The organism is Skermanella aerolata KACC 11604, from assembly GCF_000936425.1.
Lineage (GTDB): Bacteria > Pseudomonadota > Alphaproteobacteria > Azospirillales > Azospirillaceae > Skermanella > Skermanella aerolata.
On record NZ_AVFK01000017.1, the window covers coordinates 1 to 57292 of the forward strand.

52 protein-coding genes are annotated in these 57292 nt (G+C 65.6%); 20 read left to right on the forward strand and 32 right to left on the reverse strand.

Annotated elements, in window-relative coordinates; genetic code table 11:
* Positions 1 to 86: 86 nt before the first annotated feature.
* The 3 genes from N826_RS19945 to N826_RS19955 form a co-directional block, all read right to left on the reverse strand.
* The gene (locus N826_RS19945) at positions 87 to 995 is read right to left on the reverse strand and encodes an MBL fold metallo-hydrolase (RefSeq protein ID WP_044431743.1); all 909 of its coding nucleotides are present in this window, start codon (positions 993 to 995) and stop codon (positions 87 to 89) included.
* The gene (locus N826_RS19950) at positions 988 to 2034 is read right to left on the reverse strand and encodes a DUF808 domain-containing protein (RefSeq protein WP_044431746.1); all 1047 of its coding nucleotides are present in this window, start codon (positions 2032 to 2034) and stop codon (positions 988 to 990) included. The genes N826_RS19945 and N826_RS19950 overlap by 8 nt, the downstream gene beginning before the upstream one ends.
* Before the next feature lie 108 nt (positions 2035 to 2142).
* Entirely contained in the window at positions 2143 to 2712 is a 570-nt protein-coding gene (locus tag N826_RS19955) for a DUF1003 domain-containing protein (protein ID WP_044431748.1), read from the reverse strand.
* A 180-nt stretch (positions 2713 to 2892) separates the two neighbouring features.
* Between N826_RS19955 and N826_RS19960 the strand changes: the two genes are divergently transcribed.
* The 3 genes from N826_RS19960 to N826_RS19970 all read left to right on the forward strand — a co-directional run bounded on the left by N826_RS19960 (position 2893) and on the right by N826_RS19970 (position 10854).
* Positions 2893 to 4371 carry a lipopolysaccharide biosynthesis protein gene (locus tag N826_RS19960; RefSeq protein ID WP_044431750.1) on the forward strand — a complete coding sequence of 493 codons (1479 nt, stop codon included), beginning with the start codon at positions 2893 to 2895 and terminating at the stop codon, positions 4369 to 4371.
* 294 nt (positions 4372 to 4665) lie between these two features.
* Positions 4666 to 9381, forward strand: coding sequence for a carbohydrate-binding domain-containing protein (locus tag N826_RS44850; protein WP_044431752.1), 4716 nt, complete (start codon positions 4666 to 4668; stop codon positions 9379 to 9381).
* A 477-nt stretch (positions 9382 to 9858) separates the two neighbouring features.
* Positions 9859 to 10854: a methyltransferase domain-containing protein gene (locus N826_RS19970; protein WP_345769879.1), complete on the forward strand. Its 996-nt coding sequence runs from the start codon at positions 9859 to 9861 to the stop codon at positions 10852 to 10854.
* A 4-nt stretch (positions 10855 to 10858) separates the two neighbouring features.
* On the opposite strand, the gene N826_RS40310 is transcribed toward N826_RS19970, so the two are convergent.
* From N826_RS40310 to N826_RS19985, 3 genes are read right to left on the reverse strand one after another with little or no spacing between them, the layout of a single operon-like run.
* The gene (locus tag N826_RS40310) at positions 10859 to 12748 is read right to left on the reverse strand and encodes a glycosyltransferase family 2 protein (protein ID WP_052831645.1); all 1890 of its coding nucleotides are present in this window, start codon (positions 12746 to 12748) and stop codon (positions 10859 to 10861) included.
* On the reverse strand, positions 12745 to 13884 hold the full coding sequence (locus N826_RS19980) for a glycosyltransferase family protein (RefSeq protein ID WP_044431754.1): 1140 nt from the start codon (positions 13882 to 13884) through the stop codon (positions 12745 to 12747). The genes N826_RS40310 and N826_RS19980 overlap by 4 nt, the downstream gene beginning before the upstream one ends.
* Before the next feature lie 31 nt (positions 13885 to 13915).
* A complete protein-coding gene (locus N826_RS19985; RefSeq protein ID WP_044431755.1) occupies positions 13916 to 15247 on the reverse strand; it encodes a putative O-glycosylation ligase, exosortase A system-associated in 1332 nt (443 codons plus the stop codon).
* A gap of 311 nt (positions 15248 to 15558) precedes the next feature.
* Between N826_RS19985 and N826_RS19990 the strand changes: the two genes are divergently transcribed.
* A complete protein-coding gene (locus N826_RS19990; protein WP_147040828.1) occupies positions 15559 to 17031 on the forward strand; it encodes a glycosyltransferase in 1473 nt (490 codons plus the stop codon).
* Positions 17032 to 17044: 13 nt separating this feature from the next.
* On the opposite strand, the gene N826_RS19995 is transcribed toward N826_RS19990, so the two are convergent.
* Entirely contained in the window at positions 17045 to 18778 is a 1734-nt protein-coding gene (locus tag N826_RS19995; RefSeq protein WP_044431758.1) for a SulP family inorganic anion transporter, read from the reverse strand.
* A 235-nt stretch (positions 18779 to 19013) separates the two neighbouring features.
* On the opposite strand from N826_RS19995, the gene N826_RS40315 reads away from it, so the two are divergent.
* Positions 19014 to 19445, forward strand: a complete 432-nt coding sequence (locus N826_RS40315; RefSeq protein WP_169789384.1) for a PAS domain-containing protein — start codon at positions 19014 to 19016, stop codon at positions 19443 to 19445.
* Positions 19446 to 19466: 21 nt separating this feature from the next.
* Here the strand turns inward: N826_RS40315 and N826_RS20005 are convergent, their stop codons facing one another.
* From N826_RS20005 to N826_RS40320, 4 genes are all read right to left on the reverse strand, one after another.
* On the reverse strand, positions 19467 to 19946 hold the full coding sequence (locus N826_RS20005) for an anthrone oxygenase family protein (protein WP_044431761.1): 480 nt from the start codon (positions 19944 to 19946) through the stop codon (positions 19467 to 19469).
* Between the two features lie 125 nt (positions 19947 to 20071).
* Positions 20072 to 20347, reverse strand: a complete 276-nt coding sequence (locus tag N826_RS20010; protein ID WP_044431763.1) for a hypothetical protein — start codon at positions 20345 to 20347, stop codon at positions 20072 to 20074.
* Between the two features lie 127 nt (positions 20348 to 20474).
* A complete protein-coding gene (locus N826_RS20015; RefSeq protein ID WP_147040830.1) occupies positions 20475 to 21704 on the reverse strand; it encodes a hypothetical protein in 1230 nt (409 codons plus the stop codon).
* Positions 21637 to 22788, reverse strand: a complete 1152-nt coding sequence (locus N826_RS40320) for an AAC(3) family N-acetyltransferase (protein ID WP_052831654.1) — start codon at positions 22786 to 22788, stop codon at positions 21637 to 21639. Before N826_RS40320 ends, N826_RS20015 begins: the two co-directional genes overlap by 68 nt.
* Positions 22789 to 23161: 373 nt before the next feature.
* Here N826_RS40320 and N826_RS20025 point away from each other — a divergent pair, with 373 nt between their 5' ends.
* From N826_RS20025 to N826_RS20035, 3 genes are all read left to right on the forward strand, one after another.
* The gene (locus tag N826_RS20025; protein WP_044431765.1) at positions 23162 to 23797 is read left to right on the forward strand and encodes a hypothetical protein; all 636 of its coding nucleotides are present in this window, start codon (positions 23162 to 23164) and stop codon (positions 23795 to 23797) included.
* A 71-nt stretch (positions 23798 to 23868) separates the two neighbouring features.
* Positions 23869 to 24969 (forward strand): polysaccharide deacetylase family protein, encoded by a 1101-nt coding sequence (locus tag N826_RS20030; protein ID WP_052831656.1) that lies wholly within the window; start codon positions 23869 to 23871, stop codon positions 24967 to 24969.
* A gap of 56 nt (positions 24970 to 25025) precedes the next feature.
* Positions 25026 to 25367 (forward strand): hypothetical protein, encoded by a 342-nt coding sequence (locus tag N826_RS20035; RefSeq protein ID WP_044431766.1) that lies wholly within the window; start codon positions 25026 to 25028, stop codon positions 25365 to 25367.
* Positions 25368 to 25517: 150 nt separating this feature from the next.
* Here N826_RS20035 and prsT read toward each other — a convergent pair whose 3' ends face one another.
* The 9 genes from prsT to N826_RS20080 all read right to left on the reverse strand — a co-directional run bounded on the left by prsT (position 25518) and on the right by N826_RS20080 (position 37883).
* The gene (prsT, locus tag N826_RS20040) at positions 25518 to 28292 is read right to left on the reverse strand and encodes an XrtA/PEP-CTERM system TPR-repeat protein PrsT (protein WP_044431769.1); all 2775 of its coding nucleotides are present in this window, start codon (positions 28290 to 28292) and stop codon (positions 25518 to 25520) included.
* Between the two features lie 49 nt (positions 28293 to 28341).
* Positions 28342 to 29706 carry a PEP-CTERM-box response regulator transcription factor gene (gene prsR, locus N826_RS20045; protein ID WP_044431772.1) on the reverse strand — a complete coding sequence of 455 codons (1365 nt, stop codon included), beginning with the start codon at positions 29704 to 29706 and terminating at the stop codon, positions 28342 to 28344.
* Positions 29703 to 31772 (reverse strand): XrtA/PEP-CTERM system histidine kinase PrsK, encoded by a 2070-nt coding sequence (prsK, locus tag N826_RS20050; protein WP_044431775.1) that lies wholly within the window; start codon positions 31770 to 31772, stop codon positions 29703 to 29705. The genes prsR and prsK overlap by 4 nt, the downstream gene beginning before the upstream one ends.
* Before the next feature lie 178 nt (positions 31773 to 31950).
* The gene (locus tag N826_RS20055; protein ID WP_044431778.1) at positions 31951 to 33462 is read right to left on the reverse strand and encodes an ATP-binding protein; all 1512 of its coding nucleotides are present in this window, start codon (positions 33460 to 33462) and stop codon (positions 31951 to 31953) included.
* Between the two features lie 42 nt (positions 33463 to 33504).
* Entirely contained in the window at positions 33505 to 34179 is a 675-nt protein-coding gene (locus tag N826_RS20060) for a response regulator transcription factor (RefSeq protein ID WP_044431780.1), read from the reverse strand.
* 241 nt (positions 34180 to 34420) lie between these two features.
* Positions 34421 to 34993: a hypothetical protein gene (locus N826_RS20065; RefSeq protein WP_044431782.1), complete on the reverse strand. Its 573-nt coding sequence runs from the start codon at positions 34991 to 34993 to the stop codon at positions 34421 to 34423.
* A complete protein-coding gene (gene dapE / locus N826_RS20070) occupies positions 34990 to 36183 on the reverse strand; it encodes a succinyl-diaminopimelate desuccinylase (RefSeq protein ID WP_044431783.1) in 1194 nt (397 codons plus the stop codon). Before dapE ends, N826_RS20065 begins: the two co-directional genes overlap by 4 nt.
* The gene (dapD, locus tag N826_RS20075; RefSeq protein WP_044431785.1) at positions 36183 to 37037 is read right to left on the reverse strand and encodes a 2,3,4,5-tetrahydropyridine-2,6-dicarboxylate N-succinyltransferase; all 855 of its coding nucleotides are present in this window, start codon (positions 37035 to 37037) and stop codon (positions 36183 to 36185) included. Before dapD ends, dapE begins: the two co-directional genes overlap by 1 nt.
* A 114-nt stretch (positions 37038 to 37151) precedes the next feature.
* Entirely contained in the window at positions 37152 to 37883 is a 732-nt protein-coding gene (locus tag N826_RS20080; RefSeq protein ID WP_044431787.1) for a pyrimidine 5'-nucleotidase, read from the reverse strand.
* Between the two features lie 153 nt (positions 37884 to 38036).
* Between N826_RS20080 and N826_RS20085 the strand changes: the two genes are divergently transcribed.
* Complete coding sequence (locus N826_RS20085) at positions 38037 to 38690, forward strand: hypothetical protein (protein ID WP_052831658.1); 654 nt, start codon at positions 38037 to 38039, stop codon at positions 38688 to 38690.
* 22 nt (positions 38691 to 38712) lie between these two features.
* Here N826_RS20085 and argB read toward each other — a convergent pair whose 3' ends face one another.
* From argB to N826_RS20120, 8 genes are all read right to left on the reverse strand, one after another.
* A complete protein-coding gene (gene argB, locus N826_RS20090; RefSeq protein WP_044431789.1) occupies positions 38713 to 39639 on the reverse strand; it encodes an acetylglutamate kinase in 927 nt (308 codons plus the stop codon).
* Between the two features lie 131 nt (positions 39640 to 39770).
* A complete protein-coding gene (gene yihA / locus N826_RS20095) occupies positions 39771 to 40445 on the reverse strand; it encodes a ribosome biogenesis GTP-binding protein YihA/YsxC (RefSeq protein ID WP_052831661.1) in 675 nt (224 codons plus the stop codon).
* Between the two features lie 80 nt (positions 40446 to 40525).
* Positions 40526 to 42274 carry a membrane protein insertase YidC gene (gene yidC, locus N826_RS20100; protein ID WP_044431790.1) on the reverse strand — a complete coding sequence of 583 codons (1749 nt, stop codon included), beginning with the start codon at positions 42272 to 42274 and terminating at the stop codon, positions 40526 to 40528.
* 9 nt (positions 42275 to 42283) lie between these two features.
* Complete coding sequence (yidD, locus tag N826_RS20105) at positions 42284 to 42565, reverse strand: membrane protein insertion efficiency factor YidD (RefSeq protein ID WP_044431791.1); 282 nt, start codon at positions 42563 to 42565, stop codon at positions 42284 to 42286.
* A 16-nt stretch (positions 42566 to 42581) separates the two neighbouring features.
* Complete coding sequence (rnpA, locus tag N826_RS20110) at positions 42582 to 42986, reverse strand: ribonuclease P protein component (RefSeq protein WP_044431793.1); 405 nt, start codon at positions 42984 to 42986, stop codon at positions 42582 to 42584.
* A 6-nt stretch (positions 42987 to 42992) separates the two neighbouring features.
* Positions 42993 to 43127 (reverse strand): 50S ribosomal protein L34, encoded by a 135-nt coding sequence (gene rpmH, locus N826_RS41795; RefSeq protein ID WP_084720933.1) that lies wholly within the window; start codon positions 43125 to 43127, stop codon positions 42993 to 42995.
* 90 nt (positions 43128 to 43217) lie between these two features.
* Complete coding sequence (locus N826_RS40325) at positions 43218 to 43733, reverse strand: DUF29 domain-containing protein (protein ID WP_084720935.1); 516 nt, start codon at positions 43731 to 43733, stop codon at positions 43218 to 43220.
* A 39-nt stretch (positions 43734 to 43772) separates the two neighbouring features.
* Complete coding sequence (locus tag N826_RS20120) at positions 43773 to 44567, reverse strand: hypothetical protein (RefSeq protein ID WP_044431795.1); 795 nt, start codon at positions 44565 to 44567, stop codon at positions 43773 to 43775.
* A 155-nt stretch (positions 44568 to 44722) separates the two neighbouring features.
* Between N826_RS20120 and N826_RS20125 the strand changes: the two genes are divergently transcribed.
* From N826_RS20125 to N826_RS20140, 4 genes are all read left to right on the forward strand, one after another.
* Positions 44723 to 45445, forward strand: a complete 723-nt coding sequence (locus N826_RS20125) for a TVP38/TMEM64 family protein (protein WP_044431797.1) — start codon at positions 44723 to 44725, stop codon at positions 45443 to 45445.
* A 2-nt stretch (positions 45446 to 45447) separates the two neighbouring features.
* Positions 45448 to 46860 carry a dihydrolipoyl dehydrogenase family protein gene (locus tag N826_RS20130; RefSeq protein ID WP_044431799.1) on the forward strand — a complete coding sequence of 471 codons (1413 nt, stop codon included), beginning with the start codon at positions 45448 to 45450 and terminating at the stop codon, positions 46858 to 46860.
* A gap of 107 nt (positions 46861 to 46967) precedes the next feature.
* Complete coding sequence (locus N826_RS20135) at positions 46968 to 48377, forward strand: sensor histidine kinase (protein ID WP_044431800.1); 1410 nt, start codon at positions 46968 to 46970, stop codon at positions 48375 to 48377.
* A gap of 120 nt (positions 48378 to 48497) precedes the next feature.
* The gene (locus N826_RS20140) at positions 48498 to 48728 is read left to right on the forward strand and encodes a hypothetical protein (protein WP_044431801.1); all 231 of its coding nucleotides are present in this window, start codon (positions 48498 to 48500) and stop codon (positions 48726 to 48728) included.
* Between the two features lie 92 nt (positions 48729 to 48820).
* Here the strand turns inward: N826_RS20140 and N826_RS20145 are convergent, their stop codons facing one another.
* Entirely contained in the window at positions 48821 to 49078 is a 258-nt protein-coding gene (locus tag N826_RS20145; protein ID WP_044431803.1) for a hypothetical protein, read from the reverse strand.
* Between the two features lie 310 nt (positions 49079 to 49388).
* Here N826_RS20145 and N826_RS20150 point away from each other — a divergent pair, with 310 nt between their 5' ends.
* The 3 genes from N826_RS20150 to N826_RS20160 all read left to right on the forward strand — a co-directional run bounded on the left by N826_RS20150 (position 49389) and on the right by N826_RS20160 (position 52006).
* On the forward strand, positions 49389 to 50246 hold the full coding sequence (locus N826_RS20150; protein WP_044431804.1) for a TIGR02587 family membrane protein: 858 nt from the start codon (positions 49389 to 49391) through the stop codon (positions 50244 to 50246).
* 8 nt (positions 50247 to 50254) lie between these two features.
* Positions 50255 to 50668: a hypothetical protein gene (locus N826_RS20155; RefSeq protein ID WP_044431805.1), complete on the forward strand. Its 414-nt coding sequence runs from the start codon at positions 50255 to 50257 to the stop codon at positions 50666 to 50668.
* A gap of 114 nt (positions 50669 to 50782) precedes the next feature.
* Positions 50783 to 52006: an ABC transporter substrate-binding protein gene (locus N826_RS20160; RefSeq protein ID WP_044431807.1), complete on the forward strand. Its 1224-nt coding sequence runs from the start codon at positions 50783 to 50785 to the stop codon at positions 52004 to 52006.
* 13 nt (positions 52007 to 52019) lie between these two features.
* On the opposite strand, the gene N826_RS20165 is transcribed toward N826_RS20160, so the two are convergent.
* A complete protein-coding gene (locus N826_RS20165) occupies positions 52020 to 52433 on the reverse strand; it encodes a hypothetical protein (protein ID WP_044431808.1) in 414 nt (137 codons plus the stop codon).
* 233 nt (positions 52434 to 52666) lie between these two features.
* On the opposite strand from N826_RS20165, the gene N826_RS20170 reads away from it, so the two are divergent.
* Positions 52667 to 52945 carry a hypothetical protein gene (locus tag N826_RS20170; protein ID WP_052831665.1) on the forward strand — a complete coding sequence of 93 codons (279 nt, stop codon included), beginning with the start codon at positions 52667 to 52669 and terminating at the stop codon, positions 52943 to 52945.
* A gap of 10 nt (positions 52946 to 52955) precedes the next feature.
* On the opposite strand, the gene N826_RS40330 is transcribed toward N826_RS20170, so the two are convergent.
* Entirely contained in the window at positions 52956 to 53999 is a 1044-nt protein-coding gene (locus N826_RS40330) for a response regulator (protein ID WP_052831666.1), read from the reverse strand.
* A 145-nt stretch (positions 54000 to 54144) separates the two neighbouring features.
* On the reverse strand, positions 54145 to 54717 hold the full coding sequence (locus N826_RS20180) for a regulatory protein RecX (RefSeq protein ID WP_044431810.1): 573 nt from the start codon (positions 54715 to 54717) through the stop codon (positions 54145 to 54147).
* A 204-nt stretch (positions 54718 to 54921) separates the two neighbouring features.
* On the opposite strand from N826_RS20180, the gene N826_RS43180 reads away from it, so the two are divergent.
* The 3 genes from N826_RS43180 to N826_RS20195 all read left to right on the forward strand — a co-directional run bounded on the left by N826_RS43180 (position 54922) and on the right by N826_RS20195 (position 57217).
* Positions 54922 to 55224, forward strand: coding sequence for a hypothetical protein (locus N826_RS43180; protein WP_044431811.1), 303 nt, complete (start codon positions 54922 to 54924; stop codon positions 55222 to 55224).
* Positions 55221 to 56678, forward strand: coding sequence for a methyl-accepting chemotaxis protein (locus N826_RS20190; protein ID WP_044431812.1), 1458 nt, complete (start codon positions 55221 to 55223; stop codon positions 56676 to 56678). The genes N826_RS43180 and N826_RS20190 overlap by 4 nt, the downstream gene beginning before the upstream one ends.
* A 329-nt stretch (positions 56679 to 57007) precedes the next feature.
* Positions 57008 to 57217: a hypothetical protein gene (locus N826_RS20195; RefSeq protein WP_044431813.1), complete on the forward strand. Its 210-nt coding sequence runs from the start codon at positions 57008 to 57010 to the stop codon at positions 57215 to 57217.
* The last annotated feature ends 75 nt before the right edge of the window (positions 57218 to 57292 follow it).

Consider the following 57292-nt stretch of genomic DNA (forward strand, 5'->3'; position numbering starts at 1 on the left):
CCCTGAACTTCCCTCAGAAGCTGTGCACACAAAAGAACGAAGAACCCAACCTTTAAAGGCCGCTGGCATCATTCTTCTGGGAACGACTATTCGCTCTGACGACTCCGGCCCAGGACGTTCTCGACGTTCCGCCGATGGACCTCTTCATAGGGCGGGAACCAGTTGACCGATCCCGCCGCGACATCCTCCGCGATCCAGTCGCGGAGCGGTGCCGCCGCAAGGGCCGGGTCGTCCCGGCAGTTGAGCAGCTTCGCGACATAGCGCCCGGTCGCGTCGATGAAACCGGGACCGTAGCCGCCGGCGGCGATGCCCTGCGGGTCGCCGTGATCGGGCAGTATCCGCTCGACCGGCCACTCCGCCATCCGCCGCAGGCTATCCAGGTGAATCTCCAGCCGGTGCGGCTCCGCGACATAGGTGATGGGGTCTTCCAGCGTATCGCCTGCCAGCATCAACCCGGTTTCCGGCAGCAGCAGGATGGTCCCATCGTGGCTGTGGATGTCGGCATGGCGGAGTTCGACCTCGACCTCGCCGACCTTCAGTCGCATCGATCCCTCGTACGTCGCCGTCGGCATGACCAGCGGCCTGATCGGCGGGTCGCCGGCTTCCATCGTCTCGCGGTTGTCCCGAAGCGCCTTTAGCGTCAGCGCATGCGCGATAATCTCGCAATCGGCGAAGACCTCGTTCCCCGCCACGTGGTCGCGGTGCCAATGGCTCAGCACCACGCGGATACCGGTGACGCCCTGCTGGTCGAGCGTTTTGCGGACGATGCGCGCATGCGCCGGCGAGATGTGGGTGTCGTAGACCAGCGCGTCCGTCCCGCTGACGACCGCATAGGTGCAGACGCCCAGGACATAGGCGCCGTCGTCCAGCCAGTTGGGACCCGCCGACCACGCCCGAGCACCCTCGATCCGGCCGTCGTAGAACGCCAGGATGCCCGGAGCGGGGCGGAGGACCCGGAGCGTCGAGCCAAGGGCGGGAAAACCGGGTTCAGGCATGTTCCTTCTTCGCTCCCCGGAACTTCGCCACCACCGGCATCGCCACGTTATGAACCAGCGGGATCAGCAGCGCTCCGACGATCAGCCCGAAAACTCCCGCGGCGGCAGCCGCGACCAGCCATTCGACGGCGGCGGCCATGGCCGGCAGCGCATGGGCTGCGGCTTCGGCTATCCCGTGGACCGCGTGGCCGATGCCGGACAGGCCGAATTCCTCCAGCCCATGGATGATGATCCCGCCGCCGACCCACAGCATCGCGGCGGTCCCGACCATGGCAAGGACCTTCAGGAAATACGGCATCCCGATCACCAGTCCGCGCCCCAATCCCCTGGTGACGGGGCTTAGCGCGCGGTCGGCTCCACCCGGCTGCGCGCCCGCGGTGTCGCGCATGCCGAGCAGGCTGGAAACGGGGCTGGCGTTCTGGGCCAGGGACAACCCGGCGTCGTCCGCTTTCACGATCAGTGCCACCGCGCCGTAGACGGCCACCGTGATGCCGATACCGACGATGGCCAGTATGAAGGCCTGCATCCAGAACGAGGACGTTTCCTCAGCCACCGTGGACAGGGTGATCGCCATGATCTCGGCCGACAGGATCAAGTCGGTCTGAATGGCGCCCTTGACCCTCCGATCCTCAAGCTCGGCGGGCGTTCCCGCCGCCTGCACCCCGCCCTGGTGATCGTCATGCGGCCAGATCGCCTCATAGACCTTTTCCGCGCCCTCGTAGCACAGGAAGGCTCCTCCCAGCATCAGCAGCGGCGTGATCGCCCAGGGAGCCAGCAGGCTAAGCGCCAGCGCCGCCGGCAGCAGGTACAGCAGCTTGTTCTTGAGGGAGCCGAGCGCGATCTTGCCGACGATCGGGAGTTCCCGGTTGGCGGCAAGTCCCACGACATAGCGTGGCGTGACCGCCGCGTCGTCCACCACGACACCGGCGGCCTTGGCGCCAGCCCTTGCCGCCTGTCCCGCCGCATCGTCCAGGGATGCGGCCGCGATCTTCGCCAATCCGACGACATCGTCGATGAGTGCGATCAATCCTACGCTCAAGGTGAAGAACTCCTGTCAGGCCGCAGCCGGTTTGCCAGCCAGGAAGGCCCGGCACCCGCATCCAACACGCCAATACGGCAAACGGTTTCGCGGCGCCAGAAGGCGCCGTCAGGTTCCGGCGTTCTCCGGGTGTCCCTCTGGCCGTTCCTCCGGTCGTCCCTCTGGCCTTGCTTGTGGCTTTTCGTCCCCTTCCGCCAGCAGCAGCCTGTCCTCCAGCCGCTTCACCATCTGCAACAGCAAGGTCAGCTCCTGTTCCCGCATCAGGTCGATCTTCTGGTGCAGCAGCTCGATCTCCAGCTCGGCCTTGGTATTGACGTCATAGTCGTGCTGGGCGTTGCGCCGGTCGATCGTGCTCTGGCGGTTCTGGCTCATCATGATGATCGGGGCGGTGAAGGCCGCCTGGAATGACAGGACGAGGTTGAGCAGGATGAAGGGATAGGGGTCCCAGGACATGAACCACGCCATGCCGTTGGCGACGATCCACAGGCAAAGCAGCACGGACTGGACCGTGATGAAGGTCCAGGACCCGACATTGCTTGCCACGGCGTCCGCCAGTCGCTCGCCGAAGGCCGGCTGTCCTTCGGGGGGTGGATGCCGCGCCGGTTTCCGCTCCCGCAGCGACACCAGCAGCTTGTGTTCTTCCGCCGACAGGCGAGACTTCAGATCCCTCATCGTCATCGAAACACGTCCTTGACTGAACTTTGGCGTCCGGCCGCAGCGGCCTTGCGGCCCAGCATTACCCCCAAATGCTCGTCCGCGCCGCTATATTCACCCTGGCGGTGCGCTCCGGCGCGGCACTAAGGTCCGCCCCTTCCCGCATCGGTGAATGCCGGGTTTGCCCGTTGCCGGAGAGCCGGATTGTCGAAGACGAGAAGGGCGGTCTATCTCTCCGCCGTCGCGCGCTACAGCGACATGATCGTCCAGTTCGTGTCGGTCATGGTGATCGCCCGTCTCCTGACACCGGAAGAGATCGGCATCTTCTCGATCAGCATCGCCGTCATAGCTCTGGCCCAGACGCTGCGGGAATTCGGGCTGGGCGCCTATGTCGTGCAGGAACGGGAACTCGACCGCGCCCGGATCAGGAGCGCGTTCGGCGTCGCCCTTGTGCTGGCCTGGACGATAGCCCTGCTGATCGTGGTTGCCAGCGGTCCGGTGGCAGACTTCTACGACCGTGACGGCATCCGCGACGTCCTGCTGATCCTGGCGCTGACCTTCCTGATCTCGCCGCTGGGACTGCCGGCGCAGGCGATGCTGATCCGGGAACTTCAGTTCGGCAAGCTCTACCTCGTCCAACTGGTCACGTCCTCGGTGCAGGTGGCGGCCGGCATCACGCTGGCGTTGCTGGGGTTCAGCTATCTCAGCATGGCCTGGGCCTCGCTCGTCGGCGGGCTGGCCGGCATCGCCGTGCTGTCCGTGCTGAAGCCCGACCTCGTCTTCATGATGCCGTCACTGAAGGAATGGCGGCGGATCGCCGCTTTCGGCGGTTTCTCCAGCGGGGCCAACCTTGTCGGCACGATCGGCGTCAACATGGCGGAACTGATCATCGGACGCATGCTAGGGTTCAGCGCCGTCGCCTATTACAGCCGCGCCATGGGCTTGCTGAACATCTTCCGCATGACGGTCCAGGCGACCGTCCTGAGCGTGGCGCTGCCGGCCTTCGCCGACCAGTACCGCGCCGGGATCGATATGAGACCCGATTACGGCAGGGCGGCGGCCCTGATGACCGGGCTGGCATGGCCGTTCTACGGTATGCTGGCCCTGCTGGCCCAGCCGGTGATCCGGCTGCTCTACGGCAGGCAGTGGGACGAGGCGGTGGTCATCGCCCAGATCCTGTGCGTCGGCGGCGCCGTGATGGCGGTGGTGATCCTCGGCGGCCCGCTGCTGACGGCGATCGGGCAGGTGAGGGCGAACCTGTGGCGGGAAATCGCGATCCAGGTCCCCCGCGCCGTCCTGACGCTGGTGGCGGCACTCTACAGCCTGGAGGCGGTCGCGGCGGCGCAGGTCGCGGCCTATCTGGTGGCGCTGATCATCACCCAGGTCTACACCCGCCGCTTCATCGGCTTCGGCGTTGCGGAACTGGTGAGCTTTACATGGCGCAGCCTCGCCCTGACGGCGATAACCGTGGCTGCGGCGTCGGTGCCGCTGGTCCTGCTCGATCCGGTTTCCGCCGATATCGCGAGCGACGCCCTGATCCCATGGCGCTCGCTGCTTTTCCCCGGCCTGTTCGGCACCTGCGGTTGGCTGGCCGGAGCCTTCCTGCTCGACCACCCGATCCGCCGCGAAATCATGGTGGCCGGTGTGGGCATCGCCCGCTGGATGCGCGTCGCCCGCATTTAAAAAGGTCGCCTTTTCCACCTATCTTGTTTTGAAAATCGAACTACTACTTCCACCAAATTCATCGTGAAATACAGCGGCAATCAAAAGCAATGCCAGCCTATGATGAGACATTTTTTGGATTGAATAAGCATATAAGTGAGACATAAGTAAAACTACGGATGCATTACCTGGTATTTCTAGCTGATTTCAAAATACCTTGTCTTTTACACATCATTAATTCATGTGAGATAACCTTGTGAAATCTTGAGCGTACTTATTGCACCGCAGCAAAGATCCCACGCAAGGTTTCCTATCATGACTGCTCAATCAGTCGGCCAGACCCTCGTCGGCACCGGTGGCAACGACACCCTTTCCGGCGGTTCCGCCAATGACGTGATCTGGGGCGACGGGCTTCCGGTCACGGTCACCGATCCCTTCACCCTCCGCATCAAGGCATCGGCCGATCTCTGGCAGGGCGCGCCCAGGATGAAGGTTTGGGCTGACAAAACCTTGCTGGGTGAAGTCGAAGTGTCGGCCGTCCATGCCTCCGGCGATTGGCAGGACTTCACCTTTACCAGGATCGGACTGTCATCCGCCGCAAAGATCCGGATCGAATACATCAACGACGCTTCCGGCGGCTCGGCCGCCAAGGACCGTAACCTCTGGATCGACCAGATTGAGGTCAACGGCACCGTCCTGACGCCAGACCAGTCCATCTACGACCGCGGCACGAAGACGCAGGCCGGCCAGTCCCACATGGTCTGGGGCGGCGCGCTGGTCTTCAACACGGCCGACCTTCCGGCAAACACGCGTCCGGCGTGGCTTCCCGGCGGCGGCAACGATACCCTCTCCGGCGGCGCCGGCGACGACCTGATCTACGGCGGCGTCGGCGGCAACGCCATCGACGGCGGCGCCGGCACCGATACCGCCGGCTACCTCGGCAATCGCGCCGCCTATACCGTCATGGCGGAGACCGACGGCAGCCTGCTGGTCACGGGCGCCGGCTCCAGCGACCGGCTGACCAGCATCGAAAAGCTCCGGTTCGCCGACGGTACCTTCGACCTCAGGCAACTGGTTCCGGTTGCCGGCCCGGATGTCGTCGCCACGCGCGAAAGCACCGACGTCATGGTCGACGTGCTGGCGAACGACACCGTCCCGGCCGGGGCGACCGTGCTGCTGACCGGTGTCGGCAATCCCGCCAACGGGATGGTTACCATCAATGACGACGGTACCCTGACCTATCGACCGAACGATTATTGGAGCGGACGGGATAGTTTCTCCTACAGCCTGAGCGATGGCAAGAACGGCACCACCACCGGTACCGTGACCGTCGAGGTCTCGGCGGTGGCGGACAAACCCCTGCTTTCCGTCGACGGCACTCTCCACGTCGAAGCGAAGTCAACGGAGCCGACACTGGTAGCCTTGGATATTTCCGCCAACCTCGTCGATCTCGACGGTTCCGAGAACCTGTCCGTGATGATCAGCGAGGTCCCCGCCGGGGTGACCTTCACGGCGGGGACGCGTGACGAGAGCGGCAACTGGGTGCTTCAGGCGCCCGATCTGGCCGGCCTCCAGATGATCCTGCCCGCCGCCTTCGCCGACAACTTCACGCTTGCCGTGGCAGCCAGGGCGGTCGAGACCTCCAACTTCAGCCTCGCCTCCACCCATCAGACGGTCGATGTCCAGGTTACCCAAGCGCCGAGCACGGACATCGTCGTCCGCGCCTCGGGCGACAGCTACAAGGGTGCCGCGGTCTTCGGCCTGTGGGTCGACGGGGTCAAGGTCGGCCAGAGCGTTTCGGTCGAGGCGTCCCACAAGGCCGGCCAGTGGCAAGACTTCGCCTTCAGCCTCGCCAAAGGCGTCGATCCGAAAAAGGTTGAGATCCGCTACGAGAACGACGGCGGCGACAGCGGCGGCGACCGCAACCTGTATATCGATTACATCGACGTCAGGGGCAAGCGGCTGGAGCCCAGCGCAGGGCAGTACGAGCGCACCGGCAAGTCCACGCTGACCGGCCAGGAAGCCCTGCTGTGGGCCGGCAAGCTGGTCTTCAACACCGCAGTCACCGACGCTCCGCCGCCTTCGTCGGGCGGCAGCACGGGCGGCGGTACCGGCACGTCCACAATCACCGTCAAGGCGTCGGGCGACATCGCCGGCGGCATCCCGCCCCAGTTCGACCTTTATGTCGGCGGGCAGAAGGTCGGCGGCACCGTCTCGGTCACGGCGTCGCATGCGACCGGCCAGTGGCAGACCATCACGTTCAAGGCGCCGTCCGACACCACGGCGCACAGCCGGATCGAACTGCGCTACACCAACGATAAGGCATCGGGCGGCGACCGCAACCTGTTCGTCGACTACATCGAAGTCAACGGCACCCGGATCGAGGCCGAAACCGCGACATATGTCCGGCCGGGGATGACGACCATCACCGGCACCCAGGCCATGAACTGGGCCGGCAACCTGATCTTCAACGGCCCTGCCGCTCCCATCGTGCCGGCCGTGATCGAGGTCAAGGCTCCCGGCGCGGTGCTGAAGGCCCCCGACCTGCCGGATGCGGTCAAGGCCGGCGAAATCGTCGCCCTCCAGTTCGAAAACGTCACGGGCAAGGCCCAGGCCGCCGGCGAAATCACCTTCGGCCATGTCTTCAAGCAGGGCGATCTGGCCCACGGCAAATATCTGGTCGCGATCATCGACGGGCGCGAAGTGCCGGTCCAGCTGGACGTCAAGGCGACCAACGAGGACGGCTCGGTCCGCCATGCCCTGCTGACCATCGCGCAACCGTCCCTGGCAGCCGGCGCCACCGTCAACCTGATGCTGAAGGTGGTGGACCATCCGCCGGCGGGGACCGCCATCAAGGCGGCGGATATCCTAGCCCATGGCTACGACGTCGATATCAACCTGTCCCTCAAGAATGCCGACGGCACCGTCACCAAGTTCACCGTCGACGCCGCCGCCGAACTGGCCCATGCCGCCGCCAACGGCACCCTGAAGACCTGGATCAGCGGTCCGCTCGCCAGCGAGTTCCGGGTCGTGAAGGCGATCAACGACCACCTGAACGTCACGCTCGACATCCGTGCCTTCAAGGACGGCAGCGTCCGGACCGACGTCATCATGGGCGTCGAATCTTCCTACAAGCCAGGCATGCAGAGCTTCTACAACTACGACATCCAGGTGCTCGACCACGGCAACATCGCTTACGCCAAAGCCAACATCGCGCATTACCGCAACACCACCTGGCACAAGGAAGTCTGGTCCGGCGGGCAGCCCGACATCCATGTCGTCTATGACGTGGCCTATCTGGAGCAGACCGGCGCCGTCGCCTCGATCGACAGTTCCATGGGCGTGCTCGCCGGCACCGTCGGCATGCCCGCCGGCGCCAATACCGATCCCATGGGCAACGCCCTGATCTACAAGAAGATGTCCGATGTCGGCGGACGCTCCGATATCGGCATCATGCCGGCCTGGCATGCCCGCTATCTGGCGAGCCAGGACGCCACCGCCCTGAAGACCATGCTTGCCAATGCCGACGCCAGCGGCAGCATTCCGTGGCACTACCGGGACGAGGCGACCGGCGAATACCTGCGGATCGACCAGCATCCGAAGCTCTGGATGGACGGCCGCACCAACTGGGCGGAGTTCGGCGCCGACGGACTGACCAACGGCTTCGCCAAGGGCACGGCGGCCGGCTGGGAAATGGACACCGCGCACCAGCCCGCCCTCAACTACCTCCCGTATCTGGTCACTGGGTCGCAGTACTACCTGGACGGCCTGATGGCTCAAAGCTCCTACAGCATCGCCTCCTACGCCCCCCACTATCGGGGCTGGGACGACGGCTTCATCGATTTCGACCAAGTGCGCGGCCGGGCCTGGACGTGGCGCAACATGAGCGACAGCGCCTTCATCGCGCCCGACGACAGCGATTTGAAGACCTATTTCAACGACATGCTCGAAAACAACATGGACGCCCTGGTGAAGCGCTACATCACTAACGGCGCGATGGACAAGTACGGCCAGATCGAGGGCTTCTTCCGCCATGACATGTGGCCCGACGGCGACCTGCTGGTCTGGCAGAGCGACTTCGTGGCGATGGTCCTCGGTTCGATCGCGGAGCGCGGCAATACCCAGGCGGTCGAACTGCTGAAGTGGATGGACAACTTCACCTCCGGCCGCTTTATCCACGGCGACGACGGCTTCGATCCGCGCTTCGGCGCCGCCTATATGCTGAAGGTGAACTCGACCGGCAACGGTCCCGTCTACACGACCTGGGCCGACTTCTTCAAAGGCAGCTTCGGCACCTCGCCGACGGTCCCGGCCGAAGGCATCATGGGCACGCCGACTTCCCCCTACGGCTACGCCGCCAACGCCAAGGCGGCGGTCGCCTCGATCTTCAGCGCCACCCAGTCGCCCGACGCGATGGAGGCCTTCGGCTTCCTGGCGAAGTCCATCGTGCAGGCCAAGGGCGCCGTGTCCTTCTACGGCGATCCGACCTGGAACATCGCGCCCAAGCTGTCCGACGGTACCCACCTCAATTTCGACAGCATCCGCATCACCAGTTCGTCCGGCAACCAGACGCTGAACGGGTCGGACATAAACGAGCTGATCCACGGATCAAGCGGCAACGACACCATCAGTGGCGGCAAGGGCATCGACATCCTGTTCGGCGGCGACGGCGACGACGGTCTGAACGGCGGCCCCGGCGACGACTTCCTCTATGGCGGCAACGGCAACGACCGGATCTCCGGCGGCGGCGGCAACGACTACCTGAAGGGCAACGCCGGCAGCGACATCTTCGTCTTCGGCGCAGACGCCGGGGGCCGCGACCGGATCGGCGACTTCCGTCCCGGTACCGACTTCCTGGAGATCAAATCAGACCTCAACGGCAATGGCCTGAAGTTCGCCTCGCAGGTCCTGGGAACAGCCACCACCGATGCCGACAGCAACGCCGTCCTGCACTTGGGCGGCGGGGTCGAGATCGTCCTGATCGGCGTCCATGCGTCCGACCTGAAGGCCGACATGATCCACATGAACTGACCGGCCGGAATCTAATGGGGGAGGAGAGGGGGAGCCGGGCGGCACAAGGACGCCCGGCTCGCGAGGTCAGGAGCTTTGACCCGACCAAAGTACGCGAACGTACCGTAGCACTATTGAAGCTCCTGCCTCAACTCGTGGCGGACCCAGCATCCCCTACAGGAGCCAAGCTCTACCTGACCGTAATGAAAACGCATCTGCGCCGACTTTTTAACAACAGTTTTGGGGTGGCTTGTGGTGTTTGGATAAAACTTATGCGAGATTGCCAGCCCGCATAGTTGTATCAGAGCCCGACATCGACGCGCTGGCAGGCCGGGACGTTCCGGCCTTAGTGCTACCGTGCCTGAACGATGACGTCATACCCCACCTGAGCACGCGCCAACCTCGGCAACCATCGGGTAGTTTCAGGGGGAGGCTACCGTTTCCAGCCAAGGTGTCATGACTGCCGAATCACTGCTCCGGCCTTCCGCTCCATCTGACATGACACAGTCAGCGACCGGCCTCGTTTGCCCGCGGTGCCGCTCCGCTCTGGTTGTATCGGCCGATGCTTCGCACCTCGTCTGCTCCGGGGCCGCCTGCGGCCGCATGTTTCCGGTGGTTGACGGCACGCCCGTTCTGATCAACGACGAGAACAGCGTCTTCGCAATTGCCGATTTTACAAAATCGCGCAAGAGCGCCGGCATTTCGGTCGATACCATCAGGCTGAGGGGCGAAGCTCCGGCATCGACCGACCGTCTGCGCGCGGCGCTCCGCCGGGCCGCCGAGCGCCTGATCTACTTTTCGGTCAATGCGTCTGACTGGAGTTCGGAGAAGTCGGTCGAGTATGTCGCCGAGGCTCTGCCTGCCGCCCGCATCCTGGTGGTCGGAGCCGGCGACAAGCGATACCCCGATCTCCCCAATGTCCGCTACACCTATACCGACGTCATCTTGGGGGAGGGGGCCGACTATGTCTGCGACCTCCACGACCTGCCGTTCCCCGATGAAAGCTTCGATGCGGTCATCGCGGTTGCCGTGCTCGAGCATGTCGCCGACCCGTTCCGCTGCGCATCCGAAATCGCCCGCGTGCTCCGGCCCGGCGGCTACGTCTATTCGGTGACTCCCTTCATGCAGCAGGTTCACATGGGCCGCTACGATTTCACTCGCTTCACCTTCCTGGGCCACCGCCGCCTGTTCCGGCACTTCACCCAGGTCAAGGCCGGCATGGCGCTGGGGCCGGCGGGAGCGCTGGCATGGTCGCTGGAGTATTTCTGCCTCAGCTTCTTCTCCAGATCGGCCACCCGGAAATATGTCCGCGTCGCAGTGAAGCTGGCGACCGCGCCGATCAAGTATTTCGACCGCATCCTGGCCCGCCGCGAAGGCGCCCTGGACGCCGCCGGCGGTGTCTACTTCTTCGGAACCAAGGCCGACCGGCCGATCTCCGACCGCGAGTTGCTGAAGTTCTATCGGGGCAGAGACGTCGTCTACGATCAGGAGTAGCCGATCACAGCCCCGATGGGTTCTCGCCGTTGACCACGCCGCGTCCGGCCGATACCACGGCACGGCCGATCTCGAAGCGGGACAGGCCGTGGCGCAGCAGCCATCCCAGCATTTCCAGCAGGCGCCGCTCCCGTGCCGCGCGGGTCAGCAGGATACGGGCGGCCCAGTAGCGGCGGCCTTCCAGGATCGGTCGAAGGCGGGCTTGCCGGGGGTGGCCGTCCAGCCAGCGGATGACGCGGCTCATCGCCTCGATGTTGTCCATCATGCGCGGCAGCACCATCGCGTCCTCGCGCGACAGGCTGGTCGGGATATTGGCGATCACTGTGTCGGGCTCGCTGGAAAAACCGATACGGCGGGCTGCCGTGACCGCCCGCCAGAACAGTTCGTAGTCCTCGCAGGTCCGCAGATCGGTCGGGAACAGGCTGTCCAAGCGGTCCAGCAGGGTGCTGCGGATCGCGACGCTCGACGTCTTGATGTGCCAGCCGCCCATCAGCGCCGCCGGATCGCAGCGCTGCTCGACCGTCAGCACCGGTTCCGGCACGCCGCCGGCGGCCAGTTCGAAATCATGGACGCAGCGCGAGTGGATGAAGTCTACCGCACCGTCCGCCGCGATCAGGGCGGCGGCAGCCTCCAGCTTGCCCGGCAGCCACGTGTCGTCCGAGTCCAGCAAGGCGACCCAGTCGCCCTCCGCTGCCCGAATGCCCCGGTTGCGCGCCGCCGCCGCTCCCTGGTTAGCCTGACGCAGGTAGCGCACGGGCATGCCGTCCCGGATCAGCTCTTCCACCACCTGGGCGGTATCGTCGGTCGACCCATCGTCGACCACGACGATCTCATGCGCCGGATATGTCTGGTCGTGGACGGAGCGTATCGCCTCCGCCAGATGCCCCGCCCGGTTATGGGTCGGGATCACGACGCTGAACCGGGGTGCTTCGCCGGTCACCGGCGGCGGCGGGCGCAGTTCCACAACGGTGCTCGACGGCGCCTCGTCCTGCTTCACCGCCAGCGCTCCGCGCAGCCGGCTGACATCCCAGCGCAGCCGGAACCGCTCCCGCTCGGTACCGCGGAGGCTTGCCCTCATCAGGCCGATTTGTTTTTCACCCCACTGGCGGACGATCCAGCGCGGATAGCCGAACAATCGGGCATCGCGGCTGCCTCCTGCCGCCAGTTGCTGCAAGCGCTCACCCCGCCCATAGCGGTAGGCGCGGCGCAGGATCCATTGCTGCGTCATGCTCGCGGCACCGATCTGGTGCTCCACGACGGGCGCCGGGCTGTGGGCACAGCGGAAGCCCAGGCTCTCCAACCGCAAGGTGAATTCCGTCTCGCTGCCCATCGCGTAGGCCATGGTTCCATCGGGACCGATCCGTTCGTCGAACCTGTGACCCGCATCGAATACCCGGCGCCGCACCGCCATGTTCGGCCCCCAGACGCAGCCGGCCCGGATCGGTCCTTCCGTCCAGGCCGGATCGGTCGCGGCGTAGACCGGTCCCAGCGGCACCTCGCCCAGCAGCCAGTCCGGCGGCTCCATTCCCCAGCGCGGCACGATCCGCCCGCCGAAGATGTCGAACTCCGGCAGCCGGTCCGCCGCCGCCGCCCAGGCGGTCAGCCAGTCGCCGGCTGCCACGATATCGTCGTCGGTCAGCACCACCAGGTCGCCTTCGACGGCTTCCAGCCCCCGGTTGAGCGCCCGGTTCTTGCCCTTGGCCGGCTCCGTCAGCACCGTCAGGGGCAACCGCCCGGCGGCCGAGCGCAGCAGGTCGCCGCTGCCGTCCGTGCTGCCGTTGTCGACCGCCACCAGTTTCCAGCCCCCCGGAGGCGGGACGAGCCTGGTGAGCGAATCCAGCATCTCCGGCAGCGTATCCGCGCCGTTGAAGGTGGAAAACAGAACCGTGATCATGAACCCAGCGCCATCCTCAGATCGTCTTTCAGCCGGTCCGCCAGACGAGGCGCCCGCGCTTCCCGCATCGTCTCCACCTGGTCCCTGTAGCGGACCCGGTTCCATAACCCGCTGCGGATCAACTCGGCCATCTCCTCCGCGTTGCGGCAGAGATGGCCGATATCGCCGAACCGGTCGAACAGGTCGCGGAAGATCGGCAGGTCGAAGGCCAGGATCGGACGCGCCAGCGCCAGCGCGTCGGCTAGGACCCCGCTGGGCGAGTAGCGGTAGTGTTCGGCCCCGTAGGGCATGCAGACGTAGTGCATTTCCGCCAGCCGCTCGACATAATCGGCACGCCCGACCTTGCCAGCCGCAAGCGGCTTCGTCGCCAGCACGTCCAGGTCTTCGCCTGCCATGTCCGCTCCCAGCCGGCCGACCGCGTGGAACTCCGTCTTAGGTCCCGCCGCGCGGCGCGCGATGTCCAGGAACGAGCCGAAGCCCTTCTCCGCCGAGGCAGCACCCATGAAGCCGATGCGGACAGGTGTTTCCAGGTCCCCGCGACCCTCCAACGAGGCCTCGACCGAACTGACCGGATGGGGCAGCAGCCGGACGTCGAGCGGGTTCAGCCGGGGCAGGGTTGCCAGCAACTCGCCCCGGATCGCCGGTTCCATCACGAAATAGCGGACCGGCAGCCGGCTCGGCAGGCCCATCGCCGTGCGGAGATCGGTCAGCCGCGTGAGCGGATTGCGGGACCTCCAGGACCACAGCACGGTCAGGTTGCCGTGAAGCACGATATGGACGCTCCGGACACTCGTCCGAAGGCCGCGAACCTTCAGCGCGGCGATAAGCGACGGGCAGGAACTTGCTAGGATCAGGTGCGATCCGGCCGCCTCTTCCAGCAACCGGCCGACGAAGCCGGAGTCCTGTTTCAACCGCGCCTTGAAGCCGGCATCGCGCGGCGGCAGCCGGGTCTCGCGGAACTCCACCCGGGCGCCGTCCTTCGGATCGATCAGCGCCCGGATCAGCGCGATGTGCCCGGCCTCTCCCCAGAACCGCACGCGCTCGCCGGGGAAGGCGCGCACCACGGTTTCGAGCAAGCCGGTATTTACCGGAACGTGCTCGTCGCCCCAGATGATCGGTTCGGTGACGGTGATCATGTCTGTGTTCGGCCGGGGTTCCGCAGTGTCGTCAATTTGCCGGGACCGAGGCGGACGCCGGGGCAGGCGCCTCCGCCGGCCGCAGGAAGCCCCCGCGCCTGACCCGGCCCGCCGGCTGTACCGCCGCCCGCTCCGCCTTGACCAGGATCTCCCGTACCAGCGCCACGATCACGACGGACAGGAAGAACACCGAGTAATAGGCCATCGACAGCGCGGCCCCGGCGACGAAATAGCTGATGAAGCTGACCTGCATCATCCGCCCGAGATGCCACGCCCACTCGAATTCCGGCTTTCCCTTGCTCAGGCGGATGATCGACCGGGTGTTCAGCCATCCGACCACGCCGATACCTAGGAAGATCATCAGCCCGATCGGTCCCTGGTCGCCCAGCACCTGGAAATAGATGCTGTGCGCCGCCCGCTGCGGCCTGCCCGGAACGTATTTGTGGAAGACGGCGCCGACCTCGGTCGTCGCAAGGCCTCCGCCCAGCAGGGGCCGGTCCTTCGCGACCCGCATCGCGTAGTTCCAGGCGTCGAACCGTCCCTGGACGGAGTCGTCCTTCTGGTAGTTCTCGATCGTGCCGATCCTGTCCTTCCAACTTGCGGGCATCAGCGAGACGGCCGGGACGAAGCAGGCCAGCAGCAGGACCATGGTCATCAGCTTGCCGGACGAGCGCAGCCAGAACACGAGGGCCGTCACGCTCAGCGCCAGGAAGCCGCCGCGCGAATAGCTGCCGATCACCGAGATGATGGTCAGCGCCATCGCCATCATCAGGCCGATCTTGATCAATCGGTTGGCGGTCGTGACCCGCAGGTAGTTCATCATCGGGATGATCATGCAGCAGGCCAGCGCCAGATGGTTGCGGTCCTCGATGATCGATTCCGGCGGACCCAGCACGGTATAGGCGCCGCCATTGGCGATGGTGAAGCCGCCGCCCTTGACCCCGAAATAGCCGATCGACAGCACCGTGATCCAGATCAGCGCCTGGATGCGGACCTGGGTGCGCATAACAGCCATCACAGCCAACGCGAAGACGAGGTTCTTGATATGCAGGTCCCAGTGAAACCAGGAATTCGCCGGCGCCAGCGACGTCATCGTCGTCAGCGTCATCCAGGCCATGAACAGCATGATCATGACGGTGGCGGAGTTCATCGGCAGTCGCTTCGGTTCCCGCGACACGACCCAGGCGATGAAGGTGATGACGACGATGATCAGGTTGAGCTGAAGCGTGTAGGTGAAATCCCAGGTCAGCCGGTGCGGGCTCATGATCGCGATCCAGGCCCATGTCAGCACCCCTATCGAAGGCATCGTCAGGGACAGTACCGCAAGGACCAGAAAGACCATGAACAAAATGAGGGAGCGCATTCAGTCCCCGCCTGCCGGAATCAACATAATCTATACAATTCGCGGGAAAGATTATCGAATGTTCGGACTTGAGCCGCAACACTGCGGTCATTTACGATGTTCAGACCCGTAAGGGTCAATTCGAAACTGGAAGTACGCCCATTTCGCCCAGGCGGCCCCATTTGACTTTTTGCATCGGGATATATGGGGTGTGTTTCATGCCGCATGGCAATATCCTGGGACCTTCCCGTCACCAGCCCCGGGCTGGCAGGCGGGTGTTGTGGACTCTCAAGGGATCAGGCCTGAAGTAATCGGGGCCGAAAGGACTAAGGTTGACTGGGTTTGCTTCTTCGACGATCGATCAGGCCAGGGCATCGCGGCCAGGATCTCCCGCCGAGCGGCCGGAGGGCGCCGAGGCCATGAAGGTGCTGATCCTGTCCTGGTATTTCCCGCCGTCCAATACCATCGGTGCGATCCGGGTCGGCAAGCTCGCCAAGTACCTGATGCGCCGCAATGTCGACGTGCGGGTCGTGACCGCGCGCGAGCCCGACCTGTCGAAGACGCTGCCGCTGGAAATCCCGGCGGACCGGGTAACCTGGACCCGCGCTGTCGACGTCAACCGCCCGATCGACATCGTCGGCAACCTGCGCAACCGCCTGCTGCGCCGTGCCCCCAAGCCGGGCGGCGGGGCGGCGCCGGGAGCATCGTCCGGTGGGTCGGGCGGCGGACGCGGCTCCCTGGTGGGCCGGGTGCTCTCGACCGTCAGCGATTACTACCTCAACCTGTCCAACCTGCCGGACCGCTATGTCGGCTGGCTGCCTTGGGCTATCGCGGGAGCCAGGCGCACCTGCCGCGACTGGAAGCCCGACCTGATCTACGTCACCGGCCCGCCCTTCACCGCCTTCCTTGCCGGCCATCACCTCAGCCGCAAGCTGGGCGTTCCCTGGATCGCCGAGTTCCGCGACCGCTGGGCCGACGATCCCTATTTCGAAGCGCCGGACTGGCGCATGGCGCTGCTCGACCGGATGGAGCGCCGGGTCGCCGGCAGCGCCAGCGGCATCGTCACCGTGTCGGAACCCTGGAGCGCGTTCTACCGCGCCAAGTACGGCAAGCCGGTCGCGACGATCTACAACGGCTACGACCCGCAGGACTTCCCGCTCCAGCCGGATCCGCCGCCTGCTACGCCGCCGTCATCCGGATCGTCGCCCGACCTGACCATCACCTATGCCGGCGTCCTCTATTCCGGCCGCCGCGACCCGTCCGCGCTGTTCGAGGCGCTGGCCCTGCTGGGGCCGGAGCGCCAACGGATCCGGATCGAGTTCTACGGCAGCGACCCCGGCCTCGTCATGCCGCCGGCCGAGAAGGCCGGCGTCGGCGACCGGGTGACCGTCCACCCCGCCGTCCCCTACAAGCAGTCGCTCGAGATCCAGCGCCGGTCCGACGTGCTGCTGCTGCTGCAATGGAACAACCCGCGCGAGCAGGGCAACGTGCCCGCGAAGCTGTTCGAGTATTTCGGCGTGCTCCGCCCGATCCTCGGCATCGGGCTGGAGGACGGCGTTCCCGCCCGACTGATCCGCGAACGGCAAGCTGGCTTCTTCTCCAACGATCCGGAAGCGATCGCGGGCCAGCTCCGCCGCTGGCTGGCGGCCAAGGACGCCGCCGGAGGCAGGCTGCCCGGACTTCCGCCGGCGGCGCGCGAGGGGCTTTCGCGCGATATCCAGTTCGAGCGCCTGCTAGACTTTTGCATCGAGGTGACCGAGCCGGTGGCGGCGCGGCGCGTCAGTAACTGCGGCGCCCCAACCTGAGGGGCTGGTAACCTCAAGCCTCGACCGCGGCTGTTGCGATCCGGGGGCCGCCTGGCTTGGCATGAGCATCCCTGATCGCGTCGGCTACCGTGGTGCGGAACTTTACCCGCGGTCGCCGCACGCCGTGGGTCAGCAGCGCGCGGAGGACCTGCTTCCGCGCTCCGGCGATATAGACCGCCGCACCCTTGCCGTGCGCCTTGCGCACGAAGCCTTCGATCGTGATGGCGGCTGTAGAGTCCAGCATCGGGACCTCCGAGACGTCGAGCACATAGGCCTTGGGATGTTCCGCCAACTGGTCGAGCACCGAGCCGACCGTGGCCGCCGCCCCGAAGAAGAAGGCGCCCGAGATCCGGTAGACCATCACGTCGGGGTCGCTCGCCATGCCGGCGTCGTAGGGCAGGCGGGCGTCGGCGCCCACCGCATCGGCCCGATCCTCCTCCTGGCTGGGCCGGCCGCTCTCGATCTCGACCGCCTGAGCCATGCGGTGCAGGAACAGCAGCGCGCCGATGCCGAACCCGACCACGATGCCTTCCGTCAGGTCGCGGAAAACGACCAGCAGGAACGTCGCCATCAGCACCACGGCATCCCCGCGCGAGGCCCGCAGCAGCGTTGCGAACTCGTGCTTTTCCGCCATGTTCCAGGCCACCACGGCCAGCACGGCGGCCAACGCCGACAGCGGGATGAAGCTGGCCAGCGGGGCCGCCACGAGCATGAACAGAAGCAGGAAGACCGCGTGCAGCATGCCGGCGACCGGACCCCGCGCGGCCGATCGGACATTGGTCGCGGTGCGCGCGATGGTCCCCGTGACGCAGATCCCGCCGAACAGCGGGGAGGCTATGTTCGCGACGCCCTGCGCCACCAGTTCGCAGTTCGACCGGTGGCGCCGCCCGCTCATGCTGTCGGCGACCACGGCCGACAACAGGCTCTCAATGGCGCCCAGCAGCGCGAAGGCCACGGCGTCCGGCAGGACGGCAAGCGCCTTGTCGGCCGAGAAGGTTGGAAGTTCCGGCAGCGGCAATGAGTTCGGGATGCCGCCGAACCGGGTGCCGATCGTCTCGACCGGCAGGCCCAGGACCCAGCTTGCCACCGCCGCGGCCCCGACCGCGATCAGCAGGGCCGGCCAATGCGGCCGGGTGCGCCGGACCGTCAGGATCAGCCCGACCGTGATCAGCGTGACGGCCGCCGCCGCGACGTTGATCGTCGGCAGCGCCTCCGCCAGAGCCAGGACCTTGGGGACGATGGCGCCCGGCTCTTTGCCCTCGAGGGTAAGGCCCAGCAACTCCTTGAGCTGGCTGGCGAAGATGATGACGGCGATCCCGGCCGTGAACCCGATCGTCACGGGGTAGGGGATGTATTTGATATACGTCCCCAGCCGGAGATAGCCGATCGCCATCAGGAACACTCCGGACATCATGGTGGCGAGCAGCAGCCCGTCCACCCCATGCCGTTCGACCGTGGCCGCCACCAGCACGATGAAGGCGCCGGCGGGGCCGCCGATCTGGAACCGGCTTCCGCCCAGCAGCGACACCAGGAAGCCGCCGACGATGGCGGCAAAAAGCCCGCGGTCCGGCGTGACGCCGGAGGCGATCGCGATCGCCATCGACAGCGGCAGGGCCACGATGGCGACGGTCAGTCCGGCGATGGCGTCGGCTCGAAGATCCAGGAGCCCGTAGCCTTCGCGCAGGATGGTGACGAGCTTAGGAGTGAAAAGTTCCGCGAAGGTGGGTTCGGCGGACCGGACGGCCATGGTAGTGCTTTCTTCTGCCGCTCTGTCGAGGTTCTTATGAAAAAGGACATAGAATCAGATATATCTGCCGCGACCTCCGATGTCTATTACATCGATTGCGGTTAAAATTCGGTGTGTCGTCATCGCCGTCAGCTACTTGGCGGACGTTGCCGCCGTCGATGCGATCATTGGACGCTTTTTCGCCGCGGAGGGTACGAGTGGCCGGACAGAACGCTGAGAACGACGGGTGATGGACATGGAAAGTCTTCTTCAAGACGCTCGCGCGTATTGGGAAAGCAAGAAAGCGGGACGGCCGATGCCGGCCCGCCGAGACCTCGACCCACTCCTGGAGGTTCCGCACCTTGCCCCATGGATCGTACTGGTCGATGTCTTCCAGGACCCGCTGGACTTCAAGTTCAGGCTGGTCGGCTCCGGTGTCGTGGACAGGTCTCAGGGCAATCACACGGGCAAGCTGTTTTCCCAAATGCCCGGGTTCGGGCCGGGAAACTATCTTTGGACCCACCGGGCCGCCGTCGTCGAATCGAGACTCCCCATCAGATCCGAACCGCCCTATGTCGGCCGGGTGCGCGCCGTGCGCGGCGTCGCCGACATCCACCTTCCCCTGTCCGACGACGGCATGACGGTGAACATGATCTTCACCGTCGTCGCTTTCGACACCGCCGAGTGAAGGCGTCCCTCCGGGCCGCCGTCAGCGCAAGGCGGCCATCAGAAGCGCCGCGGCGGCACCGCCCGCTACCGTCCGCACATGGTTCCAGCCCGTCCATTCGACTAGGTAACGCTGCCAGAGGCGCTCTCCTTCGGTACCGTGCGGATCGATGCGGGCCAGCTTCTCGTTACGCGGGACGTTGAACACGGCCGTCACCGCGACCACTCCCAGCAGATACGTCCCGCTCCCGGCTAGCAGCCATCCGGCACGCTCCCCGGCCCATCCGCCGAAAGCCGTCAGCGCAAGCGCCAGACATGCCGCCGCCGTCCCGAACAGCGCTCCCATGAACAATGGCGTGACCGCGACCCTGTTGATCGACCGCATCGCCGCCATTCCCTCCACTGCCGGCAATCGCCCGAGCGCGGTCATCACGAAGGAGGAGAATGCGAAGAACACGCCGCCGACGACTCCACATCCGAGTGCCGTCGCGCCGATCAACCCGGCAAGGATCCCCTCGCTCATCCGCTCCCTCCGGATAGAAAAGATAGCAGATTTTCGAAGGATCGAATGTTCAAGGGCGGTTGATCGCAGACGTTTCTGCGATCAACCGCCCTTGAACATTAGCCCTTAAAAGGCCGCCATCCGGATCACTGCTTCGTCTGGTCGCTCGCAGCGCCGTTCTGTGAATTGGCGTGCTGCTGGTTCTCCTGCTCTTTCTTGTCGGCCTTCTTGTTGGCTTCATGGTGGCCGACGGCGCAGCCTGCGGCGGCGCCTGCCACTCCATGTCCCGAACCGACCATGTGGCCTGCCACGCCGCCGACGGCGGCGCCCTTCAGGCAGCCTTTTGCCTCCGCCGTATCGGGCATCGTCAGGACGCCGCCAAGGATCGCCGCCGTTGCGGCTATTGCCAGAATTGTTTTCATCGGTATTTTCCCTTCCATAAGAGACTGTCAGGAAAACACCGGACGCCGGCAAGCGTCACCACAGTAAGATCGCATTTATGCTAACATGAAAAAGTTTTCATGATGGCACTTTCTTTGGGACGTCCAATCACCGGGCCGTCAGCTTTCGCTCCAGTTCATTGGAGTCGATGAAGAACTTGGCCGCCCAATTGAGGTACTCGAAGGTGCCGTAGTCGCCATCCACCGGAAAGCTGCCCTGGACGCCGCCGCGCGTGTCGGTCGGCCCCTCAACGGCGACCGTCCTGCGGACGAAGCCGTTGACCCGTTTCGCCGCTTCCAGCCATCGGGCATCGCCGGTGTCCTGGTACAGCAGCAGCCAGCAATGGGCGATCTGGACCGACCCGGTCAGGCAGACCCAGTCGACGGCCGGCTTCCACCCGGCATTCAGCCTGCCGGGCAGGCGTCCGGTTCCCCGTTCGTCAAGGCACCCGAGCAGTCCTTCGGCCAGCTTCGTCCCGGCCTCCAGGAAGGCAGGATCGCGCGAGAACCGCCATGCTTCCAGAATGCCCCGCAGGGCGTAGCCCAGCGTGTGGGTCAGCGGCTGGTGCGGCTCCTCCAGGCAACAATCCGCCATCCAGCCGTTCGGCTGCTGGCGGCCGACGGCCCAGCGGACCTGCGCCAGCGCCGCATCTCCCCAGGTACGCGACGGGTCGAGCCGAGCGGCTTCCAGCAGCCCCCAGGCCACATGAGTCTCGTAGCTCTTGTCGTTCCGGCTGGCGAAGGGTGTCGGAAAGCGCCGCCAGCAGCCGTCCTCGTCCTGGCTCCCGGCCAGCCAGTCGGCGGCCCTGGTCATCGCCGGACGATAGGCATCGCCGAACTCCGCCACGCCGGCGGCCAGCCCGAGCAGGATCTGGCCCGTGTTGAACGTCACCGGGACCCGAGGCTCCTGGCCGATCGTTCCGCCCTGGAAACCACCGTCGGGGAACTGGATCGACACCAGCCAGTCAAGCATCCGGCGTGCCCGTTCCAGCAGTGCCGGATCGTTACGCAGCCGGCCCTGTTCGATCATCGTCGGGACGATATAGCCCGTCGTCTCCGGATACGAGGCGGACCAGCCGCTGACGAGGCTGTAGTGCCGCGCCACGCCGCCGTCCCGCGTCGCCGAGTTGTCCTGTGCCTGTCCCAGCCAGTCGAGTGCCGCCGCCACGGTCGCGTCGATCCCCGGATCGGCGACCGCGTCCAGGCCGTCGCGGTCGCGCCGGACCGCCGCCTTAGCTGCCGCCGGCAGCCGCTGGAAATCGGCCAGCTTCTTAAGCGGACGCAGCCTGTCTTTTACCGCTCGAGGCAGCATGCTGGGCAGAAGATCTTGTACCGGCACCGAAACCATCCTTTTCGTTCGCCAAAAATCCGCGACCGGCGCTGGCCGACTCGGCAGGGTCGCGGTAGATCGTGACACCCTGGACCATCAGGCATTCCAGGCAGGTGAACATATCCGCCGCCCGGATAACCCAGGCCTTGCCCTCGCCAACCGAAATCCACCGCAGGCCGCCGTCACGCTCGAGATAGCGGGTGACGTAATCCCGCACGCCGGTTCCGGTCGGCTTGTCGATTCGGTCGGCGGACACGACGGACGAATGGGCCATGACGGCCACCTTCAGGCGCTCGCCGCCCCAGCCCGTCACCTCGCGCACGACAGGGCTGTCGGGGGTATAGACGGGGAAGGGGAAGCTGTCGCCGCACAGGTCTTCCAGCACATGGTAGAAGGTGACCGGACCCAGGTCGGTGCCCAGGCCCATGATGTAGCCGTCCGCCTCGAGCACCCGCCCCAGCGGCGAATCGGCGTCGAACGCGAATGGCGACCGATGATGGTCAGCCACAAGCCAGTCGGCGCGGGCGCCCAGCGCTACGACGGAGTGGGTCGGGTGGATGCTTCGGCGGCTGCGCTTGTCGCGGCGCAGCGTCTCGGCGATCTTGCCCATGCCGGTCGGAGTTTCCCGTACGTCGAAGTCCGGACCGGACTTCAGCGTCTCGTACATCGAGCCGGTCATCGTGAAGGCCGGCATCGCCAGCGTGCCGCCGCGCGCCACCACGACGCTCTCCAATGCCGCCAGGACGGTGGCAGCGCCCCCTTCGACGAAACCCAGCTTCGACAGCGAGCTGTGGACGAACACGACGGCGCCGTCCGGTAGCCCGGCCCGGGCAAGATCGTTTTCCAGGTCGCGCCGGCCGATCGCGGCACGTCCGGCGGCATGGCGGCGCTCGGACCGGCGGGCCAGCCCTGCTTCGATCAGCGCGAACCCGCCGGAGGCGATGGCGGCATTGACCGCCCGCTTGACGCCGGGCGGCAGAAGCCGGCTGGCGGCCTGCAGTACGGGAGCCGGAATGGCGGCCTCGATCATCCGATGGACGCGCTTGCGGTTCTCAGGCGGCGGTGCGGCGGTCCCGCTATGGTTCGCTGCCATGGTATTCCTCCGTTGGTCCCCGTGACGGTGGTCGGTTCTGCACTTCCGGTAAAAGCGTGTGGGCAGGTCTTAGGTTCAACAAAAGAATAAATGCTATGCTTTTATGATGTCATCAGGAGGGTGCTGGAACCGGAATGCACCATCAATGACGCCAATGGTGAGGTGGATACTTCATATGGATTGTTGCATGACAGGCACTGAATTCGAGAAAACTTAGCCGCAATGTCATCGGGCGGTGCCAACGCTACTACTTGGGTGTGGCGGCGCCGCCGCTTATGCTGTTGAGTCGGTTCGGATACCTCGGAAGACAGCGGACAAGCCGCTATCGCGTCATGCAACTGGGCAGGTTCTCATGGTTGGATCGGTTTCCGGAATGAGCCGGGCGAATAGGCTTCGGCAAGACCTGGATGCCGGCTTGCACCAGGACGTGGAGGAGCGGGAGGTGGCACATACGGCCGGAGAAGGACACTCGGCGGTCAGGGACAAGTCGCTGGAGGAAATGGCATCCGATCTGCGCAGCCTGTCCGGGCAGATCGTGACGGCGCGCGTCATGGGTGTCGGCAACGGTGCGACAGGCGGTGCGGCGGGCGGTGCGCTCGGCGGGACGGCTGGCGGTACTAACGGCGATGCCGGATTGCCGGCGGTCCGACTGGTCGGCGACATGCTGGCGGCGGAACTCAGCCGCACCCTGGAGCAATTGAGCGCCCGCCAGCGGGAAGACATGGCTTCGCTGGTGCTCAACCACGCCCAGGGCATGCGGGCGACGACCGACCGCGTCGACCGCCTGCTGCGGGGTCTGGAAGCCGACCGGGAGCGGGGCGGTCCGGCAGACAAAACAGTGCTGGACCGTCTGGACGCCATCGCCGCCCGCCAGGACGAGCTTGAATCGCTGATGCTTCGGCAGCGCCACGGTCTCGTGCCCACCTGGGTCGCCGGCCTGCTGGCGCTGGCGGCGCTCGGCATCAGCATCGGCTCCGCCGTGGCGCTCCATATCGGCCTTCAGCCATGACCGGATCGGCATTTCGCCAGAAGATGACCAACGGTACGCCTTACAGTACAACTTGCGATGAAATCGGGAACATGCGGGCGGAAAAAGAAAAGGTCCTGTTCGAGGACGACTGGAATCCAATCAGACTGCCGCCCGATCTTCCCCCGGTACTGCTGGTGGTCGTGGACGCGGAGGAGGAGTTCGACTGGTCGGGGCCATTCACGCGGGACCGCCATAGCGTACGATCCATGGCGGCCCAGGGTCCCATGCACCGCATCTTCGAGAAGTACGGCATCCGTCCGACCTATGTCGTCGATTATCCGGTCGCCAGCCAGCCCGACGGGCTGGAACCGCTCCGCGACCTGCTCAAGGACGACGCCTGCCTGATCGGGACCCAGCTTCACCCCTGGGTCAATCCACCCTTCGACGAGGAGATCTGCGAGCGCAACTCCTTCCCCGGCAACCTCTCCCCCGATCTGGAACGCGCCAAGCTGTCCGTGCTGACCCGCGCGATCGAGGACGGACTGGGCCTGACGCCGCGCATCTACAAGGCCGGACGCTACGGTCTGGGTCCCAGGACCTTCCGCACGCTGACGGAGCTTGGCTACCAGATCGACATCAGCGCCGTGCCGGGAGCGGACCTTCGGACCCATCACGGCCCGGACTTCCGCCGGGTTGCTCCGCAGCCCTACTGGATCGGTCCGGCGGGCCGCCTGCTGGAGCTGCCGCTGACCCGCGGCTATGTAGGATTGCTCTCCGATTCGGGGCCGCGCCTCGAAGGGGCGCTCGAGTCTCCGCTGGCGCAGGCCTGCCGGCTGCCCGGCGTGCTCTCCCGGCTGGGGTTGATCGACCGGATCATTCTGACGCCGGAAGGAGTCCCGCCGGCCCAGCACATGGCGCTGGTCCGGGCGATGATCCGGCGCGGCCAGCGTATCTTCATGCTGTCGTATCACAGCCCGTCGATGGTGCCCGGAAACACGCCCTACGTCAGGACCAAGCAGGATCTGCGGACGTTCATGGACAGGGTGGAAGCCTTCTGCGACCGGTTCTTCGGTGAGCTTGGCGGCACGACGAGCGACCCGCTGGCGGTGCGCGAGATGCTGCGGACCCAGGCCGGTCTGGCCCGCGACGAGCAGCCGGCGCGGGCCAGGGGCGTGCGCCCCCCGGCTCGTCAATGTTCATCCAGCGGCTAGACCGGGTTATGATCCCGCCCGACGCTTAACAGTCTCATCATCCGGAGCAAACCGCTATGCGCCCCCTCCTCACCGTCGCCTGCCTCCTGACCGCCGCAACGGCGCTCGGCGGTTGTGAGATATTCCCCACGACCACGACTGCCCAGGCCTGTGCCGAGCTGCCTTCGGCCGTCTGGCCCTGGCGTCCGATCGACAACGCGCGGATCGAGCGGCTGCCCCAGGCCGGCACCCCGGCACTGTTTCCTATGGACATCATTCAGGTCGTCGGCACTGTTTCGGACCCCGATCAGTTCAAGGAACCGGTTCCCGTCAAATTCGAGTGCGTCTTTCGCGGCAACCAGCTCAAGACCTTCGGCTGGATCGAGCCGGCGCAGTTCGTGACGCCGTATACGCAGTGAGGGTAGGAGTCGCTTCGACATGGACCCTCAGCTGATACCCAAGGCATTGAGGCTTGACCGGTGAGTTGCGGCTGAGATGTCGGGTTGAAGAGGCCCGACATCTAACGCTCCAATCCGGTTAAGCTCAATGCCGCCGGTATAAACCTCCCCTCACCGTCCGATCGTCGCCAGCAACTCGGCCGCTTCCTCGCGGCTCTCGAACGGCTTGCCGTCCGTGCCCAGCTTCTCCAGGATCTCGCGCGCCTCGTCCTTGGCACCGGTCGCATGAAGCGCATAGGCAAGATGGTACTGGACGTCCTGGTTCGACGGCGCACCGGCGGCGGCGCTCCGCAGCAGTTCCACTCCTTCCGCCGTCTCGCCCGACTGGACGAGGATCCATCCCAGCGTATCCGCGATCTCGGGAGCCGACGGGGCGGCGGCGTGGGCGCGGCGGGCGTATTGCAGGGCTTGCGGGCTGCCAAGCTCATGCGCGATCCAGGCGGCGTTGTTGAGCAAGGCCGGATCGCCCGGCCGGGCCTGGACCAGGATGTCGTAGTGCGCCTCCGCCTGCTTCAGGTCCTGCCGGGTCAAGTAGGTATCGGCCAGCACGGTCCGGGCCGCCACGTCGTCGGGGTTGCGCTTGACCCAGTCCTCCAGTCCGGATACCGCCTGATCCATCCTGCCGTTGTCGCGGCGTAGCCCGTAAAGGCCAAGCGCCAACTGCCGGTCCGACGTCGCCTGAAGCGCCTGCTCCATGGCGCGGATCGCTTCGTCCACCCGGTTGGTCCGCAGCAGCACGCTGCTGCGCAGCTGGGCCGCCGCGATCGGGTTGGCCTGACGCAGGCCGTCGGCCAGCTTCAGCGCGCCGTCGGCGTCGTTGCGGGCCAGCGCCAGATCGACCAGTCCCAGCGTCGCCACGGCGCTGGCGGGGTCCTTGGCCTTGATCGCTTCCAGCACGGGACGCGCCTCCTCCGGCCGGTTGGCCGCGATCAGGTTCTGGGCCAGAGCTATTTGCGCCTCGGCATCGTCCGGCTTGGCCTTGGCATAGACCCGGAGCGCATCCGCCGCCCTGGCCGGATCGCCGCCGGCCCTGTACATCACCGCCGCGAACTTCAATGCTTCGGGTTGGGCATTGCCGATCTGCCGGAGCTGGCCGGCGGTTTCCAGCAGCTTCGGCTTGTCGTCGCGCCGCTCATACAGCTCACCCAGGATGCGCCGCATCGTGATCGAGTTGGGATGGCGCGACGCGGCGCTCTCCAGCGTGTCTTCCGCTTCGTTGAGCCGCTGGTTCTGCGCCAGGAACTGGCCCAGCCGCAGAACCGCCTGCTCGTCGCCGGGATTGGCCGAAACGGCGTCGCGCAGGCGCTTCTCGACGGCGTCCAGGTTGCCCATGCGGGCATCGACGAGGTTGAGGTTGTTGGCGATCTCCGACATCGACGGGTCGAGCGCGCTGGCGGCCTGAAGGCGCGACTTCGCGGTCCCCATGTCGCCCTCTGCCGCGAAGATCGCCGCCTCCAGGCTGATGAGCTGCGGGTTGTCCGCATCCGCCGTCTTCAACTGGTCCACCGTCTCGTGCGCCTTGGCGAACTCCCCGTTGCGGATATAGTCGAGCACGAGCGCCACCGACCGCCGCGTTTCCGGCGGCATGTCGCGCGATCCGGCATCCGACGCCTGAAGCAGGCCCAGCGTCGATTTGGCCCGCGCCGCCATCGGCCGGTTGGGCGACTTGGCGAGTTCCTCGAACATCGCCGTGGCGTTGCCCATGTCGCCCTGGCGCAGATAGGCGCCCGCCAGCATCTGCCGGGCGATCAGGTCGTCCGGATGGTCCGCCACCAGCGGCTTCAGCGCTTCGATGGCGCTTAGGGTGTTGTTGGAGCGCAGCTGGATCGCCGCCAGCGTCCGTCGCGCCGGCACATGGTCGGGCGCCGACGCCAGGAACCGGTTGATCGACGCCTCGGCCTGGGCGTACTGGCCCGTGTTGAACTTGATCAGGCCGCCCAGCAGCAAGGCGGGGGGATAGTCCGCCAGCGCGCCCTCGATCGGCTGGAAGGTCGTGCGGGCGGCATTGGCGTCACCCCGGATGAGCTGGATCGACGCCTTCATGTACCTTGCCATGACGTCGCGCGGCGTCCGTTCCAGCACGCGGCTGACGTCCTTCTCCGCCTCGTTGATCGAGCCGGTCTGAAGCCGCACCCGCGCGCGGGGCAGCAGCACGCGCGGATTGTCGGGCGACAGCGCCGCGGCGCGGTTTAGACTTGCCAATGCGTCATCCGCCCGCTGGCCGGCGAAGGCGATGTCGGCCGACAGCAGCAGCGCTTCCAGATTGTCGGGAGAGGTGGCGAGCACTTCGTCGACGCTCCGCCGCGCCTCGTCGGTCCGGTTGCGTAGCGCGTCGATCCGGGCAAGTCCGAGCTTCGCCTCGGCAAGGTTCGGCGCCGTTTCCAGCGCCGCGCGGAACTGGCTCTCGGCATCGTCGATCTGGCCGGTACCCATATAGGCCTGACCGCTCATGACCAGCTTGGCCTGCGTCAGTTCGGGCGTAGCGCCCTGGGGCGACAGGACCGCGAAGACGTCGCCGTAGCGCCGCTGCATCATCAGCGCCTGCGCCAGCTGCAACTCGACCTCGTCGCCGCGCTGCGCCTCGAACACCCGCCGAAGCTCCTTCTCGGCGGAAACCGCGTCGCCCGTCCGCAGGTAAAGCTGTCCCAGCAACTGGCGCGCCTTCAGGTTGGCGGGGTCCTGCTGGATCGCGTTCCGCAGCTGGATCACCGCGGCGCTGGCGTTGCCGGACTGAAGCTGCTGGACGCCCTCGTCGTAGAAGCGCTGCGACTGCTGGGTGTCGGCATGGGCCGGCGTGAAGACCGTGAAGCAGGTGGCCAAGGCGATCAGGGACGACGCTGCCAGCAAGTGCCGGAACCTTGATGTCGCGGGCCGATGCTGGTTCATGGAAGGACTCCTTGAGGAACGGGCCGGATGATGAGCCAGGCCGCGCCGTTCATGACGGCGGATTGACGTTGTGCTGCTTGAGCAGGCTGTAGACGGTCGGACGGCTGACCCCCAGGATCTTGGCCGCCGCGGAAAGATTGCCGGCGGACAGCGCCAAGGCGCTGGAAAGCGCCTTTCGCTCCGCCTCGTCGCGCGCCTCCTGAAGGGTTGCCGCCGCCTCCGGTTCCTCGGAACCGGGCGGAGCCGCCAGCCCCATATGGGCTGATGTGATGCTCTGGCCCTCGGTCAGGATGACGGCGCGTTTGATTCGGTTCTCCAGTTCGCGGACATTGCCGGCCCAGGGGTGGCTTCGAAGCGCCGCCAGCGCATCGGGAGCGAGCTGAAGCCGTCGGCGACCATGATCGGCGGAGAATTTGTCGATCAGGTGGCGGGCCAGCACGATGCAGTCGTCGTTGCGGTCCCGCAGCGGCGGGATGTTCAACGCCATCTCGCCGATCCGGTAGAACAGGTCCTCGCGGAAGCCGCCGGTCCGGATGCGGGCTTCCAGGTCCTGGTGGGTGGCGCAGACGATCCGGACATCGACCGGGATCGTCTCCCGTCCGCCGACCCGCTCGATCACCCGTTCCTGGATGAAGCGCAGCAGCTTTACCTGGAGGCTCATCGGCATGTCGCCGATCTCGTCCAGGAACAGGGTGCCTTTCTGCGCCGACTCGATCTTGCCCTTGACCTGCCGCACCGCCCCGGTGAAGGCACCGCGCTCGTGGCCGAAAAGTTCGCTTTCAAGCAGGTTTTCCGGGATCGCGGCGCAGTTGATCGCGACGAAGGGACCGCGCCGACGGGCGCTCAGGTTGTGCAGAGCGCGGGCAAACAGCTCCTTGCCGGTGCCGCTCTCGCCCAGCAGCAGCACGCTGATGTCGGTCGGCGCCACCTTCTCCACCGTGCGGCAGAGCGACAGCATCGCATCCGAGCTTGTGACGATGCCCTGGAAGCTCGGCTCCCGGCTCTGCTGAAGCCGCCGGTTCTCAGCTTCCAGGTCGAACACGTTGAAGGCCCGGCGGACGATCAGGCTCAAGACCTGCCCGTCGATCGGCTTCTGGTAGAAGTCGTAGGCGCCCAGCGCTATGGCCCGCACGGCGTGGGCGCGCTCCTCGTTGCCGGTCACCACGATCACCTTGGTTTCCGGCGCCACGGCCAGGATTTCGGCCAGGGTGCGCAAACCTTCCACGGCGTCATCGGGGGCGGGGGGGAGGCCCAGGTCGAGCGTCACGACCGAAGGCCGTACCGCCTTGACCTGACGCAGCGCGCTTTCCCGGTCGGACGCGGTATGGACCTCGCAGTCCTCGAACGACCATTTCAGGCCGCGCAGGATCGCCGGATCGTCATCGACCAGCAGCAGGGTGCGCGCAACTGTCATGGGGTAGCCTGCTCTTCCAATTTATCGGATCTGACTTCGGCAAGCGGCATCAGCACGCGCGCCGTCGTGCCGGTCCCGACCTCGCTTTCGATCTCCAGGTGCCCGCCCCAACGCTCGATCAGGTCGCGGGTCTGGTACATGCCAATGCCGTAGCCGGTGCTCTTGGTCGAGGCGAAGGGCCGGAACAGGTGGTCCCGCACGAAGGCGTCGGTCATGCCGGGACCGTCGTCGGTGACCTCGACCACCGCGTGGCCGTTCTCGGCGAAGCCGGATACCGTGATTCGCCCGCGCGCCGCATCGACGGCGTTCTGCACCAGGTTTTCGACGGCGGCGGTGAAGCCCAGCCGGTCGACCGCAACAGCGACGCCGGGATCGATCCGCCCGAAACCCAGGCCGGGCAGGGCGGCGCGCCTGGGCTCGACCACCTCGGCCAGCATGCCGTGCAGATCAGCCACGCCGGCGGGTTCCTGCACGCCGGCCTCGCTCCGCTCCTTCAGCCGGCCCAGCAGCGCCCGCATCCGCTCGACCGAATCGCCGATGGTTTCCAGCGTGTCGCGCTGGAATTCCGGGTTGCCGCCGTGGCGCTCGGCATGCTGAAGGATCAGCGAGAGCTGGCTGACCATGTTCTTGAGATCGTGGGCGACGAAGCTGAACGACTGGCCCAGGCGCTCGAACCGTTGCGCCTCGAACAGGGCGCGGCTGGCCTGCGCCTCGGCGATGTAGCTGCCGACCTGGACGCCCAGGATCTCCAGCAGGTCCTCGTCCTCCCAAGTCAGCGCGCGGGGGACGCGAGGCTCGCTCAGCACGATCGCGCCGACGATCTCGTCGCGCAGCCGCAGCGGCACCAGCAGCCACGGCGCGTTCAGCCGGCGCAGCCAGCCCAGCACGGCCTGCTCCGATGGATCGCCGGAGAGATCCAGCCCGTCGCGCAGATTGAGCACGACGCGCCGTTCGCTCAGCCGCTCCGTCAGCGCATTCGGCAGCGCCAGCATGCCGGCCGCCCCCGACCAGTTGTAGCGCCCCGCCATCGCGAAGATATTGCCGCGTCCGCGCAGGAACAGCGCCCCGCTGCTGCACTCGAACACGTCGGCCATGGCCCTTACGGCGCGCTCGTGCAGGCTGGTCTGGGACGCGCTGTCCGACAGCGTCCGGATGAACCGCAGCCATTCCCGCCGGTAGTCGTAGGTGAAGGTGAAGAAGTTGCGGGAAATCAGCATGCGGGCGCGGGCACGCAGCTCGCCCGACAGAAGCAGCACCGCCAGCACCATCACGGCGCCGACGAAGAACAGCATCTGCACCAGCGGCCCCAGCGTCATGCTGGTTTCCCGCAGCAGATAGCCGATCGCCGCGACGCCAAGCAGGTAGACGCCGCTGCCGACCAGTGCGGTCGTGTGCAGAACCGTCTCGCGCGAGATTGTCACGTCGAACGACAGCGTCCGGATGCGGGCGGCGGAAACCAGCAGGAAAGGCACCGCGAGTATCTGCACCAGCGGGCGCGCGGTGAGCGTCATCGGATCGGTGCGCGCCAGCAGCAGCGCGCCGCTGTAGAGGAAGAGGTCGAAGGCGAACAGCCCGCCCAGCCCGATCAGCAGGTGCTTGAACGTCCACCGCGCGCTGTCGCGGGTGAAGGAGAACAGGTTCTCGATCAGCAGCAGTCCCAGCACCGCCAGCGCCAGCCCCGCCACCAGTGAAACCGGGACGAACCGGTTGAGCGGCAGGGAAATCCAGGTGTCCGTTATGCCCAGCACCACCACGCCGGCGGCCACGGCTGCGACCGTGTTGCGCCAGAAGCCCTTGGCGTCGCCATGGGTGACTTGGCGCAGCACCACCAGCAGGAACAGCGCCCAGGCGCCGGAGCGCAGCAGCAGCAGGGTTTGCGCGATCTCCGGCCGCAGACCCGCGGCTTCGGCGCCGGCCCAGGCCGCCGTCAGCAGGGTCGCCGCGATCAGCGCAGCGCCGTGGCGGCTCCGCTGCCACGTGGCGGCCAACAGTGCTGTCAGGATCAGATAAGTGAGCGCCGCGAGCCCATGGGTCGCAGCACCGATCAACGTCTGGCTGAGCTGCATTCTCTGTCCGTCGCTTGATCGCCGGACAGTAGCAACGCCAGGCTCCGCAGTCTTCTGAGCCTATCGGCTAACCCCAATGTGTCAGCCGGTTTGACGCTTTAAGGGAGCGTTTGGGATACGTCCCTTCAAGCATCTCAACGGGTTGGCGTCCGGTCTGTCAGCTTCCTTTACGCGTCGGTCACTGGAGCGCGTGGAACAGCTCATCGGGCGCTATCGGCTTCGCGACCATCCTGTAACCTGCCAGGGCGATTTCGCGTTCGCGGACAGGGGTGTTCTCTTCCACCAGGATGATGCCCCGGATCGGCTGTTCCGATCGTGCCAGCAACTGGCGCATCGCGACGATCCCGCCGGAGGCGCCGCCGAATCGCAGATCGGCCAGAACGGCATGCGGCAAGGCCCCGGCTTTGCCAAGCAGGTCCGCCGCATCCTCCGCCGACGGCATCAGTTGGACCGAGCCTCCCCAGTCTTCCACCAGCAGCCGGACGGAATTGGCGGTCGTCATATCCCTGTCGAGCAGCAGCACCCTCAGTCCCTCGAACGGCCGGTCGACGGCGGCGCCCTTTTCTGCCTGAAGCGTGGAAAGCTCGCGGTTCGCCAGCGGGACCTTGATCGAGAAGCAGGAACCGCGCCCCGGCTTGGTGCCGACCTCGACACCGTGCCCAAGCTGGTCCGCCAGCCGCTTCACGATGGAAAGACCGAGCCCGAACCCGCCGGGATATTCCTGAACGCTCCGGGAGCTGCGGAAGAAGTCCTGCCAGATCAGGCCCAGTTCGTCGGCCGCGATGCCGCGCCCGGTGTCGTGTATCTCGATCCGCAGCCATTCGCCCTGACGCCGGCACCCGACCACCACACGCCCCTCGACCGTGTATCGCAGCGCGTTGGACACCAGGTTCTTGAGGATCGTGTCGAGCAGGGCCGGATCGGTGCGGATACAGGCCGAACTCGGATGCAGGACGAAGCCCAGTCCCTTGCGCTCCGCCATGGTATTGAATTCGCTCGCCAGACCGATCAGCGACGCGTTGACGTGATGATCGACCAGCAACGGTTCGACCCGGCCCGAATCCACCTGATCGAAATAGAGCTGCCCATCCACGACGTTCCGCATCGACTGGATGGCGCGTCCCATGGACGCCAGCAGGTCGCGCGAGATCGGGTCGTGCAGCCGCTTCGCCAGCGACTCCGCGAGGAAGGAAAGCGCCGTCAGCGGCTGGCGGAGGTCATGGTTGGCGGAGGCCGTCATGCGCGATCGAACCCGCGCGATGGTCTCGACGGCTTCGACGGTGGTTTCCGCGGCGCTATCGGAATCCTGGTCTCCGGCATCGCGGGGCTCCGGAAGAGCGGTGTTCAGCCCATGCCAGTTGGCGACCTTCCCGTGTCCATCCAGCAGCGGTTCCGCCCTGACGAAGAACCGCCGCGCCGCGCCGTCCGCACCCATCAGCCGGCACTCGTGTTCGAACACCTGGCGCGCGGCGCGGACCTCCCGCCAGTCCCGGACGAAGTCCCGCAGGTCGTCGGGATGGATCAGTCCCGGCCAGCCCTCGACCAGCATGTCCTCGCTCGACCGTCCGGCGAAGTCGCACCAGCCGCTGTTGCAGTATTCCAGCCGCCCCTCTGGGCTCGCGATCCACAGGTGCGTGGCGATGCCGCGTGCTATGATCTGTTTCGATAAATCGGTCGAGTCCGCATTCATCGCCCATGCCTGTTACTGAGTGATCTGCTGCCGAGTGATCTTTTACTGAGTGATTTGCTGCTTTTCAGAACCGCCGCCCAGCTCGGACTCGTGCTCGATCATCCATAGGGCGCCCTGTATCCGGTTCTTCACGTTCATCTTGCGGAATGCATTGTTTATGTGGAGCCGGACGGTGATGTCGGCAATTCCGAGGACGCGGGCGATCTGCTTGTTGCTGTAGCCGAGCTTGACATAGCCCATGACCTGCAACTCCTTGGCGGTCAGCGCCCGGCGGCGCTCCGCAAGGCCGGGGTCGAGGGCATGCGGTGTCTTCTCGACCAGCAGATCGGCCAGCTGGGCGGGGAATACCTTCTCGCCGAGGATCACCAGCATGATCGACTCGAACAGCGCTTCCTGGGAGATCGACTTGATCAGGTATCCCATGGCGCCCGCCTCGAACGCGGCGCCAAGGCTGTCCAGGGAGAAGCGGTCGATCAGGACCACCACCGGCTTCACCGGTGCGATCGCTTTCAGGGACTTGATGCCGTCCTCGATGCTGCTTCCGGCCACGGTCCCGAGGATCACGATATCGGCGCAGGCGATTTCGCTGTTTCCAGCCTCGACCGCTTCCTTGATACCGCTATGGGAGCCAATGATCGTAAATGAATCGGTTGGAGCTATCTTGATCAGACGGGCACGGTCGGCGCTGTTCTCGTCGATGTGCAGAACTCTTATCATTCCGGTGCCATGCCTCGGGTTTTGAAATCTCTTGAAGGTCTTAATCTACAGGCCTCGTTGCAGCCGCGAAGCTACCCCGATCCGGTACTGCTTGTAAGCCATCCGATCAGCTTAGTCCGGCCGATAGGACGGCATGGAGCGCATTGCACTGTATCTCCAATGCGCGGAATATTTTATATGCAGGATGTTTTAATCCGATTCCCCATGACCCTAGCGAGCATCGTCATCACGGGGCCGAGCCTCAGCTCAGCATCCCGTCCGCGACGCCGGTGATGAAGACCGCGAGGATCATGTCGAGCAGGACGACGCCGGCAGCGGAGCCGCCGTTTATGTCCAGCGTGGTCCGGGCGATGAACCACTGGTACATCAGCACCAGCATCGTGACGGCGAGCACCAGCCCTTCGCCCAGGCCTTCGGGCAACAAGCCTGAATCGGCGATCGCGACCACGGGCAGGTAGACGCCCATCTGGATGACGGACGACCAGTTGTAGGCGCTGAGGAAGTCGAAATACCGTCCCGAGCGGTCGAGCAGTCCCGAGATGTGGAACATCACCAGCGGGAAGGCGGTCCAGCTTATGACATAGGCGAGGCCTTCGACCGTGACGAAGCGGAGCAGCGAGACATCCGGCAGGACGTCCCACAGTCGCAGGACGACCAGAACAGCATAGGCCGGCAGGACGATCAGGGCGGCACTGAACGAACGGATCGCGCCTTCGGGCGAGCGGTCGAGATAGCTGAGCCCCGTCTTGTCCAGCATCGCGAGCCGGTATGCGCCGAAGATCGAATAGACCGTTTCCCGTGCCGTCAACGTCATGCCCTGGGGCTCGCATTCTCGTGAGGGGCGCCGTCCCGGCCGAAGAAGCCGTCGATAACGGCCTCGTAGACGTCGGTCAGCTTTTCCAGGTCGGCCACGGCGACATGCTCGTCGACCTTGTGCATGGTCTGGCCGACGATGCCGAACTCCACCACCGGACAATGGTTCTTGATGAAACGGGCATCGGACGTTCCGCCGGTGGTGCTGAGTTCCGGCCGGTGTCCCGTCACGCGCTGGATGGCGCTGGCGACCAGATCGCTCAAGCGCCCTGGAAGAGTCAGGAAGGACTCGCCGCTGACTCGGAAGCTGAGATCGTAAGGACCCCCGACGCCGTCGCAGGTCCGGCGTATCCAGTCCTTCAGCGTATCGGACGTATGCTCGTCGTTGAAGCGGATATTGAAGCTGGCGGACCCCCTGGCCGGGATCACGTTGTCGGCCGGATTGCCGACATCGATCGTCGTGATCGCCAGCGTGGAGGGCTGGAAGTGCTCGTTGCCCCGGTCCAGCGGCTCGGCCGTCAGGGCGGCCAGCATCCTGACCAGGCGGGGCAGGGGGTTGTCGGCCAGATGCGGATAGGCGACATGGCCCTGGGTGCCGTGGACCGTCAGATATCCTGTAATGCTGCCGCGCCGGCCGACCTTGATCATCTCTCCAAGGTAGTTGGGGTTGGTCGGCTCGCCCACGATGCAGGCATCCAGCACCTCGCCGTTTTTAGCCAGCCAGTCCAGCACCTTGGCCGTACCGTTGATGGCGGGACCTTCCTCGTCGCCGGTGATCAGCAGGCTGATCGACCCCGCCGGGGCGCCCTTGGCCGCCACTCTCCGTCCCGCAGCCGCGACGAATGCGGCGATGGCCGCCTTCATGTCCGATGTGCCCCGGCCGTAAAGCTTGCCGTCGGCGATCTTTCCGCCGAACGGATCGGCAGCCCAGGCGGAAGGATCGCCCGGCGGCACGACATCGGTGTGGCCGGCAAAGCAGAGGTTGGGGCCGGAGGTGCCCAGCCTTGCGTACAGGTTGTCGATCGGCGGCGTGCCCTCGGCTTCGAAGGTCAGCCGGTGGCAGACGAAGCCCAGCGGCTCCAGCGCCTGGACCAGGACGTCGAGCGCTCCGGCATCGGCGGGAGTGACGCTCGGGCAGCGGACCAGCGCCTGGGTCAGCTCGACCGGATCGGCAACCTGCACGGAGGTCATCAGGCGCGCAGAAGTTCGTTGATCGAAGTCTTGGACCGGGTCCGCTCATCGACCTGCTTGACGATCACGGCGCAGTACAGGCTGGGGCCGGGGCTGCCGTCCGGCAGCGCCTTGCCGGGCATCGTGCCGGACACGACGACGGAATAGGGCGGCACGCGGCCGTACAGGATCTCGCCCGTTTCGCGGTTCACGATCTTGGTGGAAGCGCCGAGATAGACGCCCATCGACAGCACGGAGCCGGTCTCGACCCGGACGCCTTCCGCCACCTCGGCGCGAGCGCCGATGAAGCAGTTGTCCTCGATGATGACCGGGCCGGCCTGGAGCGGCTCCAGCACGCCGCCGATGCCGGCGCCGCCGGAGATATGGCAGTTCTTCCCGATCTGGGCGCACGACCCGACCGTGGCCCAGGTATCGACCATCGTGCCGCTGTCGACGTAGGCGCCGATGTTGACGAAGCTCGGCATCAGGACGACGCCGGGGGCGATATAGGCGGAGCGGCGGACCACTGCGTTGGGAACGGCGCGGAAGCCGGCGTCCCGGAAACGGGCGTCGTCCCAGCCGGCGAACTTGGACGGCACCTTGTCGAACCACACCGACTGGCCCAGGACCGGGTCGACCGGGCCGCCGGGGATCGTCGTCATGTCGTTCAGGCGGAACGACAGCAGCACGGCCTTCTTGAGCCACTGGTTGACCTGCCAGTCGTCGCCTTTGCGCTCCGCCACGCGGAAGCGGCCCTCGTCCAGACCCGCCAGCGCCGTTTCCACGGCATCGCGGACGGCGCCCTTGGTTCCGGTGTTGAGCTGGTCGCGGTTTTCCCAGGCGGTTTCGATGGCGTTCTGGAGATCGGTGGTCATGGTGGGTTCAGGTCCGGCTTCAAGGCGGTGACAGGAGCGATGGAACCGGAACATGGGTCACCGGCAATCCTACTGTCAACTGCCCACTGGTGACCGGCAAGATAGAGATATAGCTCAACCGGGCGGGTTTGCCGCCGAAGTCAGGTCGCTCAGCCAGACCGTCAGATCGTCCACCGCATGGTCGATATGGTCGCCGGTGCCGACTCCCCCCCGGTCCGGGCGGGCGTAATCGACCTCCGACCTGACCCAGACCGTCGTCATGCCCAGGGCTGCCGCCGGGACCAGGTTGCGGGCGATGTCCTCGACCATGCACGCGCCCTGGGGATCGATGCCGTGCAGGTCGATCAGATGGGCATAAGGACGCGGGTCGGGCTTGGGCACGTAGCCGGCGGCGACGATGTCGTAGATCACGTCGAAATGCCGCGCGATGCCCAGCCGGCCCAGCACGTTGTCGGCATGCCGGCACGACCCGTTGGTGTAGATCACCTTGCGGCCCGGCAGCCGTTCCAGCGCCGTGTCCAGCTCGGGGCTGGGGTTCACCGGCGTCACGTCGATATCGTGGACATAGTCCATGAAGGCGATCGGATCGACGTCGTGCTCGGTCATCAGGCCGCGCAGCGTCGTGCCGTAGTCGCGGAAATACTGCTTCTGCCGCCGCCGCGCCTCGTCCCAGGGCAGGTCGAAGCGCTCGCCGATGAACTCCGTCATCCGCTGGTCGATCTGGTTGAACAGGTTGCTGGCCGCCGGGTAGAGCGTATTGTCGAGATCGAAGATCCACACCTTGATCGACGATAGCGGCGTGGGCCGGCGGGTATGGGCGGCGGTTTGGCTCTGGGGCTGGGTCATGGGGTGACAATGGCGCGGCGCAGGCAATCCGGCAAGTCTCTCCATAACCGCTTTCGAAAGCGGGCATTGCGCCTCCATGGCGCCGCAATCATGTATTATCGTCAAGCTATTCAACTTATCACCGCTTCGGCGGTTTTGACGGATATGAGCGGAATGAAGACTGTGGCGGCGATGCGCAACGCGGCAATGGGCGTATTGATCCTGGTGGGGGCGGGCGTGAGCGCCGGGCTTCCCCACGGTGCCCCGGCCAGTGCACAGGTTGCGGCTGGTCAGGACGTGACGGCGGTAAGCGAAACCTTCATCGCGGCCCGGCAGGCATTGCTGGCGAAGGATGGCCGGAGCGTGCTGGAACTGCTGTCCAGGGACAGCATTGCCCGCGTCGAGCGGACGCGCAAGGCGGCGCTCAGCGGCGACATCATGGGATTGCCGCCATCGGAGAAGTTCGGCGCCATGGGACTTCAGCGCTTCCTGAAGCCGGCGGACCTGAAGCGGATGACCCCGGCGCAGATCGTCGAGTTCGGCCTCCAGAACAACTGGCTCGGCCCCAATGTCATCACCCAGGCGGGTATGGAAAAGGTATCGGTGCGCGGCGACCGCGCCAGCGGCACGCTGGTCGTGAACCAGCGCCCCGTCATGGTCCCGGCGGACTTCGTCCGCGAGGGCGGCGACTGGCGGGTCGACCTGACCCGCGCCATGGACCTGACCGACGCCATCGTGCGCGGCACCGCCATGGCGACCAAGCGGAGCGAGGACGCGGTCGTCCGCGAGATTCTCGACCGCGCCATCCAGAACCAGGCGCCGCGCTGAGCGGCGCCTGACGGCGTGTCGCCTACTCCCGGCCGATCAGCGTGCCGGCGCCGCCTTCGGTGAAGATTTCCAGCAGCAGGGCATGGGGGACGCGGCCGTCGAGGATGACGGCGGCGTCCACGCCCTGTTCCACCGCCGAGATGCAGGTCTCGATCTTCGGGATCATGCCGCCGCTGATCGTGCCGTCGGTCATGTAGCCGCGCGCGTCTTCCAGCGACATGTCGGAGATCAGGTTCTTCTGCTTGTCCAGCACGCCGGCGACGTCCGTCAGCAGGAACAGGCGGGTGGCGCCCAAGGCGGCCGCCACGGCGCCGGCGGCGGTGTCGGCGTTGATGTTGTAAGTCTCGCCGTTGCGTCCCATCCCGATCGGAGCGATCACCGGAATGATGTCGGACTTCTCGAAGGTCTCGAGGATCTGGGGGTTGACCTGATACGGCTCGCCGACGAAACCGAGGTCGAGGATGTTCTCTATGTTGCTGTCGGTGTCGCGCTGGGTCCGGCGCAGCTTGCGGGCACTGATCAGGTTGGCGTCCTTGCCCGACAGGCCCACGGCCTTGCCGCCCTGGTTGTTGATCGCGGAGACGATCTGCTTGTTGATCGAGCCGGACAGGACCATCTCGACGATGTCGACCGTCTCCTTGTCGGTCACCCGCAGGCCATCGACGAACGAGCTGTTGATCTTCAGCCGGTTGAGCATCGCGCCGATCTGCGGCCCGCCGCCGTGGACGACCACGGGGTTGATGCCGACCTGCTTCAGCAGCACGACGTCGCGTGCGAACAGCTCGCCCAGCGACTCGTCGCCCATTGCGTGACCGCCGTACTTGATCACGAATGTACGGCCGGAATACCGGCGCATATAGGGAAGGGCTTCGGACAGCGTCCGGGCCTTGGCGAGCCATTCCTCGCGGGTAAGCTGCGGCGTGGCGGGGGTGTCGTTCGGTTCGCTCATGGCGCGGGACTCTAAGTCAAAGGGACGGTGCCTGCTAGACCCGGTTTTGCGACAGACGCGTTTCCCAATGCAAGTGATTCAACCGCAACACCCCTGATCCGGCCAAACCCGCTGTTCCGCCAAAGGCGTTTTCAGGAATCCGCCAGCGTCGCCAGGCTGGCGCGGAGTTCCGCGACGCCTGTCCCGTCCTCCGCACTGGTGAAGGCGACCTCCGGATGGGCCGCTGCATGCTTCTTCAGGCCGGCAGCCGTTTTTTCCCGCACTTCGGCCTGATCGGCCTTCTTGACCTTGTCCATCTTGGTCAGGACGATCTGGTACGGCACGGCCGACTTGTCCAGCATGTCCATGATCTCGATGTCGTTGGGCTTCAGCCCGTGGCGGCCGTCGATCAGCAGGCAGATCCGGCGCAGCGTCACCCGGCCACGCAGATAGTCCTTCACCAGCTTCGTCCAGGCATTGACCTTGGTCTTCGACTCCTTGGCATAGCCGTAGCCGGGCAGATCGACCAGGATCAGCCGGCCGCCCAGGTCGAAGAAGTTGAGCTGCTGGGTGCGGCCCGGCGTATTGGACGTGCGGGCCAGCGTCTTGCGGCCCGTCAGCACGTTGACGAGGCTCGACTTGCCGACGTTGGAGCGGCCGGCGAAGGCGATCTCCGGCAGGGACGCTTCGGGCAGGTTGGCCTGATCGGCGGCGCCCCAAATGAAGTTGCATTCCTGGGCAAACAGCAGTCGGCCCCGTTCCATGCCGGCTTCGTCCTGTTCGGGCATCAGTGTCGGGATGATCTGGCCGGTCACGCTGTCGCTCATGGTCTCGACTTCTCTCTGAATCTAAAACGACAAGCGCCGCCGCGGTTTCCCGGGGCGGCGCTGTCGGTAAATGGTCCGGCTTAAACCTTGACGCCCATTCGCCGCATGATCATCCATTGCTGGAGGATCGACAGCGAGTTGTTCCAGGCCCAGTAGATCACCAGACCGGCCGGGAAGCTGGCCAGCATGAAGGTGAACACGAAGGGCAGCGCCATGAAGACCTTCGCCTGCACCGGATCGGGCGGCGCCGGGTTCAACTTCTGCTGAAGGAACATGGTGATACCCATGATAATCGGCCAAATGCCGAGTTGCAGCATGGTCGGCGGCGTCCAGGGGATCAGCCCGAACAGGTTGAAAATGGTCGTCGGATCGGGAGCCGAAAGGTCGTGGATCCAGCCGAAGAACGGCGCGTGACGCATCTCGATGGTGACGAACAGCACCTTGTAGAGCGCGAAGAACACCGGGATCTGGATGACGATCGGCAGGCAGCCGCTGACAGGGTTGGCCTTCTCGCGCTTGTAAAGCGCCATCATCTCCTGGCTCATCCGCTGGCGGTCGTCGCCGAACCGCTCGCGGATCTTGGTCATCTCCGGCTGCAAGGCCTTCATCTTGCTCATGGCCTTGTAGGACTTGTTGGCCAGGGGGAAGAAGGCCGCCTTGACGAAGACGGTCAGCACCAGGATCGCGACGCCGAAGTTGCCGAACAGCGTGCCGAGGAAATCCAGCGCGTAGAAGAACGGCTTGGTCAGGAAGTAGAACCAGCCGAAGTCGATCGCGAGGTCGAAGTTCTTGATGCCGTACTGCTCGGCATAGGCGTCCAGCAGCTTGACCTGCTTGGCGCCGGCGAACAGGCGGTTGGTCGTCTCGGCGCTCTGGCCGGGAGCCACGGTGATGGCCTGGCCGGTGTAGTCGACCTGGAAACGATCCTGGCCGTTGGCGGTCGTATGACGCACCCGCGCGTCGACAGGTGCGTTCTGGTCCGGAACCAGCGACACCAGCCAGTACTTGTCGGTGATGCCCATCCAGCCACCGGTGCTCTGGTAGCTGATGTTGCCGTCTTCCTTGATATCGCCGTACTTGTGCTCGTGCAGGGTGCCGTTGAAGACGCCCAGCGGGCCTTCGTGCAGGATATAGTAGCCCAGCGTCGGCGGGATGCCGTGGCGGGAGACCAAGCCGTAGGGAACCATCGTCACCGGCTCACCGGTGTTGTTGCGGACCCGCTGGGTTACCGTGAACAGGTAGTTCTGATCGACCGTGAAGGTCTTCTCGAACACCAGGCCCTGGCCATTGTCCCAGGTCATCGTGACCGGCTGGTCGGGCGTCAGGGGTTCGGCGGGGGCCGACCACTGAGTGTTCTGGCCCGGCACCGGCTGATTGGTTTCGGCGGCCGGCACCCAGCCGAACTCGGCGTAGTAGGGCTGGCTGGTCCCGGCAGGCGACAGCAGGACGATTTCCGGACTGCCCGGTTCCGGCGTCACATGGTAGTCGGCCAGCGTCAGGTCGTCGACGCGGGCGCCGATGGTCGAGATGGTGCCGTGGAGGCGGGGCGTGTCGATCTTGATGCGCTGGCCGGCGGCGACGATCTCGGCGCGGTCGCGCGGAGCGCCGATGGCCGGCGCCGTGGCGCCTGGGATCGGAACGGGGGAACCGGGAGCGGTGACACCGTCCGGAGTGGTCGGAGCGGGCAGGCGGGCTTGTTCTTCCGCGCGCTGCTGCGCCAGTTCCGCCTTGCGCTGTTCCATGCGCGGGATTTCGTAGAAGTACTGAAATCCGAGCAGGATGACGATCGACAGCAGGATCGCCACGAGGAGGTTGCGCTGGTCAGTCATGGATCCTGGTCAGTCCCTGCCGTGGTCGCATCTGTTATGAATGTTATCGTTCTTGTGGTGACCGGTATCCGGTACCGGGTCCCAGCCCGCTCCGCCCCACGGATTGCACCGCAGGATTCGCCAGGCGGCCAGCAGGCCGCCACGGATCGCGCCGTGCTTAGATAGGGCTTCCAGAGCGTAGTTGGAACAGCTTGGTTCGAAACGGCAGTTGTTGCCCAGAATCGGAGCCAAGGTCCACTGATACGCTGTAACCATCGCGCGCAGCAGCCATGCCACGGGAGATATGGTCATATCAGGCCGCACCGGGTCAAGGCTCCGCCGGCCGTGGCACGGCGCGCCAGACCTTCAGCCGCTTCAGACAGGTCGTAAGATCCTGCTTCAGGTCCGGCCAGGGGCGCACCAGCGTTTCGCCGCGCGCGATCAGCACGTAGTCGTTGTCCGGCAAGCCGTGGACAGCAAGAATTTCCCGCGCGAGTTCGCGCAGCCTGCGCTTCGCCCGGTTGCGGGCTACAGCGTTGCCGACCTTCTTGCTGGCCGTGAAGCCCACACGCAAAGACACCTCGCCTGCATCGGGATGCTGGCGATCGTCATGGCGGCGGGCTTGCAAGATCAGGCCGGGAGCTACCCACTTGCGGCGGGCACCGGCTACAGCCAGAAATTCCGGCCGCCGCTTGAGGCGCCCGACGCCGGACGCACTCGATTCCGGCGGCATCTGACCTTAAGCGCTCAGACGCTTGCGGCCCTTGGCCCGGCGGGCGGACAGAACCCGGCGGCCACCGACGGTAGCCATACGGGCGCGAAAACCGTGCCGGTGCTTGCGCACGATCTTACTCGGCTGGTACGTGCGTTTCACGACACACTCCGTTAAAACTAAAGACTGGAAAAACGAGCACGCTGTATAGGGGCAGGGTGTCCGAGAGTCAACGGCAGTTGAGCGGAAGTTTCAGCCGAAAGCCGTGAAATCCGCAGGTTCGGCCGGCAGCCAGCCGGCATGAGCGCCGCGCCCCAGTACCTGATCCACGGTATAGGGCAGATCGCGGGGCAGGATATCCGCGATATCCGGCTGATCGCATTCCAGCCCGTCGATGGCGCGGTTGCGGGCGAGCCCATAGCGCGTCGGCAGGGTCTCCAGCAGCTTCCGCTCCAGCGACGGCGTCAGGTCTTCCGCCAATTGAAGCCGGAAGTTCATGATCTCGCGCTGCCAGTGCCGTACCGGCGTCCGGATCGCCGCGAACTGGATTTTGAGCAAATGGGTGACGATCTGCTGATGAAGTTCCAATACCGCCCGCAGACAGCTTTTTCCCAAGCCTTCGATTTCATCGGCTAACCGCAGATGGTCGAGGGGCATGTCGGGATGCTTGGGCGTCAACTCGCGTAAGATGGCAGCCTGCTCCAGTGTCCATGCATAATAATCAATATCGTATAAGGATGCCGTTGGCATGACGATCTCTCTAGCCATGCCTTATGGTCTTCCCTATCACCACCCCACGCAAGCCCGTCAGCGCCATTCGCCCTTCAGCAGCGGCTCGATCGGGTGCTTACCCTTGGACAGCCGGAGCTGCTTGAATATATCCGCCGTCCCCTCCGTCTCGTCCTCCGGCTCCAGGTCGATGCCAAGGTCGCGCTTCACATCCGTGCCCGCCCCGATCAGGATGAACTGGGCGCCTTCGTAGTCCAGCAGGCGCGGGTCTTCGGTCGCGAAGCGGCGGTCGCGGAACTCGTCCTGAAGCTTGTCCGGGTAATCGGCCTTCTCGGCGCTGTCCAAGCCGGTATTGCGCGGCGATCCTTTCTCCGGGTTCTTGATCGAGAGCGCGAAGCTTGCCTCCGGCTCGATGTTGAGCTGCTTCTGGACCGGTCCCGGTTTGTCGGGAAGCTCCAGCGCGTACGCCAGATGCATCTTGCTGCCCGTCCGCGCCAGCACGTACACGCCTTCGCCGGCTGGGCGCGCGGCAGGACGTACGCGCTCGCCGCGCGTCTTCGTATCGTAATGATCCTCGCCCAGCGCCTCGGTCACCTGCCCGGCCGATTTTGCCACCAGATCGACGAACCCCCAGTTACGTTCGTGCTCACCGGTATCGGGCAGCCGCTTGGCGCCGATCGTCATCAGGCGGAAGCGGGCAGTACCTCCTGACCGGGCATCCGGCCGGAGCACCATATGGAAGCGCTCGACATCATCGATGCCATCGACATCCTGTTCCGGTTCGTCCTCCGCCCGGACTTTGGGCCGATAGATGAACCAGATATTGCCATGCTCGACCACTTCGGTCCGCTGCCGCTCCTTTTTCTCAGCCATGATCGCGAAACTCCATAGCGGTTCATCCAGTTGACTTGGCAGTTGACTTGGATAACCGGACGCGCACGGAAAGCTCACGGCAAGGTGACTGGCCGGTGATCTGCCCCGATGCTACCTCTGGCAGGACGCTTTCGTCATTGCAGATTGGACGCCTGATGGCCGCCACCGAACGAACTACCGAGAAGCGAGGCGCCGGGCGCTTCCTGCCACTGGCTGCCCTGGCCGCCGGACTCGTGGTCTTCTTCGCGTTGGGCCTCCATCACTATCTCAGCTTCGGAGCGCTGGCTGAAAACCGCGATTTCCTGAAGGGCTTCGTCGATGCCCATCCGGTAACGGCGCCGCTCGCCTTCATGGCCGTCTACGCGCTGGCCGTCGCTTTCTCGATCCCCGGCGCCCTGGTCCTGACGATCGCCGGGGGATTCCTGTTCGGAACCTGGCTCGGCGGCTTCTTTGTCGTGATCGGAGCGACGATCGGGGCCGTCGGCGTTTTCCTCGCCGCCCGCACCGCCTTCGGCGAAGGTCTGCGCCGCCGGGCCGGTCCCTGGATCGGCCGGCTGGAGGCGGGCTTCCGCGAGAACGCCCTCAGCTACCTGCTGGTGCTGCGGTTGGTCCCGCTGTTCCCGTTCTGGCTGGTCAATCTGGTGCCGGCCTTCCTTGGCGTGCCGCTGACGACCTATGCGCTCGGTACCTTTGTCGGCATCATTCCCGGCAGCTTCGTCTACGCCTCGGTCGGCAACGGGCTGGGAGCCGTGTTCGACGCCGGCGGCACCCCGGATCTGCGGATCATCTTCCAGCCGGAAATACTGCTCCCGATCATCGGCCTGTCGCTCCTGGCCCTGATTCCGGTGGTCTACAAGAAATTCAAGGGAAAGGCGTGACCATGGCAACCATCGACACGGATATCTGCGTCATCGGAGCTGGCTCCGGCGGGTTGTCGGTCGCGGCCGGCGCCGCCCAGATGGGAGCCTCCACCGTTCTGATCGAGCGCGGCGCAATGGGAGGCGATTGCCTGAATTACGGCTGCGTTCCCTCCAAATCCATGATCGCGGCGGGCCGCGCCGCCGATACCATCCGCCACGCCGGCCGCTTCGGCGTCAACGGCCATGAGCCGCAGATCGACTTCGGCCGGGTCCACGACCACATCCACGGCGTGATCGCCGCGATAGCGCCCAACGATTCCGTCGAGCGGTTCGAAGGTCTCGGCGTCAGGGTCATCCAGGCCGACGGCCGCTTCACCGGTCCCGACACGGTGGAAGCCGGCGGCACCACGATCAAGGCCCGCCGCTTCGTGCTGGCGACGGGATCACGCGCCTCCCATCCCCCCATCCCCGGCCTGGATGCCGTGCCCTTCCTGACCAACGAGACGGTGTTCGAGCGGAAAGCAGCGCCGGAGCACCTGATCGTGATCGGCGGCGGCCCCATCGGAGTGGAGATGGCGCAGGCGCACCGCCGCCTCGGCGCCGACGTCACCGTCCTCCAGAAAGGCAGCATTCTACCCAAGGACGATCCCGATCTCGTCGCCGTGGTCCGCGGCCGCCTTGTCGCCGACGGTGTCGTTCTGCGCGAGGAGGTCGATATCGCCCAGGTGGAACGCCACGGCAACGGCATCGCCGCCGTTCTTGCCGACGGCACCCGGATCGAAGGGTCCGACCTGCTGGTGGCAGCCGGCCGCCAGGCCAATGTCGACGGTCTCGGCCTCGAAGCCGCCGGGATCGAGTTTTCTTCCAAGGGTGTCACGACGGACGCCCGTCTCCGCACCACCAACCGCCGCGTCTTCGCGGTCGGCGACGTTGCCGGCGGACCGCAGTTCACCCACATCGCCGGCTACCATGCCGGCATCGTGATCCGGAACGTGCTGTTCCGCCTGCCGGCCAAGGTCGATTACTCGGCGCTGCCCTGGGTGACCTATACCGATCCGGAACTGGCCCATGTCGGCCTGACCGAAGCCCAGGCGCGTGAATCGCACAAGGACATCCGCGTCCTCACCTGGGACTTCGAGGAGAACGATCGCGCCCAGGCGGAGCGGGAGACCGAGGGCAGGGTCAAGGTGCTGACCCTGCCCAATGGCCGCATCCTCGGCGCCTCCATCGTCGGCCCCCATGCCGGGGAACTGATCCAGGTCTGGTGCCTCGCGATCTCGCAGAAGCTGAAGATCGGCGCCATCGCCTCGATGATAGCGCCGTATCCGACGCTGGGGGAGGCCGGCAAGCGGGCCGCCGGATCCTTCTATACGCCCAAGCTGTTCAGCGGCCGGACCCGGGGCCTCGTCCGTTTCCTGTCCTGGTTCGGCTGACACCGCGACAACCTGGTCCCGACCCGGTCCTTAACTCGGTTCATTTTGCGCGATATACCGGTATAAGCTGTCGGTCTGTCCAACGGAGCGGATCGCCGGCCAAACCCATGAAATCGCGCAGCCTTCGCGGCAGCCTCTCGGCCAAGCTGCTGGTGATGACGATCCTGTTCGTCATGGTGGCCGAAGTGCTGATCTTCGCGCCCTCCGTCGCCCGTTTCCGCGAGTCTTGGCTGGAAGGCCGCATGGCCGCCGGTCATCTGGCGGCCCTGACGATCGAGGCGGCGCCCGACCAGATGGTGACGCGTGAGCTTGAACAGAAACTGCTGACCCATGTCGGCGCCTACGCCGTCGATCTGGCGATGTCGGACGAGCGCATCTACATGCTCGGCGTTTCGGCCGTGCCGCCGGCCGCGCAGAGCTACGACCTGCGTCGATCCATGTGGTTCGACTTGGTCGGCGACGCGCTCCGCGTGCTGGTCCGGCATGACGATCGCGTGATCAAGATCGTCGGAGCCTCCCCCAAGGACGCCCGCGCCACCGTCGAGCTGGTGCTCGACGAGGCGCCGCTCCGCGCCGACATGATCGACTTCGCCAGCCGTATCCTGCTGCTGTCGGTGATGATATCGCTGATCACCGCCGGCCTCGTCTTCCTCAGCCTCAACGCCCTGATGGTCCGTCCGATGCGGCGGATCACTGCCAGCATGATGGCTTTCCGCCGCGACCCCGAGGACCCTGCCGCGACCCTGCCGCACACGTCCCGCGCCGACGAGATCGGCATGGCCCAGCGCGAGCTGATCGACATGCAGGCCAGCTTGCGCGCGGCGCTCCGCCAGAAGGAGCGGCTGGCCGCGCTCGGCACGGCGGTCACCAAGATCAACCACGACCTCCGCAACATCCTGTCGACCGCGGCGCTGGTGTCCGAACGCCTCGCCTCCAGCGACGACCCGGAGGTTCGCCGCGTGACCCCCCGCCTGATGCAGTCGATCGACCGCGCGGTCGAACTGTGCAGCCAGACGCTGGCCTATTCCCGCGACGGCGTGCTGCCGCTCCGCCGCTCCCGGATTCCGCTGGCCGAACTGGTGGACGAGGTCGGGACCGAACTGACGCCGCGTGCCGGCGATGCCGGCGTCTCCTGGGTCAACCGCGTCGGCGACGGCGTTATCGTGGAAGCCGACCGCGAGCAACTGTCCCGCGCCCTGGTCAACCTGGGCCGCAACGCGCTGGAGGCCGGCGCCACCGAAATCACCGTCTCCGCCGGCAGCGGGGAGGGCGACCGGCTGGAACTCACCGTCGCCGACAACGGCCCCGGATTGCCGCCCCGTGCGCGGGAGAACCTGTTCCTGCCCTTCGCCGGTTCCGCCCGTGCCGGAGGCACCGGGCTCGGTCTCGCCATCGCGCGGGAAGTCGCCCGCACCCATGGCGGCGACATCCGTCTGGCGGAAACCAGCGGCCGGGGCACGTCCTTCGTCATGGAACTACCGGCCGTCCTGTCTGTATCCGGGATATCGGGCGGGTGATTGCACGGCGCGCCGGATTTCCCTATTAGAAGATCGACTTGTTAGAAGATCGACTTGGCGGGCGGCGTCATGCGGCCTTGCCCATATCGGCAGACCAGCGGAAAAGACCACAAGGAGCGGATGATGGATCAAATCGGAACATGGATCGCGAACGGCATAGTCGGTGTGATCGGCATCCTGGGGCTGTTCGTAGCATCGCGGGCGACCGACAGCACTTTCTATTCCCTTGGGCTGATCGTTTTCGCGCTTGCGGTGGCGTTCATCTTCTACTCGATCCGGCGCGGCTTCGATAAGGCGGGAGCGCATCCGCGCGGTCCGGAGGACACGGCGGCCCACAGCCACAGCCCGTAACTGCGGGACGCGGCGGAACGGAAGAAGGCGCGGCCCCCGATCGGGTGCCGCGCCTTCTTCATGATCCGGGCCAGGCCCGAACCCGATCGTGATCAGGAGTTGATCGTGATCGAGCCGATCGAGGTGTTGTCGCTGACGTCGCCGCCCAGCGCGCCCTGGGCGCCCGAGTTGGAGCCGGCGTCGCCACCGAAGCCCGAAGCGCCGGCTTCGGCCGAACCGCCGCCGTAGCCGCCGAAGGCCGACGCGCTGCCGAGGCCGGCGCCGCCGAGAGCCGAGGAGCCCGAGGTGGAGTGGCCGAACGCGTCACCACCCGACTTGCCGCTCTGCTCGACGCCGATGTTGTTGGTCATGATGCTCTCCGCTGATCAAGGGTTTGTTTGAAGCTGGTCGGCAGTCCGTCTCGTTCCGCCGATGTATCCTATATCAGCAAGCTCCGTGCCACTTTCGAGAGTGGTAGAAAAATCTGCTCGACCCCAGCGTTTCCCTAGGCGAGCCACCCCGAATCCCGATATTTCGCGCCGCCACATAGTCGAGTTTGCTGGAACCCGTCTAGAAAATCTGGACTACTCAATACGGGTACCGGGAACCCGGCCGCCGAAGCGCGCTTTCCATCGATGGACGCGTCTGCATGGGGAGCGGGGAACTTTGCCATCTGCCGGCATGATATGGGATCGGAAGGCCAACAGGGATTTCGCGGTCGCCAGCGCGCGGGCGTTCGGCGGGGCCATCATCTTCTCGCTGCCGCTGATGATGACGATGGAGATGTGGTGGCTGGGCTTCTATATGGACCGCTTCCGGCTTGTCCTGTTCCTGGTTCTGACCATCCCTGTCCTGGCCGTGCTATCCCACTACGCCGGGTTCGAGCGCGCCGACGGCCCGCTGGACCTCACTCTCGATGCCTTTGCGGCACTGGCCGTGGGCTTCATCGCCTCCGCCTTCATCCTGGTCCTGCTTCACGTCCTTCAGGCTGGCAACTCGCCCGACGAACTGATCGGAAAGGTCGTGCTCCAGGCCATACCCGGGGCCATCGGCGCCATGCTGGCGCGCAGCCAGCTGGGAGCGCGCGGCGACGATGAGGACTCCGCGGACGGCGATGCGGACGAGGAGGTCGAGGAGGCGCGGCGAGACACCTATGCCGGCGAACTGTTCCTGGCCGGCATCGGCGCCATGTTCATGGCCTTCAACGTCGCCCCGACCGACGAGATGGTCCTGATCGGCTTGATGATGACGGAATGGCATGCGATCGCCCTTGTCGCCGGCTCCCTCCTGCTGATGCACGCCTTCGTCTATGCCGTCGAGTTCAGGGGCACGACGCGGCGGCGGGAGGGCGTTCCCTTCACCAGCGAATTCCTGCGCCTGACAATCGTCGCCTACGCCCTGTCCCTGCTGATCAGCCTTTATGTGCTGTGGACCTTCGGCCGCACCGACGGCCTTGGGCTGCTTGAACTGGTCAAGGTGACGCTGGTGCTCGGTTTCCCCGCGGCATTGGGCGCCGCGGCCGCCCGCCTGATCCTGTGAACCGGTCCATGAACGGGTCCACCAACAGGAGCAACGATGCCGGGCGTGCGGAAATCCCCGCCCTGGAATGGCTGCTTGGCAGCGTCGGGGCGTTGATGGTGGCCGGCGCCATCGGTTTCCTGGCATGGACCGGCGCGGTCAACGGCGATTCTCCTCCCGATATCAAGGTCGAGGTCGTCCGCGTAGTCGAACAGCGGAACGGCTGGCTGGTCCAGGTCAGCGCCTTCAACGAAGGCGGCAGCGCCGCCTCGGAAGTCACGGTCGGCGGTGAATTCACGGCTCCCGACGGGACGGTGGAATCCGCCGAATTCCTGCTCGATTACCTGCCTTCCCGGTCGGACCGGCAAGGCGGCCTGTTATTCTCCCACGATCCCAGGGCCGGCGGCCTGAAGGTCCGCGCCTTGGGCTATGCGGAACCCTGACCAATATCGGAGTATGCGAATTTCCGCAAAATGGTTTCCGTTGATATAAGCGTTGACAGTTTTCCTCCCCTGTCATTCATGGGTATCAAACACTAAGACAGGGAGAAACGACCAATGAAACCAACGACAAAGGCGCTCCTGGCCGCCACCTGCACGCTCGCCCTCGCCACCACGCTGTCGTCCGGCGCCAGCGCCCAGGTCTCCGGCGATGCGGTCAAGATCGGCGTGCTCAACGACCAGTCCGGCCTCTACGCCGATTTCGGCGGACGCGGTTCGGTCATCGCGGCGCAGATGGCGGTGGAGGACTTCGGCGGCAAGGTGCTTGGCAAGCCGATCCAGGTCCTTTCGGCCGATCACCAGAACAAGCCGGACGTCGGCTCCAACATCGCGCGCCAGTGGTTCGACCAGGACGGCGTCGATGCCATCGCCGACCTGACCACCTCCTCCGTGGCGCTGGCGGTCCAGGAGATCGGCAAGCAGACCGGCAAGGTCACGATGACCTCGGGGGCCGCGACCTCCCGCCTGACGGGAGACGCCTGCTCGCCGACCGGCTTCCACTGGGCCTACGACACCGTGGCGCTCGCCAACGGCACCGGCAAGTCCGTGGTCGCGGAAGGCTTGAAGAAGTGGTTCTTCCTGACGGCCGACTATGCCTTCGGCTACGCGCTGGAGAAGGACGTCAGCGAAGTCGTCAAGGCCTCGGGCGGCGAAGTCGTCGGATCGGTCCGGCATCCGCTCAATACTTCGGACTTCTCCTCCTTCCTGCTCCAGGCGCAGGGTTCCGGCGCTGAAGTGATCGGTCTAGCCAATGCCGGCGGCGACACGACCACCTCGATCAAGCAGGCGGCGGAGTTCGGCATCGTCGCCGGCGGCCAGCACCTCGCGGGCCTGCTGCTGGTGCTCAGCGACATCCACGCTCTCGGGCTGGAGACGGCGCAGGGCCTCGTCCTGACGACCGGCTTCTACTGGGACCTGGACGACGAGTCGCGCGCATGGTCGCAGCGCTACTACGAGCGCATGCAGCGGATGCCCAACATGGTCCAGGCGGGCGTCTACTCCTCCGTCATGCATTACCTCAAGGCGGTCCAGGAAGCGGGCAGCGATGAAGGCAAGGTCGTCGCCGCAAAGATGAAGGAACTGCCGATCAAGGACATGTTCGCCCGCAACGGCAAGGTCCGTGAGGACGGCCGGATGGTCCACGACATGTATCTCGCCCGCGTGAAGACCCCGGCGCAGTCCAAGAAGCCGTGGGATTATTACGAGATCGTCCGCACCATCCCCGGCGATGAGGCCTACCTGCCGCTCGACCGCAGCCCGTGCCCGCTCGTCAAGAAATAAGGAACGCCCGTCCCTACCGGAGCCGTCCGGCCAGCAGCCACAGCATGACCAGGGCGGCCCCGGACAGGAACAGTCCTATATAAAGACGGACCGGGACCCTCACGCGCTCCTCCGCCATCTGCCGCTTGCCCGTGGATTTGTCTGCGGACTTCCTGCGCGCGGGTGCGCCGGACGGAGCCGCCGGGGGCACCGGATTGCGCCGGGGGTCGTGCAGACTGACCAGCGTCCAGTCATAGACCTCGCCCCGCGCATCCGGATCGGCCTGAAGCCGGATCAGCCGCAGGAAGGCGCGCGGCGTTCCACGCACCGCCGCCGCGAAGGCGGCTGCGCCGTCGGCCTGGGCATCGTGGACGGTCAGCGTCTCCCACTTCTTGCCGGAAGCCTTCTGCACGACGAAGCGCTCGCCGCCCGGCCGATCTCTACTCATCCGCGACAAACCGCCGCGTATCTGACTCCGGGATGGAACCGTACCCCATTTGGGTGCCTACTTTCGTTCAGGATGACCAGTCGAACTGACTACATCAGACCCGACCAAACCAGACCGGCATCCGCAAACGCGGGACTGTTCTCGGCCCACCGATCCTAAGCACCCGATCTTCAAGACACGACCGGTTCGCCGTCCAATCATCAATCCCGCCCAGATTATGGGAGGCATCGGTGTTGACGCTCAACGACTGTATCGCACTCAGTGACCTGCTCCCCGAAGAAATCGAGGAGATTTCCCGCCACGAACGTCTTGGTTTCGTTCCAGCGATGGCCAAAGGCCACAACCTGCTGAACCAGCCTTGGGGGCCTCCGGCGATCCGCCAGATCCTTCGCGACAACTTGACCGCCGCGGTGCGGACGTCGCAGGTCGAGCGCTGCGGTCGCGCGATGGAAACCTACCAGGGCTTCCAAGCCCGCCATCCCGGCGGCATCGACCGCCGCAAGCGGCTCTGAGGCTTGCCGCTTACCCCCGCCTGACATCCGGAAACACCTTGGCGACGGCCGCTTCCAGCTCGGCGACCGTCGTTTCCGCAATTCGCCGGTCATGCTCGCCGCTCAGGTCCAGCAGCCGTTCGATCGTCCGGGCATGCAGGTGCAGGATGTCGATCGACCGGGTGTCGGTTCCGTTCATGCGGTCGCGGATCGACGCCAGCGACGCCCATGTCCGCTGGATCAGCGGCTGGCTCAATCCCACGCTCTGCCGGATGCCGTCCATCGTGTCGATCAGCAAGGTGGCCAGCCGTTCCGGGTTCGACGAGATCAGCAGGCCTTCCCGCGCCATCTCCAGCCGCGCCCGGTCGGCCGAAACCAGTTCGACCCGTTTCAGCCGGACGCGCGAGAACAGCCTTTTCGACGCGTGCGACGGACGGACCAGCCCCGGCGGCATTCCCGAAGCCGCCGCCAGCGGTGCCGGATCGATCATGAAGGCGTCGGCGACGGCATCCAGATCCTCGGTCGGGACGGCGCCCCGCGCCTCCGCTTCCTTCGGCACATATCCCTGCGGCACCCCGGCCATCGAGACACCCTTGCCTTGCTGTGCCCTGCGCCGGTCCGGCCCGAAGAAACGCCGCGTCAGCACGTAGCACCGCGTCCGCTGGATCGACGCTTCCAGCCGCGCCGCCAGCGCCTTGCGGGAGACGGGCTTCGCCAGGAACGCCGTCACGCCGGCATCGCGCGCCCGCGCCACGAGGCTCTGGTTGCTGTGGCTGGTCAGCATGATGACGGGCATCAGCGGGTTGGGACTGTCGGGGTGGTTCCGGATCAGCCGCGTCAGCGCCAAACCCGAAACCTCCGGCATTTCCCAGTCGGAAATCAGCAGGTCCGGGGCCGACCGCTGGACTTGGACGAAAGCTTCGGCGCCATTGGCGCACTCGATGATTTCGCTGATGCCGAGCGAGCGCAGCAAACCGCGCAGCACCAAGCGGGTGCCGCGGTCATCTTCCGCAACCACGACCCGGACATCGTCCGGGATGTCGATGGATACGGCGCCGTCTCGGGGCATGAGCATGTTTTAGCCCGTCACCGATGCGTGGGGACGACCCGGACGAGCCATCGACAGGCACGCCACCCCTCATTTACAGGGCCGTAACCGTACGATAGCTAGTATGAGTTGCAGCGCAACACGAAAATTTTGCCGGAAACATATATTATTGCTAATCCTCGCTCTCGATATTATCCGGATCTTCGGCGTCCACCACCCGTTTCGCCATCTGGTAGCTGAAGCCGACCCGCCCCAGCGCCGCCAGATCCTTGTCGCGATGCTCCGCCCGCCCGGATGTCCGGAACGGTCCAAGCCTGCGCCGGCGCGCGAGAGCCACGGCTGCGGCCAGTTCCGTATCGCCGGGGGTTTCCTCATCGACGGTTTCCAGCGCCGCGTCGATATGGTCGGTTTCCAGCCCCTTCAGCGCCAGCTTGCCCCGGATACCCCGCGTCGAGGTGCCGCGCCGGTGCAGGCTGGCCGCCTTCGCTTCCGCATAGGCCTTGTCGTCCAGCAGGCCGCTCCGCAGGTAGCGCTCGATCAGCGCTTCCACCAGGGCTGCCCCTTCTTCCCGGTCCGTGCCATGGGCGCGTGCCGACCGCTCGACCTTGCCCATCAGGACCCGGCGCAGATTGGCGGACGAGCTGGCGAAGCGCTGGAGATAATACAGCGCCGCGTTCTCCAGATACTGGGCAGTGACGGGCTTCTGCGTCTTCGTTCGATTGTTAGGCGTTCTTTGATCGTTCATTTCTTCTCATCGGAAATTAAAGTGTCGGATCGTATTCAGTCTTATTTCGGCTTGCCTAGTCATTGTCTTTCCAATGATCGGCCAAACGGCTCCTGCCCTATGCCTAAAATACAATAGAAACTTCGGGTAGGTGGCTTAAGATCATTTGATGACGTTTTAGGCGTTTGCCTCTTACCGACGAATGCACAAAAGATGATTGCCCGGATGCCGGATTTCATTCCGGCCATTTCCTTGCTTTTCGGCGGCCTCGTTCTCAGCGCCGTCCTGACACTGTCCCCTCATCCCGGCGAACCGGCCTTGGTCGTCTTTTCGCCTTCCACTCCCGGTGCGGAAGCCTTCGCCCGTGTCGCGGAGGCTGGATGGCTGCCGGTGGCGTCCCCCTATTCCTTCCTGGTTCTCGCGCGTCCCGACGAAGCCGGCCAGTCCCGCCGCCCAGCCGACGCTTATCTTCTCCTGAACGCAAGCGCCATGTTCGGGTGCCTGCCTGCCGAAAGTACTGCTCGATGAGTGCGTTGTTGTCCATGCGCCGCCGCATGTCGCTGTTCTCGATCGTCCTGCTCTGGCTCCACGTGCCGCTGGCTGTTCTGGTCAGCGTCGTCGTTCCCGGTGGTGATCTCATGGCCTCCTTGGCCCTGACCGTGGTCGCGGCATCGTCCGCCAGTCTCGCCGTCTGGCGCGATCCGACCAGCCTCGCGGCCCGGACCATGGTAGCAATCGCCTTCGTCATGGTCGTCTCCGCCCTGGTCTTCGAGCTGCGCGGCTCGCCATGGCAGGTCGACGTCCACATGTACTACTTCGCCGCCCTGGCGATGCTGACCGGCTTCGCCTGTCCGGTGACCATCCTGTTCGGCGCCGGCGCCACGGCGCTGCACCACCTGATCCTCAACTTCGCCCTGCCTGCCGCCGTCTTTCCGGGCGGCGCCGATTTTACCCGCGTCCTCCTGCATGCCGCGATCGTCATCCTGGAAACCGGCGTCCTGCTCTGGATGGTGACCCAACTCGGTACCGCGCTGATGCGTTCCGAAAAGGCGCTGGACGACGTGACCCTGGCCCAGACCGAAACCGCCCGTCTGGCTCGTGAGCGCGAAGAAGAGCGTCAGGCCGCCGCCCTCAGCCGCCAGAACGACATGCTGACCCTTGCCGCCGCGTTCGAGGAAGGGATCGGCCGCATCTCCGCCAGCCTCCGCACCGTCTCGACCCAGGTCCTGCGGCAGGCCGACGATCTGGCGACCACGGCGGATGCCACCCGCGCCGACGCCGGCGTTTCGGCGTCCTCCGCCGAAGAGGTCGCCAACGGCGTCCAGAACGTCGCCACCGCCAGCGACGAACTGACCGCCTCGGCCGGCGAGATCGGCCGCCAGCTCAGCCAGGCTGCCCGCATGACGGCGGACGCCAACGATCAGGCGCGCGCGGTCGCCGGCTCCGTCGATGCGCTGGCCCGGGGCGCCGAGCAGGTCGGCCATGTCGTCCAGCTGATCCAGGCCATCGCGTCGCAGACCAACCTGCTGGCGCTGAACGCGACGATCGAGGCCGCCCGCGCCGGAGAAGCCGGCAAGGGCTTCGCGGTCGTGGCATCGGAGGTCAAGAGCCTCGCCGGCCAGACCGAGAAGGCGACCGAGGAAATCTCGTCCCGCATCGCCGATATCCAGTCCGCCACCCACGAGGCCGTCGCCGCGATCTCCCGCATCACCGGAGCCGTCACCTCGATTGACGAAGTGACCTCGACCATCGCCTCCGCCGTCGAGCAGCAGAGCGCCGCCACCCGCGAAATCGCTCAGACCGCCCAGCAGGTCGCCTGCGCCGTGGCGGCGACCGCCCAGGGCATCCAGGGCGTCGGCCGCGCGGCGGACCGTACGGGCGATGGCGCCGAGCAGGTCCGCACTTTCTCGGCAGCCCTGATGACCGAGGTCGAAGGACTGGACGGGCAGGTCCGGCGCTTCGTGGCGCATCTGCGGGCATGAGCTTTGCTCAGGGAACGATCGCAGTTTCATAAAAGTTGACACGCCGACGCATTCGGAGCAGTCTCGGCATGCCTTTGCAACCCGCAGGGCGGTCAGGCCGGGGAGCGGCAAACTCCCCAACCCGACCTAACCATTGATTCCGCGTTAAAGGAAAATCTCAATGGCTGAGACGAGGCTTACCACAACCGGCGTGTTTTCGCGCCGTCCTTTGTTGTCCGCTGCCGCAGTGGTTTCGACCGCTGCGGCAGCGGGAACCGCCGCTTGCGGGGGTTCCTATTGAGATGCCAGACAAGATAGTTCGGCTTGATAAGTTCAAGCGCAAACCAGCCATGTCGCCGCTGGGAGTGCGTGCGCTCGACATGGTCGAGTACATGGGAAAGTCAGGCCTGACGACCGCGCCAAGGGAGCCGACCGACGAAATGGTCGCCGCCGGCATGGAAGCGTCGGGCGGCACCGAGACGCAGGTCCGCGCGATATTCAAGGCGATGATCGCCGCCTACGACGCGGACGGGCCGGGGGTGGCGGGCGTCGTTGGCTAGGGGCGGGGAAGTCGGTGTTCGAGGAGACGCAGACCTCTTACTGTACAATTTTCTCAAGCATCACGACCTGATAAC

Coding starts and splice junctions, on each gene's coding strand:
- N826_RS19945 (WP_044431743.1), bottom strand. CDS start 995: ATGCCTGAACCCGGTTTTCCCGCCCTTGGCTCGACGCTCCGGGTCCTC.
- N826_RS19955 (WP_044431748.1), bottom strand. CDS start 2,712: ATGACGATGAGGGATCTGAAGTCTCGCCTGTCGGCGGAAGAACACAAG.
- N826_RS44850 (WP_044431752.1), top strand. CDS start 4,666: ATGACTGCTCAATCAGTCGGCCAGACCCTCGTCGGCACCGGTGGCAAC.
- N826_RS19970 (WP_345769879.1), top strand. CDS start 9,859: ATGACACAGTCAGCGACCGGCCTCGTTTGCCCGCGGTGCCGCTCCGCT.
- N826_RS40310 (WP_052831645.1), bottom strand. CDS start 12,748: ATGATCACGGTTCTGTTTTCCACCTTCAACGGCGCGGATACGCTGCCG.
- N826_RS19980 (WP_044431754.1), bottom strand. CDS start 13,884: ATGATCACCGTCACCGAACCGATCATCTGGGGCGACGAGCACGTTCCG.
- N826_RS19985 (WP_044431755.1), bottom strand. CDS start 15,247: ATGCGCTCCCTCATTTTGTTCATGGTCTTTCTGGTCCTTGCGGTACTG.
- N826_RS19995 (WP_044431758.1), bottom strand. CDS start 18,778: ATGGCCGTCCGGTCCGCCGAACCCACCTTCGCGGAACTTTTCACTCCT.
- N826_RS40315 (WP_169789384.1), top strand. CDS start 19,014: ATGGAAAGTCTTCTTCAAGACGCTCGCGCGTATTGGGAAAGCAAGAAA.
- N826_RS20005 (WP_044431761.1), bottom strand. CDS start 19,946: ATGAGCGAGGGGATCCTTGCCGGGTTGATCGGCGCGACGGCACTCGGA.
- N826_RS20010 (WP_044431763.1), bottom strand. CDS start 20,347: ATGAAAACAATTCTGGCAATAGCCGCAACGGCGGCGATCCTTGGCGGC.
- N826_RS40320 (WP_052831654.1), bottom strand. CDS start 22,788: ATGGCAGCGAACCATAGCGGGACCGCCGCACCGCCGCCTGAGAACCGC.
- N826_RS20025 (WP_044431765.1), top strand. CDS start 23,162: ATGAGCCGGGCGAATAGGCTTCGGCAAGACCTGGATGCCGGCTTGCAC.
- N826_RS20030 (WP_052831656.1), top strand. CDS start 23,869: ATGCGGGCGGAAAAAGAAAAGGTCCTGTTCGAGGACGACTGGAATCCA.
- N826_RS20035 (WP_044431766.1), top strand. CDS start 25,026: ATGCGCCCCCTCCTCACCGTCGCCTGCCTCCTGACCGCCGCAACGGCG.
- prsT (WP_044431769.1), bottom strand. CDS start 28,292: ATGAACCAGCATCGGCCCGCGACATCAAGGTTCCGGCACTTGCTGGCA.
- prsR (WP_044431772.1), bottom strand. CDS start 29,706: ATGACAGTTGCGCGCACCCTGCTGCTGGTCGATGACGATCCGGCGATC.
- prsK (WP_044431775.1), bottom strand. CDS start 31,772: ATGCAGCTCAGCCAGACGTTGATCGGTGCTGCGACCCATGGGCTCGCG.
- N826_RS20055 (WP_044431778.1), bottom strand. CDS start 33,462: ATGAATGCGGACTCGACCGATTTATCGAAACAGATCATAGCACGCGGC.
- N826_RS20060 (WP_044431780.1), bottom strand. CDS start 34,179: ATGATAAGAGTTCTGCACATCGACGAGAACAGCGCCGACCGTGCCCGT.
- N826_RS20065 (WP_044431782.1), bottom strand. CDS start 34,993: ATGACGTTGACGGCACGGGAAACGGTCTATTCGATCTTCGGCGCATAC.
- dapE (WP_044431783.1), bottom strand. CDS start 36,183: ATGACCTCCGTGCAGGTTGCCGATCCGGTCGAGCTGACCCAGGCGCTG.
- dapD (WP_044431785.1), bottom strand. CDS start 37,037: ATGACCACCGATCTCCAGAACGCCATCGAAACCGCCTGGGAAAACCGC.
- N826_RS20080 (WP_044431787.1), bottom strand. CDS start 37,883: ATGACCCAGCCCCAGAGCCAAACCGCCGCCCATACCCGCCGGCCCACG.
- N826_RS20085 (WP_052831658.1), top strand. CDS start 38,037: ATGAAGACTGTGGCGGCGATGCGCAACGCGGCAATGGGCGTATTGATC.
- argB (WP_044431789.1), bottom strand. CDS start 39,639: ATGAGCGAACCGAACGACACCCCCGCCACGCCGCAGCTTACCCGCGAG.
- yihA (WP_052831661.1), bottom strand. CDS start 40,445: ATGAGCGACAGCGTGACCGGCCAGATCATCCCGACACTGATGCCCGAA.
- yidC (WP_044431790.1), bottom strand. CDS start 42,274: ATGACTGACCAGCGCAACCTCCTCGTGGCGATCCTGCTGTCGATCGTC.
- yidD (WP_044431791.1), bottom strand. CDS start 42,565: ATGACCATATCTCCCGTGGCATGGCTGCTGCGCGCGATGGTTACAGCG.
- rnpA (WP_044431793.1), bottom strand. CDS start 42,986: ATGCCGCCGGAATCGAGTGCGTCCGGCGTCGGGCGCCTCAAGCGGCGG.
- N826_RS40325 (WP_084720935.1), bottom strand. CDS start 43,733: ATGGCTAGAGAGATCGTCATGCCAACGGCATCCTTATACGATATTGAT.
- N826_RS20120 (WP_044431795.1), bottom strand. CDS start 44,567: ATGGCTGAGAAAAAGGAGCGGCAGCGGACCGAAGTGGTCGAGCATGGC.
- N826_RS20125 (WP_044431797.1), top strand. CDS start 44,723: ATGGCCGCCACCGAACGAACTACCGAGAAGCGAGGCGCCGGGCGCTTC.
- N826_RS20130 (WP_044431799.1), top strand. CDS start 45,448: ATGGCAACCATCGACACGGATATCTGCGTCATCGGAGCTGGCTCCGGC.
- N826_RS20135 (WP_044431800.1), top strand. CDS start 46,968: ATGAAATCGCGCAGCCTTCGCGGCAGCCTCTCGGCCAAGCTGCTGGTG.
- N826_RS20140 (WP_044431801.1), top strand. CDS start 48,498: ATGATGGATCAAATCGGAACATGGATCGCGAACGGCATAGTCGGTGTG.
- N826_RS20145 (WP_044431803.1), bottom strand. CDS start 49,078: ATGACCAACAACATCGGCGTCGAGCAGAGCGGCAAGTCGGGTGGTGAC.
- N826_RS20150 (WP_044431804.1), top strand. CDS start 49,389: ATGATATGGGATCGGAAGGCCAACAGGGATTTCGCGGTCGCCAGCGCG.
- N826_RS20155 (WP_044431805.1), top strand. CDS start 50,255: ATGAACGGGTCCACCAACAGGAGCAACGATGCCGGGCGTGCGGAAATC.
- N826_RS20160 (WP_044431807.1), top strand. CDS start 50,783: ATGAAACCAACGACAAAGGCGCTCCTGGCCGCCACCTGCACGCTCGCC.
- N826_RS20165 (WP_044431808.1), bottom strand. CDS start 52,433: ATGAGTAGAGATCGGCCGGGCGGCGAGCGCTTCGTCGTGCAGAAGGCT.
- N826_RS40330 (WP_052831666.1), bottom strand. CDS start 53,999: ATGCTCATGCCCCGAGACGGCGCCGTATCCATCGACATCCCGGACGAT.
- N826_RS20180 (WP_044431810.1), bottom strand. CDS start 54,717: ATGAACGATCAAAGAACGCCTAACAATCGAACGAAGACGCAGAAGCCC.
- N826_RS43180 (WP_044431811.1), top strand. CDS start 54,922: ATGCCGGATTTCATTCCGGCCATTTCCTTGCTTTTCGGCGGCCTCGTT.
- N826_RS20190 (WP_044431812.1), top strand. CDS start 55,221: ATGAGTGCGTTGTTGTCCATGCGCCGCCGCATGTCGCTGTTCTCGATC.
- N826_RS20195 (WP_044431813.1), top strand. CDS start 57,008: ATGTCGCCGCTGGGAGTGCGTGCGCTCGACATGGTCGAGTACATGGGA.